Source organism: Streptococcus parasanguinis (assembly GCF_047463195.1).
In the GTDB taxonomy this organism is placed as follows: Bacteria; Bacillota; Bacilli; order Lactobacillales; family Streptococcaceae; genus Streptococcus; species Streptococcus parasanguinis_R.
In genome coordinates, this window is record NZ_JASHEI010000003.1 from 57672 (window position 1) to 115055 (window position 57384).

At 42.3% G+C, this 57384-nt stretch carries 59 protein-coding genes (2 of these 59 running past the window's edge); 52 read left to right on the forward strand and 7 right to left on the reverse strand.

Annotation, left to right across the window (positions count from 1 at the left end; genetic code table 11):
• The 25 genes from QM870_RS03295 to QM870_RS03415 all read left to right on the forward strand — a co-directional run.
• Positions 1–718, forward strand: the 3' portion of a protein-coding gene (locus tag QM870_RS03295; RefSeq protein WP_247926373.1) for a PASTA domain-containing protein. 674 nt of this gene lie to the left of the window's left edge; 718 of the gene's 1392 nt are visible here — the last part of the coding sequence; the start codon falls outside the window, past its left edge; its stop codon occupies positions 716–718.
• A gap of 383 nt (positions 719–1101) precedes the next feature.
• Positions 1102–1743, forward strand: coding sequence for a TetR/AcrR family transcriptional regulator (locus QM870_RS03300; RefSeq protein WP_223141645.1), 642 nt, complete (start codon positions 1102–1104; stop codon positions 1741–1743).
• Positions 1740–2123 (forward strand): hypothetical protein, encoded by a 384-nt coding sequence (locus tag QM870_RS03305; RefSeq protein ID WP_024054673.1) that lies wholly within the window; start codon positions 1740–1742, stop codon positions 2121–2123. The genes QM870_RS03300 and QM870_RS03305 overlap by 4 nt, the downstream gene beginning before the upstream one ends.
• 133 nt (positions 2124–2256) lie before the next feature.
• Positions 2257–3300, forward strand: coding sequence for a 2,3-butanediol dehydrogenase (locus QM870_RS03310; protein ID WP_272106981.1), 1044 nt, complete (start codon positions 2257–2259; stop codon positions 3298–3300).
• 94 nt (positions 3301–3394) lie between these two features.
• Entirely contained in the window at positions 3395–4306 is a 912-nt protein-coding gene (locus QM870_RS03315) for a DMT family transporter (RefSeq protein ID WP_003013343.1), read from the forward strand.
• A 143-nt stretch (positions 4307–4449) separates the two neighbouring features.
• A complete protein-coding gene (locus QM870_RS03320) occupies positions 4450–5538 on the forward strand; it encodes a DUF4352 domain-containing protein (RefSeq protein ID WP_414368609.1) in 1089 nt (362 codons plus the stop codon).
• 145 nt (positions 5539–5683) lie between these two features.
• Complete coding sequence (locus QM870_RS03325) at positions 5684–6829, forward strand: amidohydrolase (RefSeq protein WP_414368611.1); 1146 nt, start codon at positions 5684–5686, stop codon at positions 6827–6829.
• Positions 6830–6949: 120 nt separating this feature from the next.
• On the forward strand, positions 6950–7777 hold the full coding sequence (locus tag QM870_RS03330) for an amino acid ABC transporter substrate-binding protein (protein ID WP_414368614.1): 828 nt from the start codon (positions 6950–6952) through the stop codon (positions 7775–7777).
• Between the two features lie 24 nt (positions 7778–7801).
• Positions 7802–8665 (forward strand): MetQ/NlpA family ABC transporter substrate-binding protein, encoded by an 864-nt coding sequence (locus QM870_RS03335; protein WP_247923583.1) that lies wholly within the window; start codon positions 7802–7804, stop codon positions 8663–8665.
• Positions 8666–8737: 72 nt separating this feature from the next.
• Positions 8738–10111 (forward strand): M20/M25/M40 family metallo-hydrolase, encoded by a 1374-nt coding sequence (locus tag QM870_RS03340; RefSeq protein WP_247923582.1) that lies wholly within the window; start codon positions 8738–8740, stop codon positions 10109–10111.
• Positions 10104–11171: a methionine ABC transporter ATP-binding protein gene (locus tag QM870_RS03345; RefSeq protein WP_414368619.1), complete on the forward strand. Its 1068-nt coding sequence runs from the start codon at positions 10104–10106 to the stop codon at positions 11169–11171. Before QM870_RS03340 ends, QM870_RS03345 begins: the two co-directional genes overlap by 8 nt.
• The gene (locus QM870_RS03350; protein WP_003008487.1) at positions 11168–11860 is read left to right on the forward strand and encodes a methionine ABC transporter permease; all 693 of its coding nucleotides are present in this window, start codon (positions 11168–11170) and stop codon (positions 11858–11860) included. The genes QM870_RS03345 and QM870_RS03350 overlap by 4 nt, the downstream gene beginning before the upstream one ends.
• Before the next feature lie 12 nt (positions 11861–11872).
• Entirely contained in the window at positions 11873–12469 is a 597-nt protein-coding gene (locus QM870_RS03355; RefSeq protein WP_023918946.1) for an MptD family putative ECF transporter S component, read from the forward strand.
• Entirely contained in the window at positions 12459–13307 is an 849-nt protein-coding gene (locus QM870_RS03360; RefSeq protein ID WP_414368623.1) for an SAM hydrolase/SAM-dependent halogenase family protein, read from the forward strand. Before QM870_RS03355 ends, QM870_RS03360 begins: the two co-directional genes overlap by 11 nt.
• 14 nt (positions 13308–13321) lie before the next feature.
• A complete protein-coding gene (locus tag QM870_RS03365) occupies positions 13322–13873 on the forward strand; it encodes an ECF-type riboflavin transporter substrate-binding protein (RefSeq protein WP_003008479.1) in 552 nt (183 codons plus the stop codon).
• 136 nt (positions 13874–14009) lie between these two features.
• Complete coding sequence (locus tag QM870_RS03370) at positions 14010–14204, forward strand: helix-turn-helix transcriptional regulator (RefSeq protein WP_003005328.1); 195 nt, start codon at positions 14010–14012, stop codon at positions 14202–14204.
• A gap of 27 nt (positions 14205–14231) precedes the next feature.
• Positions 14232–14714, forward strand: coding sequence for a DUF6773 family protein (locus QM870_RS03375; RefSeq protein WP_031572979.1), 483 nt, complete (start codon positions 14232–14234; stop codon positions 14712–14714).
• Positions 14715–14724: 10 nt separating this feature from the next.
• A complete protein-coding gene (locus QM870_RS03380) occupies positions 14725–15216 on the forward strand; it encodes a DUF6773 family protein (RefSeq protein WP_031572982.1) in 492 nt (163 codons plus the stop codon).
• Between the two features lie 150 nt (positions 15217–15366).
• Positions 15367–16350 (forward strand): oxygen-dependent tRNA uridine(34) hydroxylase TrhO, encoded by a 984-nt coding sequence (gene trhO / locus QM870_RS03385; RefSeq protein WP_031572985.1) that lies wholly within the window; start codon positions 15367–15369, stop codon positions 16348–16350.
• A 99-nt stretch (positions 16351–16449) separates the two neighbouring features.
• Positions 16450–17355, forward strand: coding sequence for a DUF4299 family protein (locus QM870_RS03390; RefSeq protein ID WP_031572988.1), 906 nt, complete (start codon positions 16450–16452; stop codon positions 17353–17355).
• Positions 17356–17511: 156 nt separating this feature from the next.
• A complete protein-coding gene (locus QM870_RS03395; protein WP_414368774.1) occupies positions 17512–18285 on the forward strand; it encodes a nucleoside phosphorylase in 774 nt (257 codons plus the stop codon).
• Positions 18286–19989, forward strand: a complete 1704-nt coding sequence (locus tag QM870_RS03400) for an ABC transporter ATP-binding protein (RefSeq protein WP_414368628.1) — start codon at positions 18286–18288, stop codon at positions 19987–19989.
• Positions 19961–20791 (forward strand): energy-coupling factor transporter transmembrane component T family protein, encoded by an 831-nt coding sequence (locus QM870_RS03405; protein ID WP_070595372.1) that lies wholly within the window; start codon positions 19961–19963, stop codon positions 20789–20791. The genes QM870_RS03400 and QM870_RS03405 overlap by 29 nt, the downstream gene beginning before the upstream one ends.
• 4 nt (positions 20792–20795) lie before the next feature.
• Positions 20796–21548 (forward strand): SDR family oxidoreductase, encoded by a 753-nt coding sequence (locus tag QM870_RS03410; protein ID WP_070505212.1) that lies wholly within the window; start codon positions 20796–20798, stop codon positions 21546–21548.
• A gap of 83 nt (positions 21549–21631) precedes the next feature.
• Positions 21632–22534 (forward strand): carbohydrate kinase family protein, encoded by a 903-nt coding sequence (locus QM870_RS03415; RefSeq protein WP_347113084.1) that lies wholly within the window; start codon positions 21632–21634, stop codon positions 22532–22534.
• A gap of 50 nt (positions 22535–22584) precedes the next feature.
• On the opposite strand, the gene QM870_RS03420 is transcribed toward QM870_RS03415, so the two are convergent.
• Positions 22585–23933 (reverse strand): IS3 family transposase gene (locus QM870_RS03420; RefSeq protein WP_155720535.1). Its coding sequence is split into 2 segments (ribosomal slippage): positions 22585–23501 and positions 23501–23933, totalling 1350 coding nucleotides; the frame shifts between segments, so codons are not numbered across the junction.
• A gap of 255 nt (positions 23934–24188) precedes the next feature.
• Entirely contained in the window at positions 24189–24902 is a 714-nt protein-coding gene (gene rsmG / locus QM870_RS03425; RefSeq protein WP_414296987.1) for a 16S rRNA (guanine(527)-N(7))-methyltransferase RsmG, read from the reverse strand.
• 70 nt (positions 24903–24972) lie between these two features.
• Here rsmG and QM870_RS03430 point away from each other — a divergent pair, with 70 nt between their 5' ends.
• The gene (locus QM870_RS03430; RefSeq protein WP_049472048.1) at positions 24973–25533 is read left to right on the forward strand and encodes a LemA family protein; all 561 of its coding nucleotides are present in this window, start codon (positions 24973–24975) and stop codon (positions 25531–25533) included.
• 1 nt (position 25534) lies between these two features.
• Positions 25535–26431, forward strand: coding sequence for a zinc metalloprotease HtpX (gene htpX / locus QM870_RS03435; protein WP_070595364.1), 897 nt, complete (start codon positions 25535–25537; stop codon positions 26429–26431).
• A 25-nt stretch (positions 26432–26456) separates the two neighbouring features.
• On the opposite strand, the gene QM870_RS03440 is transcribed toward htpX, so the two are convergent.
• The 3 genes from QM870_RS03440 to QM870_RS03450 form a co-directional block, all read right to left on the reverse strand.
• The gene (locus QM870_RS03440) at positions 26457–27674 is read right to left on the reverse strand and encodes an MFS transporter (RefSeq protein ID WP_414368634.1); all 1218 of its coding nucleotides are present in this window, start codon (positions 27672–27674) and stop codon (positions 26457–26459) included.
• Entirely contained in the window at positions 27671–27847 is a 177-nt protein-coding gene (locus QM870_RS03445) for a hypothetical protein (protein WP_162837396.1), read from the reverse strand. Before QM870_RS03445 ends, QM870_RS03440 begins: the two co-directional genes overlap by 4 nt.
• Positions 27848–27957: 110 nt before the next feature.
• Complete coding sequence (locus QM870_RS03450) at positions 27958–28818, reverse strand: helix-turn-helix domain-containing protein (protein WP_155124689.1); 861 nt, start codon at positions 28816–28818, stop codon at positions 27958–27960.
• A gap of 196 nt (positions 28819–29014) precedes the next feature.
• On the opposite strand from QM870_RS03450, the gene QM870_RS03455 reads away from it, so the two are divergent.
• The 18 genes from QM870_RS03455 to greA all read left to right on the forward strand — a co-directional run bounded on the left by QM870_RS03455 (position 29015) and on the right by greA (position 50486).
• Positions 29015–29554: a YceD family protein gene (locus QM870_RS03455; protein WP_023918923.1), complete on the forward strand. Its 540-nt coding sequence runs from the start codon at positions 29015–29017 to the stop codon at positions 29552–29554.
• 124 nt (positions 29555–29678) lie between these two features.
• Positions 29679–31157: a flotillin family protein gene (locus tag QM870_RS03460; RefSeq protein WP_003008427.1), complete on the forward strand. Its 1479-nt coding sequence runs from the start codon at positions 29679–29681 to the stop codon at positions 31155–31157.
• Positions 31158–31326: 169 nt separating this feature from the next.
• The gene (gene gndA, locus QM870_RS03465) at positions 31327–32751 is read left to right on the forward strand and encodes an NADP-dependent phosphogluconate dehydrogenase (protein WP_003004949.1); all 1425 of its coding nucleotides are present in this window, start codon (positions 31327–31329) and stop codon (positions 32749–32751) included.
• A gap of 9 nt (positions 32752–32760) precedes the next feature.
• On the forward strand, positions 32761–33459 hold the full coding sequence (locus QM870_RS03470; protein WP_003005592.1) for a response regulator transcription factor: 699 nt from the start codon (positions 32761–32763) through the stop codon (positions 33457–33459).
• A 234-nt stretch (positions 33460–33693) separates the two neighbouring features.
• Positions 33694–35886 carry a PTS transporter subunit IIBC gene (locus QM870_RS03475; protein ID WP_037608409.1) on the forward strand — a complete coding sequence of 731 codons (2193 nt, stop codon included), beginning with the start codon at positions 33694–33696 and terminating at the stop codon, positions 35884–35886.
• An 85-nt stretch (positions 35887–35971) separates the two neighbouring features.
• Entirely contained in the window at positions 35972–36784 is an 813-nt protein-coding gene (locus tag QM870_RS03480; RefSeq protein ID WP_049474028.1) for an endonuclease/exonuclease/phosphatase family protein, read from the forward strand.
• 164 nt (positions 36785–36948) lie between these two features.
• Positions 36949–37422: a transcriptional regulator NrdR gene (gene nrdR, locus QM870_RS03485; protein ID WP_003005476.1), complete on the forward strand. Its 474-nt coding sequence runs from the start codon at positions 36949–36951 to the stop codon at positions 37420–37422.
• Positions 37423–38601: a replication initiation and membrane attachment family protein gene (locus tag QM870_RS03490; RefSeq protein WP_414368638.1), complete on the forward strand. Its 1179-nt coding sequence runs from the start codon at positions 37423–37425 to the stop codon at positions 38599–38601.
• A complete protein-coding gene (gene dnaI / locus QM870_RS03495) occupies positions 38602–39501 on the forward strand; it encodes a primosomal protein DnaI (protein WP_003008404.1) in 900 nt (299 codons plus the stop codon).
• A complete protein-coding gene (locus tag QM870_RS03500; RefSeq protein ID WP_272143940.1) occupies positions 39498–40211 on the forward strand; it encodes a nitroreductase family protein in 714 nt (237 codons plus the stop codon). The genes dnaI and QM870_RS03500 overlap by 4 nt, the downstream gene beginning before the upstream one ends.
• A 57-nt stretch (positions 40212–40268) precedes the next feature.
• A complete protein-coding gene (der, locus tag QM870_RS03505; protein WP_031575509.1) occupies positions 40269–41579 on the forward strand; it encodes a ribosome biogenesis GTPase Der in 1311 nt (436 codons plus the stop codon).
• A gap of 609 nt (positions 41580–42188) precedes the next feature.
• Positions 42189–45287: a DEAD/DEAH box helicase gene (locus tag QM870_RS03510; RefSeq protein ID WP_414368640.1), complete on the forward strand. Its 3099-nt coding sequence runs from the start codon at positions 42189–42191 to the stop codon at positions 45285–45287.
• A gap of 55 nt (positions 45288–45342) precedes the next feature.
• Entirely contained in the window at positions 45343–45993 is a 651-nt protein-coding gene (locus tag QM870_RS03515) for a cystathionine gamma-synthase (protein WP_118227888.1), read from the forward strand.
• A 9-nt stretch (positions 45994–46002) separates the two neighbouring features.
• On the forward strand, positions 46003–47337 hold the full coding sequence (gene murC, locus QM870_RS03520) for a UDP-N-acetylmuramate--L-alanine ligase (protein WP_003008389.1): 1335 nt from the start codon (positions 46003–46005) through the stop codon (positions 47335–47337).
• An 81-nt stretch (positions 47338–47418) separates the two neighbouring features.
• On the forward strand, positions 47419–47835 hold the full coding sequence (locus QM870_RS03525) for a GNAT family N-acetyltransferase (protein WP_302692439.1): 417 nt from the start codon (positions 47419–47421) through the stop codon (positions 47833–47835).
• 12 nt (positions 47836–47847) lie between these two features.
• Positions 47848–48357 carry a GNAT family N-acetyltransferase gene (locus QM870_RS03530; RefSeq protein WP_201088018.1) on the forward strand — a complete coding sequence of 170 codons (510 nt, stop codon included), beginning with the start codon at positions 47848–47850 and terminating at the stop codon, positions 48355–48357.
• Positions 48358–48416: 59 nt separating this feature from the next.
• A complete protein-coding gene (gene mltG, locus QM870_RS03535) occupies positions 48417–49946 on the forward strand; it encodes an endolytic transglycosylase MltG (protein ID WP_457853204.1) in 1530 nt (509 codons plus the stop codon).
• 57 nt (positions 49947–50003) lie between these two features.
• Positions 50004–50486 carry a transcription elongation factor GreA gene (gene greA / locus QM870_RS03540; RefSeq protein ID WP_003005389.1) on the forward strand — a complete coding sequence of 161 codons (483 nt, stop codon included), beginning with the start codon at positions 50004–50006 and terminating at the stop codon, positions 50484–50486.
• 154 nt (positions 50487–50640) lie between these two features.
• Here the strand turns inward: greA and yidC are convergent, their stop codons facing one another.
• Together yidC and QM870_RS03550 are read right to left on the reverse strand one after the other, a co-directional pair.
• Positions 50641–51558 carry a membrane protein insertase YidC gene (yidC, locus tag QM870_RS03545; RefSeq protein ID WP_003008377.1) on the reverse strand — a complete coding sequence of 306 codons (918 nt, stop codon included), beginning with the start codon at positions 51556–51558 and terminating at the stop codon, positions 50641–50643.
• A 77-nt stretch (positions 51559–51635) separates the two neighbouring features.
• Entirely contained in the window at positions 51636–51914 is a 279-nt protein-coding gene (locus tag QM870_RS03550) for an acylphosphatase (protein ID WP_023918900.1), read from the reverse strand.
• A gap of 73 nt (positions 51915–51987) precedes the next feature.
• On the opposite strand from QM870_RS03550, the gene QM870_RS03555 reads away from it, so the two are divergent.
• From QM870_RS03555 to QM870_RS03585, 7 genes are all read left to right on the forward strand, one after another.
• The gene (locus tag QM870_RS03555) at positions 51988–52734 is read left to right on the forward strand and encodes a TrmH family RNA methyltransferase (RefSeq protein ID WP_049523730.1); all 747 of its coding nucleotides are present in this window, start codon (positions 51988–51990) and stop codon (positions 52732–52734) included.
• An 82-nt stretch (positions 52735–52816) separates the two neighbouring features.
• Complete coding sequence (locus QM870_RS03560; RefSeq protein WP_003005617.1) at positions 52817–53308, forward strand: HDIG domain-containing metalloprotein; 492 nt, start codon at positions 52817–52819, stop codon at positions 53306–53308.
• Between the two features lie 28 nt (positions 53309–53336).
• A complete protein-coding gene (locus tag QM870_RS03565; protein WP_003008369.1) occupies positions 53337–54023 on the forward strand; it encodes a Bax inhibitor-1/YccA family protein in 687 nt (228 codons plus the stop codon).
• 95 nt (positions 54024–54118) lie between these two features.
• Positions 54119–55369 (forward strand): diaminopimelate decarboxylase, encoded by a 1251-nt coding sequence (locus tag QM870_RS03570; protein ID WP_049482903.1) that lies wholly within the window; start codon positions 54119–54121, stop codon positions 55367–55369.
• A 55-nt stretch (positions 55370–55424) separates the two neighbouring features.
• The gene (locus QM870_RS03575) at positions 55425–55670 is read left to right on the forward strand and encodes a YneF family protein (RefSeq protein ID WP_031575486.1); all 246 of its coding nucleotides are present in this window, start codon (positions 55425–55427) and stop codon (positions 55668–55670) included.
• Positions 55671–55747: 77 nt separating this feature from the next.
• Positions 55748–56542: a glutamate racemase gene (racE, locus tag QM870_RS03580; RefSeq protein ID WP_003008361.1), complete on the forward strand. Its 795-nt coding sequence runs from the start codon at positions 55748–55750 to the stop codon at positions 56540–56542.
• On the forward strand, positions 56539–57384 hold the 5' portion of the coding sequence (locus QM870_RS03585) for a nucleoside-triphosphate diphosphatase (RefSeq protein WP_031575484.1). The gene runs 135 nt beyond the window's last position; the window shows 846 of its 981 coding nt (coding positions 1–846); the start codon lies at positions 56539–56541; its stop codon lies off the right edge, out of view. The genes racE and QM870_RS03585 overlap by 4 nt, the downstream gene beginning before the upstream one ends.

The window sequence follows — 57384 nt, forward strand, 5'->3', positions numbered from 1 at the left end:
AGCAGAAGCAAATGCAATCATTGAAAAGCAAAATTTAAAATTAGGAAAAGAACAAGAGGAATATAGCGATTCGATTGCAGAGGGGTATATTATAAAAACAAATCCAGTCACTGGTAGCAAAATAAAACGAGGAAATAAAATTAATTTGATCGTTTCAAAAGGTCCAAATAGTTTTGAAATGCCAAACTATGTAGGAGAAACACGAGCTAAAGCAGAGGAAGATCTGAAAAATACTTATAAAGTATCAAGCAAAATGATCACGATTGAAGAAGTTGAGACCTTCGATTATGCTGCAGGGACAGTTCTTGAACAAACTCCAGCTCCAGGAAAGCAATATTCTTTGAGTTCAAAGACCAAGATTGTTTTAAAAGTAGCAAAAGAAACAACTTCAATTGAAATGCCAAACTATGTTGGATCAACCTATGATTTTGCTAGAAGTAATTTGATTGAAATATATGGAATCAAAGAATCTAATATTAAAATCAGAAAAACTAACCATCTTCCTGATGGAGTATCCGTTTCTGCAGGTCAAATTGTCAGTCAAACTCCAGAAGTTTCGAGTACGGTGGATATTAACCGCACACGAATTGTATTGACCGTTTATGAACCAAATGAAGGTGGACAGAATAGAAATAGAGTAGAACCTAATGATAATTATGATGATTCAAATTCAAAAGTTAACGATACTGGAAATTCTTCAAGTGGATATGATGATTAGCCATTAAATAACATTTAAGGGGAATGATTGGAAGAGGCTGGGACAAAAGTCCTAGCCTCTCAATTATTTTTGGATTGTCGAGCAAGACGCAGTGGTTGAGTGGGCTCTACTACGCTGATTTCATCAGCTTTTACAGCCCTACTTAACTGTGCGGAGGTGGGACGAAGAAATCGAATTCTAACGAATTACCGATTTCTGTCCCACTCTCACTTTTCTCACGGCGGAAAGTTTCAGTATATATTTACATTCTAACAGGCACCTTTTAGTGTCTGTTTTTACTTTTTCAGAGGGAATGAAAAATGGAATTTCATTGACAAAGTCTTCTGAATTTAATAAAATTAAAAACAGACCGATAGTCTGTTTTTTTAAAGGAGGAGAGTTACTTGAAACAAGAAATGAAATCAAAAAGAAGTAAAGATCAAATTATTCAGGCAGCCTTGTCCTTATTTTCAAATAAAGGCTATAAAGAAACAACGATGGCTGATTTAGTAACAGTGACAGGATTGTCAAAAGGGGCTGTTTACCATCACTTCAAAAGTAAAGAAGAGATTCTACAACTCTTAATGGAGAAAGAAACGAACTCCCTCTCAACTTTTCTAGAAGAATTGTCAAAAAACGAAGGAGTTTCATCAACAGATCGTTTATTACAATTAGTTGATTATTTAATAGGCAATGAGAATATGAAACAGCTTACTGGTATAGACTGGGCACAAAAGATACCGTTCGGCTTGTTGTTTTCTTTAAAAAATACGGTAAATATTCTTTCCAAATATGTAGGAATAATCATTCATCAAGGAAATGAGAAGGGCGAGTTTTCTTGTAAATATCCTTTAGAGACAGCTACAACACTATCTCTATTAATTGATGTGTGGCTTGATCCAACTATATCAGGTGAAGAAATGATATCATTCTCACAAAAATTAGACTATATTGCATTTTATTTAAACAGTAGCGGTGTTCCTGTTTTAACAGAAAATAAGTGTCAAGAGATTAATCAGTTTTTTCTTAAAGGAGGAAGAAGATGAATCGGCTGTTAAGATTCTTATTTATTTTACTTATCATCGCCATGTCTGGAGCCATTATTTTTCAGCTCTTCTTTCCATCCTATATGGGAAGTCATTCGGGATATGGTGTTTCTGTCGGTTGGCAGCGAGAGATTGGGATTTGGAATGTGGCGGTCCTTGTGATCCTGATTGCTGTCAATCTCAAATACGATTGGTTTTATCTTCGTACGGTTTTATTGGCCTTGATTATCGGTGGGCTTGGGATTGGTACCAATCATCTCTTTAGTTATTTTCACAATCATCTGCCGGTCAATGGGATCGGTGCACTTGAAAATTATCTCCTCGTCCTTGGTTGGATGGTGGGCTGGAGAATAGAGACTTCACGAATTAAAAAGAAATAAGAAGGAGCAGTCAAAGGGTTGCTCTTTTTCATCTTCAGTTTTTCCTTGACAAACAAAAGGAAAACGTTTACAATTTTAAATATAAAGTTTCCTGAAAAGAAAACAAAAAAGGTGAAAACAAGGAGATCATCCTATGGCTACTATGAAAGCAGCTCGCTGGCATGCAGCAAAAGACGTTCGTATCGAAGAAGTGGAAGTACCTGAAGTACAACCACATCAAGTAAAAGTGGCAGTTAAGTTCACAGGGATCTGTGGTACGGACTTGCATGAATATTTGGATGGACCGATCTTCATCCCAACTGAAGAACATGTGTATTCTGGTCAAAAAGCACCGGTTACTTTGGGACATGAATTCTCTGGTGAAATTGTAGAAGTCGGAAGTGATGTGACTCGTGTCAAAGTTGGGGATCGCGTGACGATTGAACCAATTTTGGCAAAACATAACCTAATCGGTGACTATAACCTTGATCCAAACTTGAACTTTGTCGGCCTTGCTGCAGATGGTGGTTTTGCCAAATATTGTGTCCTTGACGGTGATCTTGTCCATGTGATTCCAGATGGCTTGAGCTATGAACAAGCTGCGCTTACAGAACCTGCAGCTGTGGCTGTTTATGCCGTTCGTCAATCTGCATTGAAAACTGGGGATACAGCCGTTATCTTTGGCTTGGGTCCAATCGGTCTTTTGATTGTTGAAGCCCTTCGTGCAGCAGGAGCATCAAAAATCTATGCGGTTGAATTATCTCCTGAACGCCAAGCGAAAGCGGAAGAATTGGGAGCAATCGTTGTTCGCCCAGAAGAAGGAGAAACAATCGTCGAAGCCATCCATCGCTTGACAGGTGGTGGAGCAGATGTTTCTTATGAAGTGACTGGAGTTCCAGTTGTTTTAGGTCAAGCCCTTGCAGCTGTTCATAAAGCTGGGGAATGTATGGTCGTATCTATCTGGGAACGTGAAGCTAGCATCAATCCAAATGAATTCGCTATCCAAGAAAAATCTCTCAAAGGAATTATTGCCTACCGTCATATTTTCCCTAAAGTATTGGAATTGATGGAACAAGGCTACTTCTCTGCTGAAAAATTGGTTACCAAGAAAATTAAATTGGAAAATATCGTTGAAGAAGGATTTATTGAATTAACACAAGATAAATCTCAAATCAAGATTTTGGTTCAACCTGAATAAGCGAATAAATTTATATGAAATATATGAGGCTGAAACGTTTCGTTTCGGCCTTTTATGATACAATAAAAGTAAGGAACAGATTTAGGAGGGGACTATGTCAAAGACGATGAAAGGAACACTCATGACCTTGATCGCCGGGATCGCTTGGGGACTATCCGGAGTTAGCGGGCAATATTTAATGGTTCATGGATTTTCGGCTATTGAGTTAACAAATCTCCGTTTGCTTTTTTCTGGAATTGTCCTTATTCTTCTTTCCTACGTTGCAGATAAGGAGAAGTTTTTGGCCTTTGCCAAAGATAAATCTTCCTACCTTCCCCTTCTTATTTTTGCCTTTTTAGGATTGTTATTGACTCAGTTGACCTATTTAGAGGCGATTGCTGAAACCAATGCTGGGACTGCTACGGTGTTACAGTATCTCTGTCCAGTGGGAATTTTAGCCTATACCTGTATCATGGATAAGGTGGCCCCTACACTAGCAGAAGTGTTTTCGATGCTTCTAGCGATTGGTGGCACATTCTTAATAGCAACCCATGGTCAACTCAATCAATTGGCCATCAATCCCAAAGGTTTGGCTTGGGGAGTGGTGTCAGCATTTGCCTATGCCCTTTACATCATTCTACCTCTGAACTTAATTCAAAAATGGGGAAGCATGCTGGTGATTGGAGTTGGGATGACTATTCCAGGAATCCTAATGCTCCCTTTTAGTGGTCTTCTCTCTTCTTCTGGAAACTACAGACTCGATACCTGGATGGCCCTTTTTGGCTTGGTGGTGATTGGGACGATTTTTGCCTATACAGCCTTTCTGAAAGGAACCTCTTTGGTAGGAGCCGTTAAAGGAAGCTTGCTGGCGTCCTTTGAGCCTGTTTCGGCAGTTTTCTTTGCCTTTGTCATTATGAAGGAGCATTTTTTTATGGTTGATGTGATTGGGATGGCCATGATCCTCCTTGCAGTTCTCTTGATTTCCCTCAAGGATTTCATGATTCAAAAAGAAAAAGGCATCTTGTAAAATCAAGACCTATCATATTTTAGTTAAAAGGTTGAGACGAAGGTCTTGGCCTTTTTATGATAGGGAAGAGTTATCACTATATAGCGTATACATAGCTAGAAAAAGATGTTAAAATAGAACAAAACTTTTTTAAGGAGATGAGAATGAAAAAGATTTTTAAATGGACCTTATTTGCTGTGGCGGCCTTGAGTCTAGTAGCTTGTGGAACTACTGCTCAAAAGACAAATTCGCAGCAATCAAAGACGGAAAAAGCGGCGAAAAATTCCGCATCTGACGGTCAAGTCGAGGTGAGTTTAAAAGGAGGGCAATACATCAAACCACCTGTCCTCAATGACTCAGAAGACGGAACCTATTTAGCCCTTCAATTAGAATTTAAAAATGTTGCCAAAGAATCTATCAACGTGTCAGATTCAGATATCACCATTTACGATGCGGATAATAACAAGGTCAAATTGCAGTCAGGAATTTATGACCACAGTGAAGCCTTCCAACTGCTCAAGAGTGATCAGTTGGCCCAGGATAAAAAATTAACCGGCTATATCGTTTTTCCAGTCGAAAAAGGTAAAAAATATGAAGTGCAGTATGAACGAAAAACCTATAGCTCTGATAAAAAATCCAAACCTTTAAAATTTGCGGTGGATTCTTCTCAGTATGAGGATAAGGTGGAAGCTTCCACTATTCTAGCAGATGAATACATCAATCAAGTTTACTTCAGTGGCCAACGAAAGGTCAAAAAGGATGACGCTTTTGTTTTGGGAACTGATTTGAAAAAGGAACGCAGTGATTTCCGTGCGAAATTTGCGGCTGATTTTACTCGTCAATTGCATGATTACCAATTCCCTGAAGAAGAAGTGACCCAGTTTATCGATGCTTATGAAAAAGAAAATGCTAAGCGTGCGAAATTAACCTATAAGGTTAAACAATATCTCCCGGACAAGGTGGTCATTAGTCTAATTCCTGAGACAGTCAGCATGGAAAAGACGATCTTAAACCACATGCAGACCTTCTATCAGGAACATCGAAAAGACTATCCAGGGATCATCGAAGCGAACCAGGCTCAAAACAAAGCCTATAGAGAGGAAATGATGGCTTCTCTTGCAGATCGCCCCTTGACGACGCCGGATCGATACGACTATCAGTTGACCTTTGTTAAGAAAGATGGCAAATGGGAAGTAGAAAAAGCCTACAATAGTGATAGCTTTATGGAAAAATTCGAGGGAAATCTTTCTTAATGCTGAAGTTGGCACTCCTAGGACATGAATCTAGGAGTGTTTTTGTCTATAGCTTTAAACTATATCAAAATCCAAGAAACAGGAATTAGACGGAAACACCTATTAGTGATAAAATAATTTTAAGTTCGAAAGGAGATGAAGGCTTGTGTCTTTTTCTTATGAAGAGTTAGCAGAGATTCGCCACTATATCCACCAACACCCAGAATTGTCTGGTCAAGAATACCAGACAACCGCCTTTCTAAAAGAGCGTCTTGAAGAGTTGGGGATTCGTATTTTAGAGAGTAGATTAAAAACTGGTCTGATTGCAGAAATTGGGTCCGGCCAACCGGTGGTGGCACTTCGAGCAGATATCGATGCCCTTCCGATTTTGGAACAAACGAATCTGCCCTACCAAAGTCAGAATCCCGGAGTCATGCATGCCTGTGGCCATGATTTTCATCAAACCAGTCTTCTGGGAGCAGCAGCTCTTCTCAAGGAAAAAGAAGACCAGCTTGAAGGGACCGTACGCTTGATCTTTCAACCAGCAGAAGAAATCTCAGAAGGTGCTTCTGATGTTTTAGCAACAGGACTGTTGGAGGATGTTCAAGGAATTATTGGTTTTCACAATATTCCCCAGCTAAAAGCAGGGCAACTTGCCTTGAATGCTGGAGCCATGATGGCAGGGGTTGAGAAATTCAAGGTTACTGTGACAGGGGTTAGTAGTCATGCTGCGAGACCAGATTTAGGAGTTGACACTGTAACGGCCGTCACAACCATGGTTCAGAACTTACAATTATTAATTTCACGGACCGTTTCTCCCTTTGAAACAGCTGTTTTGTCCATTACGCACCTGGATGTGGGCTCAACCTGGAATGTGCTTCCAAAATCAGGCTATTTTGAAGGAACGATTCGCTCCTTTAATCCGAGTGTGCAAAGAGACTTGAAGGCACATTTTATTTCTATCATTCGACACATTGCAGAAAGTCTGGAAGTAGATGTGGCTTTTGAGTGGGGTGTGACCCCGCCCGTTACCTTTAATGATGAGGAATTGACGAAAGTGGTTTGGGAAGCTTCACAAGGTTTGGCTGAAGTGATTCCAGCGAATCCTTCTACAGCTGGAGAAGACTTTGCCTTTTACCAAGAGCGAATTCCTGGAGTCTTTGCCTTTATCGGTTCAAACGGAGAACCGGATGCGCCAGATCTTCATCATGATCACATGACCATCGATGATGCAGCCTTTGAGGTATCGGTTCCCTATTATGTTGAAAATGCGCAAGCTTTATTGCGGTATTTTAAAGCCAAAGAAGTGTGATAAAGAAAAACTATCACCTCCATAAAAAATATATATTGGGCAAGTAAATGCTTTTTTGATAAAATTAAAAAATACTTTTAAAATGGCGTTTTATGTGCCTGAAACGAATAAGGAGATCCTATGAATCTAAAAAAAATGATTAAGTATTCTGCTTTAGGATTAGTTGCAGTCCTTGCAACCAGTGCTTTAGTAGCATGTTCATCTGGTAAATCTGCCAGTGGCAAGAAAACAATTGAAGTTGGGACTGTTGGAACAACCAAACCATTCTCTTACGAAGAAAAAGACGGCAAGCTAACCGGTTATGAAATCGAAGTTTTGCGTGAAATCTTCAAAGATTCAGACAAATATGAAGTAAACTTTAACAAAACAGAGTGGTCTTCAGTCTTTGCTGGCTTAGATAGTGACCGTTTCCAAATCGGTGCCAACAACATCAGCTACTCAAAAGAGCGGGAAGAAAAATACCTTTATCCAAATCCATATGCTCGTAATCCATTAGTATTGGTCGTACCAAAAGATTCTTCTATTAAATCTTTGGATGACATTGGTGGCAAGAAAACAGAAGTGGTTCAAGGAACCTCTACTGCTAAACAATTAGAAGATTTCAATAAAAAACATTCAGATAATCCAACTGACTTGCAATACACAGATGGAACGATTCAAACCATCATAGCCAATCTAGCTGATGGACGGACCGATTACAAGATCTTCGAACGTATTTCTGTAGATACCATCATTCGAGATCAAGGCTATGACAACTTGAAAGTGATCGAGCTTCCAAGTGACCAACAGCCTTATGTTTATCCAATCATTGCAAAAGAGGATAAAGAGCTTCAAAAATTCGTTAACAAACGTATTAAGGAACTCTATGACAATGGAACCCTTGAAAAACTGTCTAAAAAATACTTTGGTGGAGTTTATCTACCAGAAGCAAAAGATATTAAAGAATAATATTTAATTAAAGGAGACTTCAAAATGAAATTGAAAAAAATTCTTGGTTTAACAGCTCTTGCAGCTATTGCAACATTTGCTCTTGCAGCATGTGGTTCTTCAAAATCATCTAGCAAAGATGGTGAAACAACTGTAAAAGTGGGTGTTATGACTTTGAGCGACACTGAAAAAGCTCGTTGGGATCAAGTTCAAAAGAACTTGGATGACGCTAAAACAGGGATCAAATTGGAATTCACTCAATTTACAGATTACTCACAACCAAACGTGGCTGTAAAAGATGGTAGCGTGGATATCAATGCTTTCCAACACTACAACTTCCTTGATAACTGGAACTCTAAAAATGACAATGCCCTTGTTGCAGTAGCAGATACGTACATCGCTCCAATCCGTCTTTACTCTGGTACAGAAAACGGTAAAAACAAATACACTTCAATTAAAGAAATTCCTAAAGGTGGAACAATCGCTGTACCAAATGACCCAACAAATGAAAGCCGTGCCTTGTATGTCTTGCAATCAGCTGGTTTGATTAAATTGGATACCAAAGATGGTCAATTGGCAAACGTGTCAAACATCAAAGATAATCCAAAAGATTTGAAGATTTCTGAATTGGATGCTTCACAAACACCATCTGCTCTTCCATCAGTAGATGCTGCAGTCATCAACAATACCTTCGTTCGTGAAGCAGGCGTTGACTTTAAGAAAGCGATCTATGTTGAAAAGAAAGACAACAACTCAAAACAATGGTACAACGTGATCGCTGCTAAGAAAGATTGGGAAAAATCTGATAAAGCAAAAGCAATCAAAGAAATCATCAAAGCCTATCACAAAGACAATGTGAAGAAAGTGATCGAAGAATCTTCAGAAGGAATGGACCAACCAGTCTTCTAAGATTCGATCTCAAGTGTATGAAGGAGGTGGAGAAGCAATTCTCTACCTCTTATCGTGTATTAGGAGGAATGCATGCCTTTTGCAACAGAAGCGGAACAAATCCGTAAATTTGAAAATGATGAGGTCGCACAACATTATTTTGAAGTGTTGCGAACCCTGATTTCAAAAAAATCCATCTTTGCCCAACAAATTGGTCTCAAGGAAGTGGCCAACTATTTGGGGGAAATTTTTACAGCTGCAGGAGCCAAAGTCGAAGTTGATGATAGCTATACAGCCCCTTTTGTGATTGCCAAATTTTTCTCGCCAAATCCTGAAGCCAAAACCATCATTTTTTATAACCACTATGATACGGTACCAGCTGATGGGGACCAACCTTGGACGGGAGACCCTTTTACCTTATCGGTTCATTATGGAAACATGTACGGTCGAGGGGTTGATGATGACAAGGGGCATATAACGGCTCGTCTCACAGCTCTTCGAAAATACATTCGTGAAAGTGGCGATTTGCCAGTCAATATCACCTTTATCATCGAAGGGGCAGAGGAGTCTGCATCGACTGACTTGGATAAATACTTGGCCAAACACAAGAAACACTTGCGTGGGGCAGACCTCTTAGTGTGGGAACAAGGTACCCGAAATAATCAGGGTCAGTTGGAAATTTCCGGTGGTAGCAAAGGGATCGTCACCTTTGATATGGTGGTGAAGAGTGCAGAAGTGGATATCCATTCCAGCTATGGCGGTGTGGTAGACTCTGCTTCTTGGTATTTGTTAAATGCTATCGCCAGTCTTCGTGACAAAGAAGGTCGAATTTTGGTGGATGGGATTTATGATCAGATCCAAGAACCCAATGAACGCGAGCTAGCTTTGATCGAGCAATATGCCAACAAAGGACCAGAAGATGTAGCGGAAACCTATGGTCTAACCCTTCCAATCTTGAAGGAAGACCGAAAAGAATTCCTGCGTCGTTTCTATTTTGAACCAGCCCTGAATATTGAAGGCTTTGGCTCTGGTTACCAAGGACAAGGTGTTAAAACGATTCTTCCGGCAGAGGCGCGTGCCAAGATGGAGGTGCGCTTGGTCCCTGGACTGGATCCCAAGGATGTCTTAGAAAAGATCAGGCAACAATTGAAGAAGAACGGTTATGATCAGGTCGAATTGGTCTATACTCTCGGTGAAATGAGTTACCGAAGTGATATGAGTGCCCCATCGATTTTAAATGTCATTCGGTTGGCCAAAGACTTCTATAGAGAAGGAGTTTCTGTTCTTCCAACAACAGCAGGAACAGGGCCCATGCATACGGTATTTGAGGCTTTGCAGGTGCCGATGGCAGCCTTTGGAATTGGCAATGCCAATAGCCGTGATCATGGGGGCGACGAAAATGTGAAAATCGCCGATTATTACACCCATATTGAATTGATAAAGGAGTTAATAGCAAGTTATGAGTAAAGCAATGATTCAGCTGGATCACATTGATGTGACCTTCCAGCAAAAGAAACGTCAGATCCAAGCCGTCAAAGATGTGACCATTCATTTTAATGAAGGCGATATCTATGGGATTGTAGGCTATTCTGGAGCCGGGAAATCGACCTTGGTTCGGGTGATCAATCTCTTGCAAGTGCCTAGCGCCGGAACCATCATTGTGGATGGAGATGTGATTTATCAAGATCAGGTGACCCTAAAACCGGCTGCCCTTCGGGAGAAACGTCGGGATATCGGAATGATTTTCCAACACTTCAACTTGATGGCTCAAATGACTGTCGCAGAAAATGTAGCCTTTGCTCTTAAACATTCTAAATTGAACAAAGAACAAAAGAATGAGAAAGTGGCGAAATTGTTGGATTTGGTTGGTCTATCTGACCGTGCAGAGAATTACCCGGCCCAATTGTCTGGTGGTCAAAAGCAGCGGGTAGCGATTGCGCGTGCCCTTGCCAATGATCCAAAGATTTTGATCTCAGATGAGTCAACTTCAGCCTTGGATCCAAAGACGACCAAACAAATTCTAGCTTTATTGCAAGAATTGAACAAAAAACTAGGCTTGACCATTGTCTTGATTACCCATGAGATGCAAATTGTCAAAGATATAGCGAACCGAGTAGCTGTCATGCAAAATGGCGAATTGATCGAAGAAGGATCTGTTTTAGATATCTTCTCGAATCCGAAAAATGCCTTGACCCAAGACTTTATCACTGTTGCAACAGGTATCGATGAAGCCATGGTGAAAATCAACCAACAAGCGATTGTGAAGAACTTGCCTGATGATTCGATGTTGGCGCATCTCAAGTATGCAGGTTCTGTGACAGATACAGCCATCATCAATGATATTTACAAGCAGTACCAAGTATCTGCCAACATTTTATTTGGGAACATCGAGATCCTTGATCACACGCCTGTCGGAGAGTTGGTGGTCATCTTATCAGGTGAGACTCAAAATCTGGAAACGGCCAAAGCTGAGTTAGAAAATGCAGGAGTTTCCGTGACTATTGTGAAAGATGGGAGAAAAGCATGATCCAGTTAATTCAAACATATTTACCAAATGTCTATAAATTAGGGTGGTCTGGCCAGTATGGATGGGGAACCGCTATTTACTTGACTCTTTACATGACCGTTATTTCCTTCATTATTGGTGGATTTTTAGGTTTGGTGACAGGACTTTTGTTAGTCTTGACCCGTCCAGGTGGTGTCATTGAAAATAGAATCGTTTTCCAAATTTTGGATAAGATTACTTCCTTGTTCCGCGCCATTCCTTTCATTATCTTGTTGGCCTTTATTAATCCCTTGACCTACTTGCTCTTGAAAAATACCATTGGTCCTACAGCAGCCCTTGTTCCGCTGTCTTTGGCTGTCTTTCCATTCTTTGCCCGCCAAGTCCAAGTAGTCTTGTCCGAGTTGGATGGAGGCGTGATTGAAGCAGCACAAGCAAGTGGGGCAACCTTCTGGGATATTGTTGGTGTCTACCTTCGTGAAGGGCTTCCTGATTTGATCCGTGTAACAACGGTGACCATCATTTCCTTGATTGGAGAAACCGCCATGGCAGGTGCCGTTGGTGCTGGAGGATTAGGAACCTTGGCCATCAACTACGGGAAAAACATGTTTAACAATGATGTCATCTTTGTGGCGACCTTATTGATCCTGATTCTGATCGTTCTGGTCCAATTTATCGGGGACTTCCTTTCGAAGAAAATTAGCCACCGTTAGGATCAGTGTCCAATGAATAGAATAAATGTGAATCAAATAAAACAAGTTGGAGCCTTCATTTTCCTCTATTTTCTTGCGATTGGACTGGGGGTCTTAGTTGGAAATCTGGTCGATCATCAAGGAAATATGTTTTATGCTCCTGCCTTTTCAGCCCTGTTTGGCGGGACGATCTACCGCTATTATCTAGAAAAAATAAAAGGAGTTGGATCTATCTTTATAGTTGGCTGCGTGATCGGATCCTTCTTCCTCTTTTCGCGTCATGGTGCAGGGGCCTTTATTCCAGCCTTGATCGCCGGAAGTTTTGCGGAGATGGTCGCCTCAAGTGGTCGTTTTCGCTCGAATTTACGAAATGCCTTGTCTTTTGTTATTTTTGCCTTTGCGACAACAGGGCCCATTCTTATGATGTGGTTCTATCCAGCCAGTTACCGCATGTCGTTACTGGATCGTGGTAAATCGATAGACTATGTCAATCGGGTGATGGTATCACCAGATCTAGCGACCATCACTTGGTTTGTCCTCACAGTTATACTGGGTGCTGGATTAGGGTGGGGACTATCGAACATCCTTCTTCCATTATTGGCCAAAAAAGGAGATAAAGATGCACAATAATTTACTAGTTCTTCAGTCAGACTTTGGTTTGGTGGATGGAGCAGTATCAGCTATGATTGGGGTTGCTTTAGAAGAATCACCAACCCTTAAAATTCACCACTTAACTCATGATATTACCCCCTACAATATTTTTGAAGGGAGTTACCGTCTCTTTCAGACAGTAGATTACTGGCCAGAAGGGACAACCTTTGTTTCGGTGGTCGATCCTGGTGTCGGTTCCAAACGAAAGAGTGTCGTAGCTAAAACGGCGAAAAATCAATACATTGTCACTCCGGATAATGGAACTCTCTCTTTTATCAAGAAACATGTAGGGATTATTGCTATCCGTGAGATTTCAGAAGTGAAGAACCGCCGGGCCAATACAGAGTTTTCTTATACCTTCCATGGGCGTGATGTCTACGCCTATACAGGAGCTAAGTTGGCCAGTGGCCATATTAGTTTTGAAGAAGTCGGACCAGAACTCAGTGTCGAACATATTGTGGAAATCCCAGTGGTTGAGACGGTTCTTGAGGATAATCTTGTTAAAGGTGCAGTTGACATCCTAGATGTGCGCTTTGGTTCTCTTTGGACTTCCATTACTCGGGAAGAGTTCAATCATTTGTCACCTGAATTTGGGGAACGTTTTGAAGTGACCATCTATAACAATGACATGCTGGTTTATCAAAACCAAGTAACCTACGGCAAGTCTTTCGCCGACGTGCGGATTGGACAGCCAATCCTTTATATCAATTCCCTTTACCGTGTTGGTCTTGCCATCAACCAGGGATCCTTTGCCAAGGCCTATAATGTAGGAGTTGGGGCTTCTTGGCATATCGAGATTAGAAAAATGGAAAATTAATAGGAGATATCATAATGAAACAGAAATCATTATTTTCAATTAAAGATGTTGTAGCTATTGGGGTTGGAGCAGCCCTCTTTGTCGTGATTGCTATGTTGCAAATCCCTGCACCTGCACCGAATACGAGCATTCAGTTGCAATATGCCCTTCAAGCTCTCTTTAGTGTAGTCTTTGGCCCAATTGTCGGCTTCTTAATCGGCTTGATTGGTCATGCCATTAAGGACGCTATGTCAGGTGGTCTTTGGTGGACTTGGATCATTTCAAGTGGTTTGTTTGGACTCTTTGTTGGTTTCTTCCGCAAACAAATCGGTGAATTTAAAGGGGAAGTGACAAAGAAAGAATTAATTGTCTTTAACGTTGTTCAAATCGTATCCAACCTTGTGATCTGGGGCTTGATTGCTCCGGTTGGAGATGTCTTGATCTACAAGGAAAGTGCCAATAAAGTCTTCCTACAAGGTGTTGTTGCCGGTTCGTTTAATGCTTTAACAGTAGCTGTTGCAGGTTCTCTTCTCTTGATTGCTTATGCACGGACTCAAACAAAAGATGGAAGTTTGACAAAAGATTAAACGTACAGAAGAGTAAGTCTGGGGAACCAGGCTTTTTTGTTTTGTAAAAAATATTTTTTACAAAATGTAAGATATATATTGCAAAATAGAAAATATAGTGTATAATAAAGCTATAAAAACAAGAAAGGAAAATCATGTGGCGAAAAATCTCAAATTAAAAATGGCCCGGGTCGAACATGATATGACCCAGGGGGATCTTGCAGATGCCATCGGGGTGACACGCCAGACCATTGGCCTGATTGAGGCAGGGAAATACAATCCAACCCTCAGCCTCTGCCTTGCTATCTGTAAGACCTTGGATAAGACGCTGGATCAACTGTTCTGGGAGTAACAGTTTTAACATAGAAAGAGGAAACATATGAAACAAAAGAAAGAACCAATTGTAAAAGATGAACGGACCATGCTACTTGATGGAAAAATCGCAGGAGAACTTGTCCTTGGCATGACCTGCTTTATTGCCCTATCCGCCTTTGTGAAATCCAGTATCCTGGACTTAGACCTAGTCGCTTATCTCCCTGAGATGTTCCTTCTGATTGCCATGGGAGCCTCTGCCTTTGTGAGAAGGATCAGTTCAGGGATTGATGTTCGAGATATGTTAGAAAAAGATAGCTGGTTGAGTCGCCTAGGATCAGGTCTATTCTTTGCTGTGCTTGTGACAGCTATGGATGTGATTGGAAAGAGAGAAGCAATGAGCTTTATCTTGAGTCCCAAGTATCTGGTCAAAATTCTATTAGAAATTCTCGTCTTTGCCATCCTGACAGATCTGCTTGAAAAACCACTTGCTCTTATCAATCGGAAAAAACAAGCAAAGATCGAGGCAGAATTAGAGGATGAAGAATAAGGAGGAAGAGATGAGATTACAATTGCTGAACAAACAAATCATAGATGAACGAGAAGAAGGCCTAGCTAATAAGGCTGGGGCTGAGACAGCTGGTTTTCTTTTCCTTGCCTTAACTGTTTTTAGTGTGGGATCCATTTTTACATCTAAGGTGGGGCTGAGTCCAATCATGGTGGTAGCCTTACTCATCGTCTCAGGATTTTATTATTCGGTGCGTTGTCAACGATTGGGTGTGAGATTTATCAATTATAGCTATCTAAATGTGATGGGAATTGTAGCAGTAACCCTTGTTCTTTCCTTGTTTATCTGGGCTCAAAATTTTCAATTAAACCAAGCTGTTTATCAGTCAAATCCTTTTCATTCAAAATTCTTACTAGTACTTCCTATTACCTTTTTACTGAATCTTCCAATTGTATGGGGAGTGAATACCCTTGTGATGCTCCTAGCAAAAGTTGAGAAAAAACGCTATGAAGCCTATCTGGATCAGTTGGAAAAAGAAGAGTAATTAGTTGAAACCTTATTTTTGTCGTAAAAAAGTCTGGAACCCCAGGCTTTTATTTTTCGGTCAAATAAATTGCATTCGCTTTCTTGGGGGAGTATACTGGTATAGTTGAATGAAAAATTCTGATAATTTAATCTTAGAAAAGAGAATCTTATGGCAAAACCTATTCGTGTTTTACTCTACTACCTCTATACCCCCATTGAAAATGCAGAACAATTTGCAGCCGACCACTTGGCCTTCTGTAAATCAATCGGCCTCAAAGGACGTATCCTAGTCGCTGACGAAGGAATCAATGGAACTGTTTCTGGTGACTACGAAACAACACAAAAATACATGGACTACGTTCACAGCCTTCCAGGTATGGAAGACCTCTGGTTCAAAATTGACGAGGAAGAAGAGCAAGCTTTCAAGAAGATGTTTGTACGTTATAAGAAAGAGATTGTCCACCTTGGTTTAGAGGATGATAATTTCGATAATGACATCAATCCTCTTGAAACGACAGGTGCTTACTTGTCTCCAAAAGAGTTTAAAGAAGCTCTTCTCGACGAGGATACCGTTGTTCTTGATACTCGAAACGACTACGAGTACGACCTTGGACACTTCCGTGGCGCTATTCGTCCTGACATCCGCAATTTCCGTGAATTGCCACAATGGGTCCGTGATAACAAGGAAAAATTCATGGACAAGCGTGTTGTCGTCTACTGTACTGGTGGAGTCCGTTGTGAGAAATTCTCGGGTTGGATGGTGCGTGAAGGCTACAAAGATGTTGGTCAATTGCATGGTGGAATCGCCACTTATGGGAAAGACCCAGAAGTTCAAGGCGAACTGTGGGATGGGAAAATGTACGTCTTTGACGAGCGGATTGCAGTCGATGTCAACCATGTCGATCCAAGCGTTGTCGGAAAAGACTGGTTTGATGGAACACCATGCGAACGCTATGTCAACTGTGGAAATCCTTTCTGTAACCGTCGCATCTTGACCTCAGAAGAAAACGAAGACAAGTACCTCCGTGGCTGCTCACATGAGTGCCGAGTTCACCCTCGCAATCGCTATGTAGAAGAACACAACTTGTCACAAGCAGAAGTTCGTGAGCGTTTAGAGGTTATCGGTGAGACGCTTGATGGAGCACCTGCATAATGGAAACAAACAGTCTGAAAGCTCAGGCTGTTTTTATATGGAAATTGATTGAAAATTGTGCTATACTTTAGGTAAGCGATTTCACAAAGGAGAAAACAAATGAGTATCGTGTTTTCAATCAAAAATAAAAAGAGCTTATTTGGCTATCAGAAAGTACTCGCAGCACAGGAAGTTCTTAAATTAGTAGAAGGGTTAACAACCTACAACTATGATCCTGCCACCCTTCATCGTCCCTTAAATGATTTTGAAGGCTTGAACTGTATCGTATTTGGTAAGAGCGGTCTTCCTCTGCAGTTACGCTATTTTGATGAGGAAGAGTCTTATCAGATTCAGGTGCCCTCTTTTGCGATAGAAGAAGATTGGCAGTTGGCCCTTCGATGGATCAGTCGCCTAGGAGAAGTATTAGGAACGGAGATTGTGGCCAGTGACGGCGTAAGCTATACTCCAGATTCTGTTTTCCATTTTGATTATGAAGTCGTCATCCTAGAAACGCTGGGTAATGTGACGAAAGAAAAAGATCTAAAAGAGTTTGAAGTACAAGGCTTCGCTCATCCAGTCTATTTGGATCGGGATACAGTGCAGGAAGTCTTGAACCATGTCCATCCACTAGAAGCCTACTCTGCCTTTATCAAGAAGATTCAATATAGTGCAGCTTATTTCAGTCAAGTCCGTTTTTATCAACAGGGGGAGACAGGAGCATTTTTAGCTAGCTATAGCTTGACAGAAGATACGGATACGGTCTTGCCAAGCGTGCCACATGTTCCTGCAGAATATGTAGAAATTGTGGGCTTAGCGGGTATCATTGATTGGCAAGTTCTTTTGGTTGCGATCGATGGAGATCCGGATAAGCCAGAAAACTACCATCCAATTGGTTCTCTTACTCTGAAGAAACTTATAGAAGCGCTAGAGCCAGATGAATATCAGCTGCTAGATGCTAGTCAAATTGAAATTAAAAAATTATCCAAAGAACGCTTGCTAGAATTAGCGCAATTGGAGAACAAGTAAAAAATATCATAGTGAACTGTCCCTCCGACGTTTGATCCGAAAAATCTAACGTCTGGGAGCAGTTCTTTTTTATGCCCTTCCTTTGATCAAAAACCAATGACTAGGCTAATTGTGGTATAATAGGGGCCTAGAAGTAGAATGAAAGAGGTGCACGAAATGCTGTTAGAAGAATTTGATGCCAATCGACAGGCGATTATCAATCCACAAGACTTACACGAACCAATTGAAGGATTTCCCAAAGTAGTCATCTCTTGCTTTTCAAGAGTAACTTTTGCTCGCCTCCTTGAAAATTATGACCATGAGGTCATTGCAAGAACCTCCATGGCCAATTTTGAAGTCGTTGTCTATGGGATCACTATTGGAGACCAACAGATTGGTGCCTTTAATGCACCCGTTGGGGCTGCTTCCTGTGTGGGGATTATAGAGGACCTGATTCAATTTGGGATGGAAAAACTGGTGCTCTTTGGAACCTGTGGGGTTTTAGACCGTGATATCGAAGCGACTTCCATCATCATTCCAACGGCTGCTCTTCGCGACGAGGGGACCAGTTACCACTATCTTCCGGCTAGTGATGAAGTGGAAGTAAACAAGAAAACCCTTCCTCTCTTCCAAGCCTTTCTTGACAGCCACAAGGTTTCCTATCAGTCAGGAAAAGTGTGGACGACAGATGCACCCTACCGGGAAACCATCGACAAGATGAAGCGACAAAAGGAAGCGGGAGCCATCTGTGTGGATATGGAATGTTCGGCAGTGGCAGCCTTAGCAGCTTATAGGGGCTTTGAGCTCTGCCATTTCTTCTATGCAGCTGACCACCTCTCGGAAGAAAAATGGGATATCCGAACCTTATCTAGTCATGAGGATTTAGATAGCAAGGATCGAATCGCGGAGTTAGCCATCCAATTTGCGCTCTTTTGGGAAAAGGCAAACTAAATGAAAGAAGAAATGATTGAACTGAAGGATTTTTCCTTCCAATACAAGGCACAGTCTGAACCAACCTTGAAAAATCTCAACTTAACCATTTATAAGGGGGAAAAGGTTCTGATTGTTGGGCCATCTGGTTCTGGAAAATCAACGATTGGCCAGTGTCTAAATGGGATTATCCCCAATATCTATAAGGGAACCAGTAGTGGGCAATTCCTCATTCAGGGGAAAGAAGCCTTTGATCTCAGTATTTATGAGAAATCTCACTTGGTCAGTACGGTTTTGCAAGATACAGATGGCCAGTTTATCGGTTTGAGTGTCGCAGAAGACTTGGCTTTTGCTCTTGAAAATGACATGGTGGATCTGGGAACGATGAAAGAGCGTGTGCAGAGTTGGGCAGAACGCTTGGATTTGATGAAGCTCTTGGATCATCGGCCACAAGATTTGTCCGGTGGGCAAAAACAGCGAGTGAGCTTAGCAGGTGTTCTGATTGACGAAAGTCCGATCCTCCTTTTTGATGAACCACTGGCTAATCTAGATCCCAAGTCGGGTCAGGATATTATTGATCTGATCGATCAGATTCATGAAGAACAGGGGACGACCACCATTATTATCGAACACCGTTTAGAGGATGTACTCTACCGTCCTGTCGATCGGGTTATCTTGATCAATCAAGGACAAGTTCTCTATAATGGTCAACCAGATGAGTTGTTGAGGACGACACTGCTAGCTGAAAATGGGATTCGAGAACCCCTCTACTTAACAACTCTTCGCCAGCTTGGTCAGGATATCAATCAATTGGAACATCTAGATCGTCTAGAAGATATCGAACTTACTGGTGTGAATCGTTCCATTCCAGAAGCGATCTTTACTAAAACTGGTGAGACGGAAGAACTATTGAAGTTGGAGCAGATTTCCTTTGCTTATCAAAAGGATCACCCGATCTTAAAAAATATTTCCCTCAGTATACCTAAGGGGCAGCGGTTAGCGATTGTCGGGAAGAATGGAGCAGGGAAATCAACTCTTGCGAAAGCCATCTGTGGATTCATTACCACAGAAGGGCAATACACCTCTAGAGGTGAAGATATCAAGCAGGAGAGTGTCAAGGAACGGGCTGAGCGAGTCGGCTATGTCCTGCAAAACCCCAATCAAATGATTTCGACCAATATGATTTTTGACGAAGTTGCTCTAGGTTTGCGCTTGCGGGGTGTCGCTGAAGAAGACATCAAAGATCGTGTCTATCAAGCACTGAAAACTTGTGGCCTCTATGAGTTTCGTAAATGGCCGATTTCTGCCCTCTCATATGGGCAAAAGAAACGAGTGACCATTGCCTCTATACTAGTTTTAGGACCAGAAATTTTGGTCTTGGACGAGCCGACAGCAGGTCAGGACCAACGCAATTACACTGACATCATGGAATTTCTAGATTGCTTGCAAGAAAAAGGCCATACCATTGTCATGATTACCCATGATATGCAGCTGATGTTGGATTATTCTGATCGTGCCCTTGTAGTATCAGACGGACAAATTCTAGCAGATCTCCCACCTGCAGAGCTGTTCACTCATCCGGATATTTTACAAGAGGCTAATCTCAAAGAGACTTCGATTTTTGCCTTAGCCAATCGATTAGGAATGGATCCCTTGGCGCTAACGCAGTTTTATATGCAACAGAAAGGAGCAGGTCATGAATCATCGATTAGTCGGCTACCATGAGGGGACGAGTTTTCTTCATCGCCTTTCAGGTGCGAGTAAGTTACTCTTTCTTCTTTTTGTATCTCTTGCGGCCATGTTGAGTTATGATACCCGGCTCCTTCTAGGAATTGGTGTGGGCGCCTTACTGTTATTCTCTACAGCTCGTATTCGATTTCGGGATATTTCATTTGTACTTGCATTTGCTCTTGTTTTTGCACTGTTAAATGTTGTCATGGTCTATCTCTTTGCCCCTCAGTATGGTGTAGAGATCTACGGGGCAAAGACGGTACTGATGAAGGGGTGGGGCTCCTATAGTATCACCTCGCAGGAACTCTTTTATCTTTTTAATCTAGCTCTTAAGTATGTCTGTACCATACCTCTAGCCTTGATTTTTTTGATGACGACCCATCCTAGTCAGTTTGCTTCAAGCCTCAACCAAATTGGCGTATCCTACAAGATTGCCTATTCTGTCAGCTTGACTCTGCGTTACATTCCTGACGTACAAGAAGAATATCAAACGATTAAATTGTCTCAGGAAGCCAGAGGGGTGGAGTTGTCCAAAAAGGCCAAGCTGATCCAGCGGATCAAAGGCAATTTACAAATCATCTCTCCCTTAATCTTTAGCTCACTTGAGCGGATTGATAGTATTTCTACAGCCATGGAATTACGTCGCTTTGGTAAAAATAAAAAGCGGACCTGGTATTCTCATCAAGCCATGGAAATGAAAGATTATGGGATGATTCTATCAGCCTTGGCTGTTCTGGTTTTGAGTATTGTCCTGATCTTTGTCAATCAAGGACGTTTTTACAATCCATGGAGGTAATGACATGTCAGAAACGATTTTAGTAACAGGAGCTTCAGCTGGTTTTGGTCAAGCGATTTGCCGTCGCTTAGTAGCAGATGGATACCGTGTGATCGGATCAGCTAGACGCATCGATAAATTACAGGCCCTTCAAGAAGAGCTGGGAGAAGCCTTTTATCCCCTGCAAATGGATGTGACGGATCTTTCTCAGGTAGATCATGCACTTGCCAGTTTGCCAAAAGATTGGGAGAAAGTGGATGTTTTGGTCAATAATGCTGGCTTGGCTCTAGGCCTCGCCCCAGCTTATGAAGCAGAGGTCGCAGACTGGCTGACCATGATTCAGACCAATATTGTTGGTTTGACCTATCTGACAAGGAAAATCTTGCCCCAGATGGTGGAACGAAATGATGGCTATATTATCAATTTGGGCTCTACAGCAGGAACTGTGCCTTATCCAGGGGCCAATGTTTACGGGGCATCCAAGGCTTTTGTCAAGCAATTCTCCCTCAATCTTCGGGCTGATCTAGCTGGCAAGAAGATTCGTGTCAGCAATATTGAACCCGGTCTTTGCGAAGGGACAGAGTTCTCTTCTGTTCGCTTTAAAGGAGACGAAAAACGGGTAGAAGCCCTCTATCGAGATGCCCATGCCATTCAGCCGGAAGACATTGCCAACACTGTAGCTTGGTTGATCCAACAGCCCAAGCATGTCAATGTCAATCGGATTGAAATCATGCCGGTTTCCCAAACATTTGGTCCTCAACCCGTTTATCGTGATTAAGAAGAGAAGCAACCACTCCACAAGGGGTTGGTTGTTTTTTATCTTTCCTCTGGTATAATAGAAGGCAAAGTAAGGAGAAAAAGATGACAGCTGCGTTAATTATTGGTTCTACAGTTTGTGATGTGATGATTTACTTGGATCGTTTGCCAAGTCGTGAAGGAGATGCCCATATTGATCACCAGCAATGGTCTGTGGGAGGTTGTGCCTTTAATGTTGTCAATATCCTTCATTTTTTGTCGCAACCCTACCAGTTTGTCTCGCCAGTCGGTTCTGGGATGTATGGTGATTTTATTCGGAGAGAGCTGAAACAATTAGGGATTTCCTCTAGCTTCTCATTAGAAGGGGCCAATGGTTGCTGTTACTGCTTTGTAGAGTCTGATGGTGAGAGGACTTTCTTATCGGACCACGGAGTGGAGTATAGCTTCCAAGCAGGGTGGCTAAAAGAGATCGAGACAGATCGGTTTGATTACATCTACTTGTGTGGCCTTGAAGTTGAGGAGCCAACCGGTCTTGCATTGGTCCAGTCTGTTTCGCAACTAGAGGGCCAGGTGATTTTCGCACCAGGGCCACGCGGACTCTTGATTCCCAAGGATCGACTGGAAGCAATTTATGATCTGCATCCAATTCTCCATGTTAATGAGGCTGAAGCACTGGCATTTTCAGGGTGTAGAGAGATCCAGCCAGCCATCGAACACTTGTATCAGAGAACGGGGCAATTGGTCATTGTCACCTTGGGTGAAAATGGAGCGGTTGCCTATGATGGCAACTGGTATGAGGCAGATGGTTTTCCAACAGAAGTCGTCGATACAGTAGGCGCTGGAGATAGCCATGTAGGAGCCTTTATATCCGCTCGTCTAGAAGGCTTAGACATCGCGCAAGCCTTAAGCTTTGCCAACAAAGTCTCTAGCCAGATTGTTGCAAGTAAGGGCGTTCATCTGACAAAAGAGCAGCAAGAAGCCCTGCGAACAGAATTGAAACAAAAATAAAAAAGAGAGTGGGACAGAATGTACTGACCCCAAAAAGTTAGACAATTAATTTATCCAAAGGATTTAGTTCTGTATTGCACAGGACTGAGTCCTTTTAGTTTTACCTTAATTCGTTTGCTGTTGTAATAATCAATATAGTCTACAATAGCTTGTTCCAATTGCTCAAGTGAGTGAAATGTCTTCTCGTAACCATAAAACATTTCGGATTTCAAAATACCAAAGAAGGATTCCATCATGCCGTTGTCTGGGCTGTTACCTTTACGTGACATAGATGGTTGAATTCCCTTACCCTCTAAAAATCTGTGATAAAAATCGTGTTGATATTGCCATCCTTGATCACTATGAAGAATGGTATTCTCGTAATGTTCCTCACCGAAAGCCTGGTCTAACATATCTTTCACTTGTATCAAGTTCGGTGACGTAGAAAGATTATAGGCGATAATTTCGCTGTTAAAACCATCTAAAACTGGTGATAAATAGAGCTTTTGACTGCTTGCCGGAATGGCAAACTCTGTCACATCTGTGTAGCACTTTTCCATTGGCTTGGTTGCTTCAAATTGGCGTTGAATAAGATTATCTGCTTTCTTACCAATCTCTCCTTGGTATGAAGAATACTTCCGTTTACGACGAATACGAGCACTTAAACCAAGGACCTTCATCAGACGTTGGACCTTCTTATGATTCACTACAAAACCACGATTCCTCAATTCAAGAGTCATTCTGCGATAACCATAATTTCCTTTGTGCTCAGTAAAAATAGCTTGAATTTCATCTTTAATATCATGATTTTTATCGCTTTTATCTAACTGCTTTAGCTGGTAATAATAGGTTGAACGTGCTAGCTTAATAATCTTTAGAAGAATCTCTAAGGCAAACTCTGTTACCAATCCTCGGACAATTTCTGTTTTTCTTCTAGCTCTTTTTCCTCCTTCAATCGGAGTTCTCTCAACTTTTTTAGAATGGCATTCTCCGCTCTCAGGTACTCATTTTCTGCTTGAAGACGTTCTAATTCTGTCATCTCTTCGGGTTTCTTCTTTGGTTTACGTCCCATTTTAGATGGTCTCCCTCTTGTTTTCTCAACAATAGTATACCCGTTTTTCTTATATTGTGCTATCCAATTAGGCAACATTCCAACACTTGGAAGAGCATAATCTAGAGACACCCTTATTTGAGAGCGACCTTCAAGTAGAACTTTATCAATGACCTCTTGTTTTAGTTCAGGTGAATAGTAACAATTCTTTCCTTTTTTGACGATTTTTATTCCATAACGATCAATCAATTTAATCATGTACTGAAGATTGGGAATTGTTATCCCAAATATATTTGAAATCTCTTTGAAGGTTCGCCCTTGTTTTCTAAGTTCATAGATCTGAACTTTATCTTTATAAGTTAATTTCATAATAAAAACACCCCAAAAGTTAGATTTTTCTGTCTAACTTTTGGGGTGCAGTTCAGAAATCGGTAATTCGTTAGAATTCGATTTCGTCGTCCCACCTCCGCACAGTTGAGTAGGGCTGTAAAAGCTGATGAAATCAGCGTAGTAGAGCCCACTCAACCACTGCGTCTTGCTTGACAATCCAAAAATAATTGAGAGGCTAGGACTTTTGTCCCAGCCTCTTATTTGACTTTTATCCTCTTAGCCCTTTGTATCTTACTACAATGGCCGCTTATTGGGCATGCCTGCTTTTCTTGGGTATTTATTGGGGGTTTCTTTTTTCTTTTCTACAAGAGTGATATAGCGTGGATCCCCGTTTGGCAATTCATACTGTAGATTGTCTTCAACCTTGCTAAAGAGCAGGTTAAGGGCATTTTTGGCTTCTTCCAACTCTTCTGGAGCATTGCTGGCCTTGAGAGCAAGAAGTCGTCCTCCTACCTTCAGATAAGGGATGGTCAGTTCAGAGAGGACTTGCATACGGGCAACCGCGCGGGCAGTTACGATATCAAATTGGGCACGAAAGGCCTTGTCTTGTGCAAAGTCCTCCGCACGTCCATGGTAGAAATGAACTCCACTTAAGCCCAACTCTTCAGCCAGCAAGTGGAGAAAATTGATCCGCTTATTGAGGGAATCAATGATGGTCACATCCAGCTCAGGGAATAGGATCTTCATTGGTAGGCTGGGAAAGCCAGCACCAGCTCCGATATCCAAGAGACGGATGGGTTGATTTTCGATCAAACCTTGTAAAATGGGTGCGATAGAATCATAAAAATGCTTGAGATAGACTTCGTCTTTTTCGGTGATGGCAGTGAGATTAATCTTTTCATTCCATTCCACGAGGAGCTCGAAATAGCGTTCGTATTGCTCTTTTTGACGATCAGTTAATGGAAAGCCGAGATCGGCTAAAAGGACATAAAATTCTTCTGGTTTCATGCTTTTATTTTACCACAAAATAAGGGAAATTTGATATACTGGTAGAAAGAAATGAAAGGAATTCAATAAAATGATTTGGATTATTCTTGGGATCATTGTGGTCCTTGTGTTGATTGTAGTAGGAGTTTACAACGGTTTGGTGAAAAGCCGCATGCAAACTCGTGAAGCATGGAGTCAAATTGATGTGCAATTGAAACGTCGGAATGACTTGATTCCAAACTTGATCGAAACCGTTAAAGGCTATGCCAAGTACGAAGGAGATACACTAGCAAAAGTGACTCAACTTCGCCAACAAGTGGCTCAAGCTACTTCACCTGCAGAAGCGATGGCAGCCAGTGATGCTCTTTCACGTCAAGTGGCAGGCATTTTTGCGGTTGCTGAAAACTACCCAGACTTGAAGGCTAACACCAACTTCATGCAATTGCAAGAAGAATTGACCAATACAGAAAACAAAATTTCTTATGCCCGTCAATTGTACAACAGTGTCACAAGCAATTACAATGTGAAATTGGAAACTTTCCCAACAAACGTAATTGCTGGAATGTTTGGCTTCAGACAAGCCGAATTCCTTCAAGTGCCTGAAGAAGAAAAAGCTGTACCAAAGGTGGACTTTAGCGGATTAGGAGACTAATATGCTTTTTGACCAAATTGCAAGCAATAAAAGGAGAACCTGGATTCTCCTTATTGCTTTTTTCATACTCTTAGCTCTTATCGGAGCAGCCGTTGGTTACCTCTGGTTAGGCTCCTCCCTTGGGGGCGTCATCCTATCTTTGATTATTGGGGGTATCTATGCCTTTAGCATGATTTTTCAATCCACCGAAGTTGTCATGCGGATGAATGGGGCGCGTGAGGTAACGGAAGAGCAAGCCCCTCAGCTCTACCATATTGTACAAGATATGGCTATGGTAGCTCAGATCCCCATGCCTCGGGTCTATATTGTGGATGATCCTTCTATGAATGCATTTGCGACAGGGTCTAATCCTCAAAATGCTGCTGTTGCAGCAACGACAGGTCTTCTAGCTGTGATGAACCGTGAGGAATTGGAGGGAGTCATCGGACACGAAGTCAGCCACATTCGCAATTACGATATTCGCATCTCTACGATTGCGGTTGCCCTTGCCAGTGCCATCACCATGCTTTCTAGCATTGGTGGCCGGATGATGTGGTGGGGCGGTGGCCGTAGCCGGGACGATGATCGAGAAGGTAGCGGTGGTTTGGAGATTGTTATGTTGATCCTTTCCCTCCTTGCCATCGTTTTAGCGCCATTAGCAGCGACCTTGGTCCAGTTAGCCATTTCTCGTCAACGGGAGTTCCTAGCAGACGCTTCAAGTGTTGAATTGACGCGGAATCCTCAAGGGATGATCAATGCTTTGTTAAAGCTAGACAATAGCGAACCAATGCAACGACATGTCGATGATGCGAGCAGTGCTCTTTTTATCAACGATCCAAAAAAAGAATCCGGTTTGCAAAAACTCTTTTATACCCACCCACCCATTGCTGAGCGGGTGGCTCGCCTAAGAAAAATGTAAAAAAATCCACCAAACGGTGGATTTTTTATTTGGTTGTTAAGAGGAGGGTAGTGAAACCAAGGATGGCAAAGATCCCCCAAGCTAGGGGAAGGCTCCAGATAGCTAGACTAGAAAAGAGAGCTGTCCCAAGTGGCATGGCAAAGCTGACCATCAGTCCCAAAAAGCTAGAGGTAGAAGCTAATTTTTCAGCGGGTAATTTGCTCATTAAAAGGCTGGAAACTTTTGGGTTGATTTTTGCTACAAGATAACCAAGGAAAGTGATGAGTAGAAGGGAAAGAATGTCCCAGTGCATCAGGATGTTTGTAAGCCCAAGCATGGTCAGTCCACCTGCGATCCACAGGAGGGTATGGTGGAGCGATTGCTTGGAAAAATAATCGTGGGGTGTCAGACTAGCCCAGACCATACTTAAAATAGTCACAGCCTCTAGGATCAAGAGGGATTGGCTAAAGCTCAACTGAAAGAAGGGAGAGTGAAGCAGTTGCAAATTGTAGATACCAGAGATGGATCCACCTAAGGCATTGATGAGAACCAATGAGAAGAGCAACTTACCAAAGTGGTGGACCTCCTCATCTGCAAAAATACTTTTAGCGTTCTGGTACATCTCTTGGCATTCGTGTAGCAAAGAATTCTTGCTTTTGGGCTCAATGACGGGATCATGTGTCAGCTGCTTTTTTCTCATCAGGAGACAAGTGGAAGACAGGAGAAAAGTCACTGCATTGATCGAAGCGACCAGAGCAAAATGTTGATGGCTGATGGCTAGTAGCCAAACTCCTAGAGCTTGTCCAGAAATCGAGCAGACCATACTAAGTAATTGGTTGAAGGAATAGGCCTCCATCAAATCCTCGTCGGGGATGTTCTTTTTCATGATAGGGAGTTGCAAGCCTCCGCGATAATCGCTCAAACAATCTGAAACAATGTTTAAAAAGCAAACAATCGAAAAGGCTAGGTAACCCGGAATCTTGGTCATGAGAGCAATAAGGATGAAGAGGATGGCTTGAAGATAGCCAATGCGGATCAACCAGTTAGCTTTTTTCTTCGTGCGGTCAGCCTTCATACCAACAAAAATGGTAAAGAGGCTAGGAATAAATACAATGAGGTTAGCAATGCCAACTGCCAGACTAGGCTGAGGCATGCTGGCAGCAAAGACCACAAAGACCAGATTGTAGATGGCAGCACCAAGGGTATTTAAAAAGCGAGAAAGGCTGAGTAAGGCAAAAATATTATTACGAGCTAAGAGTTTCATAAGCCTTCCTCCTTCACGTGATCAGTTGCTAGGACTTGTTTGATAGATCGAACGATCTGTTTGAAGAGGTCTAGTTTCTCATCATCAGAGAGAAGAAGTTCCTGATCCTTCAGATAAACGCTGGTATGTGAGAGAAGAAAGCGGAGGAAGTGGTTTTTTAGTTTGGTCATCATGGGAAGAACCTTCTTTCTTTACTTGATGATCCTATTGTAAACCTAAAAAGCAAGAAAAAATTAATGTTGCATATTTTCAACAAAAACTCACAGAGTAGATCTGTGAGTTTTTAGGATTTATTGATCAGTTCTTGCAGGCCCTGTTTGTAGTAGTTGGCACTGTCCTTACAATCCAGAATAGAGAGAACCTGGATGGCCTGTTCCATCTTTTCAAGACCGATTTCTTTTTCTCCCTTTCGATAGAGAAATTCTCCTTTGGCGTAGAGATAAACCGTCCGAAGGTAGGCTTCGTTCTCAGAGTAAAAGTGGTCGTTAATTAGGTGATCAAAAAAAGATGCATCTTCAAATTCATTTGAACTAATGGCGAGAAAAAAGCCATTAAGGAAAATAGAATTGATGGCAGGACGAGAGGAATCTAGGAGAAGCTTGAAATCCTCCCGTTGGACCAACTCCTCTGTGTATTGTCGATAGAGCTGACTAGAGAAAAGTGGAGAGGTCAGAGAAAACAGGTTTAATTCAAAATTTCCCCAGATTGTGACAGAGAAGAGATAATCATGGAGGAAATCCAGTTCCTCTTGGCTAGCGGTGAGCTCCACCTCAGGATAGAAGCCAAGCATTTGGACTTTGAGAATAATGCTGGCTAAGAGGTCTTCTTTTTTGTGATGTTTCTGATAGGCTAGCTGGTAGCTTTGGTACAAGGCTTGGTCGTGTTCCAAGCTCATGTTTTCATAGTGCTCTTTCAACAATTTGGGAATAAAAGAGTGCTGATCGATTCCAGCTAGATGGGAAAACTCACTGAGGCTGGTTTTGATCTGTTGAAGGGCCTGAAAAAAACGTTGCGTGGTCAGGTCATTTTCCCCTCTTTCAAATCGAGATAGCATGGAGCGTGAAAATTCGCCACCCGTAGCCTCCTCTAAAGAGATGTGGCGACTTTCACGTATTTGCCGAAAAACTGCTCCGATATCTTTCATGAATTCTCCTCTATCTAACAATGCCCTAGCAAGTGACTCTCTTTTGTCCAAGAGATGGTGGGACCTTGTGTACAACACCAATTGCCTAGTTTCTGTATCTTTTTTCATGATTATAACAAATTTTTGAGGAGACTTCTTGGTTGAGGGGCAGCTTCATGATATACTAGTAGTATCTAGAAGATTTGAGGACAAAAGAATGAACCTATTTACACAAGAAATCCGTAAAAATCCTGAAGGACTAGCTTTTGATCAAGAGTTGGATTTGCTCAAGGAATTGCAAAAGCGTAATCCAGAAATTCTTGATTTAAAGAATGTGACAGCGGCAGGACGAGTAGCCTATGATACAGGCCTCTATGTCTTGGATTACCAGTTGACCTACACCATCGTTTTGGCATCTAGCCGAAGCATGGAGCCTGTTGAGCTTCAAGAGAGCTATCCTGTAACAGAGGTGTTTGCGGAGGATGTACAGTCTGACGCAGATATCGAGGCCCTAGAGGAAGACTTGATCCTTCCAATCGAAGGTGGGAAGATTGACCTGAGTGAGAGTGTAGCGGATAATATTCTGCTCAATATTCCTCTCAAGGTTCTCACTCCAGAAGAAGAGGCTGGACAAGGTTTTATCGAAGGCAATGATTGGAAAATCCTGTCCGAAGAAGAATACCAAGCCGCTCAAGCGATCAAGAAAGAAGAAAACAGTCCTTTCGCTGGTCTAAATGGCTTGTTTGACGAAGAATAAGCTAGAGATTGCATTTGATAAATTTAGACATAAATACAGGTCTTTTCTTTGAGGAAAGGCCTTCTTTTGATATACTAGGATTAATAAATAACAGAGGGGAGACCTCTAAAAAAGGAGAAAAAGTATGGATACTTTATTTATTCCAGGTTGGTTGATTACTGTTGTAATCGTAGCCATTCTTGTATTGATCTTGTTGGTCAAAGGGTATGTCAATGCTAAACCCAACGAAGTCGTGGTCATTACCGGTCTTCGGAAGCAACGTCACTTGCGTGGGAAAGCAGGCTTTATGATTCCCTTTGTCGAACAACGCTCTTATCTTGATATTGAGCAATTCTCGACAGATGTTCGGACGTCAGAAGCAGTCCCAACACTGGACTTCATTAACGTCCGTGCCGATGCAGCTGTTAAATTAAAAATCGGTACAACCGATGAAATGATTGCCCGGGCTGCAGAAAACTTCTTGAACTGGAATACGACAGATATTTCCAATTCTGTCCAAGATGTCTTGGAAGGAAACTTGCGGGAAGTGATCGGTCAGATGGAGCTCCGTAAGATGGTCAATGACCGTCAAGAGTTTGCCTCAAAAGTGCAGGACAACGTAGCACCAGACTTGGCAAAAATGGGTCTAGAAGTCATCGCCTTTACGGTTCAATCCTTCTCTGATGAAGGGGGAGTCATCGATAACCTCGGGATTGAAAATGTTGAAACCATTAAGAAAGATGCCTTGATTGCCAAAGCCAAAGCAGAACGTGAACGCAAGGAAGTTGAAGCAGAACAAGATAAATTGGCTAACGACAAACGCGTCGCAGCCGATCTTGAAATTGCGCAAAAACAAAACGAATTAAAACTCAAACAAGCAGCCCTCAAGCAAGAAGCAGATATTGCCCAAGCAAAAGCGGATGCCGCTAAAGGGATTGAGGCAGAGGTGCAACGTCGTGAACAAGAGCGCGTGGCAGCCGAAGCTAATATCATGAAACAGGAAAAAGAAGCGGAAGTCAAAGAGCGCGAAGTTAAGGTTCGTGAGCAAGAATTGGATGCCAACATCCGCAAACAAGCTGAAGCTGAAAAATATGCGCGTCAACAAGCTGCAGAAGCAGAATTGATTGAACGCCAACGCAAGGCGGAAGCAGAACTCTTCGAAACACAAAAAGAAGCCGAAGCTCGAAAAGCCCAAGCCGAAGCTGAGAAATTTGCCCAATTGCAAGAGGCCGAAGCTATTGAGGCTAAAGGTCGTGCCGAGGCTGAAGCCATTCGCTTGAAACTGGAAGCCGAAGCCAAAGGTTTGGACCAAAAGGCCGAAGCCATGAAGAAAATGCAAGAAGCAGCCATTACTGAAATGGTCGTTGACAAGTTGCCTGAAATTGCGCGTGCTGTCGCTGAACCATTAACCAAGGTTGATAAGATCACCATGTACGGGGAAGGCAATGCTTCTAAGATGGTGGGCGATATTATGCAAAGTATCGACCAAGTCTCTCAAGGAGCTGGATTTGATATTCGTCAATTGCTAGCAGGAGCCCTTGGGGTCAATATGACGGTCAATAAACTCAAAGAAGGAGAACAACCGGTCATTGAAGCAGAGGAGTTAGCTTCTAAAGAAGATTAATGCCATTCATCAAGAAGTGTCTGAGAACTGTTTCTCGGGCACTTTTGTTTTTAAGATCAAATGACTTGCATGATCTTCTCCCTCTTGGAGAAGGCGGGGAGCTATTTTCTGCTTTCTTTTGAGGAGGAAAAATGGTAGAATAAAGGCAAACTATAAAGAGGAGTGTCACATGACTAAAGCAAACTTTGGTGTTGTTGGTATGGCCGTAATGGGTCGTAACCTTGCCCTTAATATCGAATCTCGTGGCTACACAGTTGCCATTTATAACCGTAGTAAAGAAAAAACAGAAGATGTAATTGCTTGCCACCCTGATAAAAACTTTGTGCCAAGCTATGATATCGAAAGCTTCGTAAACTCAATCGAAAAACCACGTCGTATCATGCTCATGGTTCAAGCAGGACCTGGTACAGACGCAACTATCCAAGCCCTTCTTCCACACTTGGATAAAGGTGACATCTTGATCGACGGAGGAAATACTTTCTATAAAGATACCATCCGTCGTAATGAAGAATTGGCGAACTCAGGAATCAACTTTATTGGTACTGGTGTATCTGGTGGGGAAAAAGGTGCCCTTGAAGGTCCTTCAATCATGCCTGGTGGGCAAAAAGAAGCGTATGACTTGGTAGCTGACGTTCTTGAAGAAATCTCTGCAAAAGCGCCTGAAGATGGAAAACCATGTGTGACTTACATCGGTCCTGATGGAGCTGGTCACTACGTGAAAATGGTCCACAACGGGATCGAGTACGGGGATATGCAATTGATCGCAGAAAGCTATGACCTCATGCAACACTTGCTTGGACTTTCTGCAGAAGACATGGCTGAAATCTTCACTGAATGGAACAAGGGTGAATTGGACAGCTACTTGATCGAAATCACTGCGGATATCTTGAAACGCAAAGACGACGAAGGTCAAGATGGACCAATCGTAGACTACATCTTGGACGCTGCAGGAAACAAAGGAACTGGTAAATGGACTAGCCAATCAGCGCTTGACCTTGGTGTGCCGTTGTCACTCATCACTGAGTCAGTATTTGCCCGTTACATCTCTGCCTACAAAGAAGAACGTGTACATGCTAGCAAGGTTCTTCCAAAACCAGCTGCATTCAAATTTGAAGGAGACAAGGCTGAGTTGATCGAAAAGATTCGTCAAGCCCTTTACTTCTCAAAAATCATCTCTTACGCACAAGGTTTTGCGCAATTGCGTGTTGCTTCTAAAGAAAACAACTGGAACTTGCCATTTGCAGACATCGCATCTATCTGGCGCGATGGATGTATCATCCGTTCTCGTTTCTTGCAAAAGATCACAGATGCTTACAATCGCGATGCAGATCTTGCTAACCTTCTATTGGATGAGTACTTCTTGGATGTCACTGCTAAGTACCAACAATCAGTTCGTGACATTGTAGCTCTTGCTGTTCAAGCAGGTGTACCTGTACCAACCTTCTCAGCAGCCATCACTTACTTCGATAGCTACCGTTCAGCGGATCTTCCAGCGAACTTGATCCAAGCACAACGTGACTACTTTGGTGCTCACACATACCAACGTAAAGACAAAGAAGGTACCTTCCACTATTCTTGGTACGACGAAAAATAATCTTGCTCTATGGTCAAACGAGTTCTACTAGTAGAAAATGAGAAGCAAATCGCGCGCTTCATTGATTTGGAACTTCAAAAAGAAGGGTATCAAGTTGATGTGGTCGAGGATGGAAAAGCGGGTCTGGCCTTGATTGCTGCGACCAAATATGATCTGATCTTGTTTAATTACGATTTGTCAGATATGTCTGGTGAAACATTCGCAGAGGAAATCAGTCGGATTCGCCCAGCTTCTGTTTTGATTGTGTTGGATAGCCGCGAAAAAATTGCTGAGCACAAAGAGAGTATTCAGCGCTTTGCCGTTTCCTATATGGTTAAACCCTTTATTATCAGCGATTTGGTAGATAAGATCACAGCCATTTTTAGAGGACGTGATTATATTGACCAACATTGTAGCCAGATGAAAATCCCAACATCATACCGCAATTTGCGCATTGATGTGGAACACCATACCGTCTATCGTGGGAAAGACATGATTAGTTTAACCCGCAGAGAGTATGATCTCTTAGCGACTCTGATGGGAAGCAAAGGGGTGGTGACACGAGATCAGTTGTTGGAAAGTGTCTGGAAGTACGAGAGTACGGGGGAGACCAATATTGTTGACGTTTATATCCGTTATCTCCGTGGGAAAATTGATCTACCCGGTCAAAAAAGCTATATTAAGACCGTTCGTGGGATTGGCTATGCCATGCAAGACGAACTAGAATGAAACATTCGAATCCTTAAAGGGTTCGAATGTTTTTATGTTCAAGGGAAACGTTTGCGTTTAAAAAGGATGGGTTTTAAAAAGGATTTGGCTTAAAAAAGATAAAAAAAGATAAAATTTGGAGAAAAAATGAATGTAAGGCTTTACAAATTTTTAAAATGTGGTATACTAGAAGCAAATTAAGCGCAAACGTTTTCTTAAAAACAAAAGCCTTAAACAATATAAGGAGGTTGAATGATGAATAAAGGATCATTCAAAAGTTTATTTAGCTTTGAATTCTGGCAGAAGTTTGGTAAGGCCTTGATGGTCGTTATCGCTGTCATGCCAGCTGCTGGGTTGATGATTTCAATCGGGAAATCAATCCCTATGATCAACCCGAATTTATCTCCACTTGTTATTACAGGTGGGATTCTCGAACAAATCGGTTGGGGGGTTATCGGTAACCTTCACATCCTCTTTGCACTCGCTATCGGTGGTAGCTGGGCCAAAGAGCGTGCTGGGGGTGCCTTTGCGGCTGGTCTCTCTTTCATCTTGATTAACCGTATTACCGGTGCAGTTTTCGGAGTGACATCTGCAATGTTGGCCGATAAGGATGCTACCGTTCATACGATCTTAGGTGGATCAATTAAAGTTGCAGACTACTTCATTAGTGTCCTTGAAGCACCGGCACTTAATATGGGGGTGTTTGTAGGGATTATCTCAGGTTTTGTTGGAGCAACTGCTTTCAATAAATACTATAACTACCGTAAACTTCCAGAAGCCCTTTCTTTCTTTAACGGGAAGCGCTTTGTCCCATTCGTTGTTATCGTTCGTTCAGCTCTTACAGCCTTGGTTTTGGCAGCCTTGTGGCCAGTGGTTCAATCAGGAATCAATGGATTCGGTGTCTGGATCGCCAACTCACAATCAACAGCTCCAGTATTGGCACCATTCTTGTTTGGTACCTTGGAACGTCTTCTCTTGCCGTTTGGTCTTCACCACATGTTGACCATTCCAATCAACTATACTCAATTGGGTGGTAGCTACCAAGTTCTTACAGGTGCTGCCAAAGGAACAACTGTATTTGGACAAGATCCACTTTGGTTAGCTTGGGTAACAGACCTTGTTAACTTGAAGAAGGCAGATCCTAGCCAATACCAACACTTGCTTCATGCGTACACACCAGCTCGTTTCAAAGTTGGTCAAATGATTGGATCATTTGGTATCTTGATGGGGGTTGTGGTTGCTATCTATCGCAATGTGGACCCAGATAAGAAAGAAAAATACAAAGGGATGCTTTTTGCAACTGCCCTTGCTACATTCTTGACAGGTGTTACTGAACCAATTGAATACATGTTCATGTTCATTGCAACACCTTTATACCTAATCTATGCCTTTGTTCAAGGAGCTGCCTTTGCAATGGCTGACTTGGTTCACCTTCGTGTCCACTCATTCGGTTCAATCGAGTTTTTGACACGTACCCCAATGGCCATCAACGCTGGTTTGGCATTAGATATCTTTAACTTTGTATGGGTAACAGTCCTCTTTGCCTTTATCATGTACTTCATTGCTAACTTCATGATTAAGAAATTCAATTATGCAACTCCAGGACGTAACGGTAACTATGAACAAAATGATGATGCCCCTGCGGGAGATGGTGCAGCAGCAGGTGCTGCTACAAGCTCAGCAAGCTCACAAGTCATTAACATCATCAACCTTCTTGGTGGACGTGCCAATATCGTAGACGTTGACGCATGTATGACTCGTCTTCGTGTAACCGTTAAGGACGCTGAAAAAGTCGGAACAGAAGAACAATGGAAAGCTGAAGGTGCTATGGGTCTTGTCATGAAAGGACAAGGTGTCCAAGCGATCTACGGACCTAAAGCTGACGTGTTGAAATCTGATATCCAAGACGTTCTTGATTCAGGTGAAGTCATTCCTGAAACACTTCCTAGCCAAATGACGGCAGTTCAAAAAGCTGAAGCAACCTTTAAAGGGGTAACTGATGAAGTGCACTCTGTTGCAGATGGTGAAGTGATTAACATCGAAGATGTGAAAGATCCTGTATTCTCACAAAAAATGATGGGAGACGGATTTGCAGTTGAGCCTGAAAATGGCCACATCGTTTCACCAGTTGCTGGTAAAGTTACTAGTGTCTTCCCAACCAAACATGCCCTTGGTTTGGTAACTGATAATGGTTTGGAAGTCTTGGTTCACATCGGTCTAGATACTGTTAGTCTTGAAGGAAAACCATTTGAGGTTAAAGTTTCTGAAGGTCAAACAGTGGCTGCTGGAGACCTCTTGGTGGAAGCAGACCTTGATGCAATCCGTGCAGCTGGTCGTGAAACTTCAACAATTGTTGTCTTCACAAATGCAGATGCGATTAAATCCGTTAAGGTCGAACATACTGGTAAATTGGCAGCAAATGCGCCAGTTGCAACAGTAGAATTATAAGAGACGTCGGCAAAGAAAATGAGGTTGGGGCAGTGCACCCGGCCTCTTGCCGTTTCTTGATTTGGAGAGAAGGAGAAATCAGGGGATGAAATTTTTAACATTAAATTCCCATAGTTGGATGGAAGAGAATGCTCAGCAAAAATTTGAAACCCTCAAGGAACAAATTTTAGAAGCGCAATATGATGTGATCTGTTTCCAAGAGGTCAATCAAGAAATGGCCTCAGAAACAGTCGAAACAGATGAGTATTATCAAGCTTTGCCATCATCTGTAGCCATTCACAAGGACCACTTTGTTCGCGTATTGGTAGAAGAGTTAGCTGCTCATGGACTCCACTATTATTGGACTTGGGCCTACAACCATATTGGCTATGATCACCTCAATGAGGGTGTGGCCGTTCTTTCGCGTCAACCCTTGAAGGCAGATGAGATTTTGGTATCCAATATGGATGATCCAACGGACTACCATACTCGTCGAGTAGCCGTTGCCCATACAAGTGTAGATGGCAAAGAGATTGCTGTTGCCAGCGTCCATCTTTCTTGGTGGGACAAAGGTTTCCAATTTGAGTGGCCACGCATTGAGAACTACTTCAGCCAAGTAGGCAAACCTTTTATTCTAGCTGGTGATTTCAATAATCCTGCTGGTCAAGAAGGGTATGAAACGATTCTATCCAGTTCGCTAAAACTTCAAGATAGTTTTATCGAAGCCAAAGAAACAAAGGGGACTTATACTGTAGGTCCTGGAATCGATGGCTGGACGGATAATCAAGTTCCATTGCGAATCGATTACGTCTTTGCAAGTCCAGAATGGGACATCCAGCGTCTACATGTCATTTTTGATGATCAAAACAAACCCCATGTCAGTGATCACTATGGCTTAGAAGCTGAATTATCACTTTAATATAAATGGAGAGTCGAAAGGAAAACGATTTTATTCAATCGTCCTTCGACTCTTTTTTATGGATCAATGAGGAGCAAGCATAGGGGATTCTCCTGTTCTTCTGCTTTCTTTACGATTCAATTTATGGTAAAATGAAGTGTTAAAACAGTTTAAGGAGGTAGCAAATGCGTTGTCCAAAATGTGGTGGAAGTAAGTCTAGTGTGGTGGATAGTCGACAAGCTGAAGATGGGAACACCATCCGTCGTCGCAGGGAATGCGAAGAATGCCATTATCGCTTTACTACCTACGAACGAGTGGAAGAGCGGACTCTAGTGGTCGTCAAAAAGGATGGGACACGCGAGCAATTTTCTCGTGATAAAATCTTTAATGGTATTATCCGCTCAGCTCAAAAACGGCCTGTTTCTAGTGACGAAATCGAAGAAATTGTAAACCGGATTGAACAAAAGGTTCGCAGCCAAAGTGATAATGAAATCAACAGTGAGTATATTGGTTCGTTGGTCATGGATGAGTTAGCAGATCTAGATGAGATCACCTATGTCCGTTTTGCTAGTGTTTACCGGAGTTTCAAGGATGTCGGTGAGTTAGAGACCCTCTTGAAACAAATTACGAAGGGAACCAAGAAGAAAAAGGAAAAATAGATGAAGCCCAATACGCCTTTCGCATTTTTAAAAAATAATCTTCTTCCACCGGCAGGGGCTGCATTGGAGCAGTATTACCTGCCTATTTTGGAGGTGGAAACGGTAACGGTTTATCGTTATCTGCTGGCCTCTTATGATCAGGGTGAAAAACAATATTTACTGGCTCAAATCCTCAATCATTTGAATATAGGATTTTCACAATTGCTACTAGCCTTTGATCGTTTAATTGCCATGGGTTTGCTCGATCTCTATGAGGAAGAAGTTGGGATCACCATTCAGTTACATGCTCCTCTTGAGGCAGAACAATTTTTTTCGAATGCTGTTTTCAAACGCTTGCTTGAAAAGAAAATTGGGGAAAAGGCCGTGGAGGATCTGCTCCCAGCACGCTCTTTAGGGACTAGACGGCAAGTTTCCTTCTCGCAAGTCTTTGGACTAGATGCTGGGGAGGCGACCGTTCTTCCAAGTAAGAAACAGCAGTTTGATATGGAGATGTTTAAGCGAATTATGGGGCGTGATGGACTTCGTTTTGCGGATGAAGGAGAAGCAACCCTAGCCCTCTTTGCCATCGCAGAAGAACAACAATGGACCTGGTATGAAACCTATCTCCTAGCAAAAGAAACGGCTGTAGACCGGATTGTCTCTCCAAAGAGAATGAAGCAAAAGTTGGCTCAGGCGAGCCAAGAGCAACCACGCATGTCCTATAGCCGTCAGGAAGAAACCATTCTGAGGGAAGCTAAGGCAAAATCCAGCCTACAATTTCTAGCGGAGATTAAGAAGGCGCGCAATGCGACCATTACGCAGAGCGAACGCAAGACTTTATCCAAGTTAGCTGATCTAGGCTTATTAGATGAGGTGATCAATATCATCTTATTGTTGACCTTTAATAAGACCCAGTCTGCTAATCTCAATGAAAAGTATGCTTTGAAGGTGGGAAATGATTTTTCTTATCAAGGGGTCAACAGTGCAGAACTAGCGATTTTAAAAGTTCGAGAACGCCAGGAACAAGCTAAAGCTCAAGGAAACAAGGGGACGAGTCCTACATCAGCCAAGGGCAAGAACAGCAATGTTCCCAAGTGGAGCCAACCAAACTATCAAAATCAAACCAGTCAAGCAGAAAAGGTGGATCTTGCTAAAGAGAAACAACGCCTATTAGAAAAACTGAATCAAGGAGGTGAGTAGATGGAAAGTGTAGGTCAAACCATGTCTCACATGAACCGTGCGCGTCAATTTAACTATGAGGATTTGGTCGCACAGATCTTGGCAGACCAAGAAGTGGCTGCCTTTATCAAGGACCAGTCTTTGTCTGAACAAGAAATTCGACGGAGTATTTCAAAATTTAATCAATACATTAGTGAACGCAACCGTTTCTTATTGGGAGATCCGGATTATATTGCCAAAGGTTATAAGCCCATCCTCACCATGAATGAAGGCTATGCGGATGTCGCTTATGAGGAAACGCCAGAGTTAATCGAAGCCCAAAAACGAGCTGCGATCAACCAACGTCTCAACTTGATCAATCTCCCTTCAACCTTGAAAGAAGCGAGTCTAGCCAAGGTGGAACTCGATGATAAGGGGCGATTTGAGGCCTTTGAAGAATTAGCTAATTTTGTGGCCAACTATCCTGAATATCAAAAGGGGATCTACCTCTATGGTGATTTCGGAGTAGGAAAGAGCTACATGATGGCAGCCTTGGCTCATGATTTATCCGAAAAACGCCAGGCCTCTACTACCCTACTTCATTTTCCAAGTTTTGCTATCGATGTTAAAAATGCCATCAGTTCAGGCTTGGTCAAAGAAACCGTCGATCAGGTGAAAAAAGCCGAAATTTTAATTCTCGATGATATCGGTGCGGAACAGATGTCAGCCTGGGTGCGAGATGAAATCTTACAAGTGATTTTGCAGCACCGAATGCAGGAAAATCTCCCAACCTTCTTTACTTCTAACTTTAATTTTGAAGAGTTGGAACGTCATTTTGCAGCTTCGCGTAATGGAGATGAAACCTGGCAGGCCAAACGGGTCATGGAGCGCGTGAAATTTTTAGCCAAGGAAATCCATCTGGAAGGAGTCAATCGCCGATGAATGAAACCATCCGTTTAATGAAATCTCATTTTTCTGTTCGCCGTTTTAAGGAAGAAGCCATCAAAGAAGCTGACCTCAAGGAAATTTTATCAGCTGGGCAGATGGCATCAAGTTGGAAAAACTTTCAGTCTTATTCTGTGATTGTGGTCAAAAGCAAGGAAAAGAAAGAAGCTCTATATGACTTGCTTCCTCAAGAAGCAATTCGCCAATCAGCCGTCTTTCTCCTCTTTGTTGGGGATTTAAACCGTGCTGAAAAAGCTGTCAAACTTCATGAGCGGGATTTCCATCCTGAAGGGGTGGACAACTTACTGATCACCTCAGTGGATGCGGCTCTAGCAGCTCAAAATACGCTATTGGCAGCTGAAAGTCTTGGCTATGGTGGAGTGATTATCGGCATGTTGCGCTACTGTTCAGAAGAAGTCGCAGAACTCTTCCGTCTGCCAGACTATACCTACCCTGTTTTTGGGATTGCTCTTGGAGTACCTAATCAGCAGCATGCAGTGAAACCACGTTTGCCATTGGAACAGGTTGCTTTTGAAGAAGAATACCAAGAACAAGACCCATCAGTTGTGACTGCCTATGACAAGGTTCAGGCAGATTATGCTGGAGCGCGTGCAACGGACAGTTGGAGCGAGCGCCTTGCAGCTCAATTTGGTCAACCTGAACAAGAAGAGACCAAAAAACTACTAGAAAAACACAAACTATTATGAAATGAAGAGAGGCGTTCTTGAACCGAAATCTCGCCTTTCATTAGAAAAGAGGAAATCATGGCCCTACCAACTATTGCGATTGTAGGCCGTCCCAATGTCGGAAAATCGACGCTCTTTAACCGGATTGCCGGTGAGCGGATTTCCATCGTTGAGGATGTAGAAGGAGTCACTCGTGACCGCATTTATGCAACAGCTGAGTGGTTGAATCGAAAATTTAGTATCATTGATACAGGGGGGATTGATGACGTAGATGCCCCATTTATGGAGCAAATCAAGCATCAAGCAGAAATCGCCATGGACGAAGCAGATGTGATCGTCTTTGTTGTTTCTGGAAAAGAAGGGATCACGGATGCGGATGAATATGTCACTCGTATCTTGTATAAGACCCATAAACCGGTGATTCTTGCAGTCAACAAGGTGGATAACCCAGAGATGCGCAATGATATCTATGACTTTTATGCCTTAGGACTGGGCGAGCCACTACCGGTATCCTCTGTCCACGGGATCGGAACTGGGGATGTTCTCGATGCCATCATCGAAAATCTTCCGAATGACACAGAAGAAGAAAATCCAGATATCATCAAATTTAGCTTGATTGGTCGTCCAAATGTTGGGAAATCAAGCTTGATCAATGCGATCCTTGGAGAAGACCGGGTCATCGCAAGCCCTGTTGCTGGAACCACACGGGATGCCATCGATACCCATTTTACCGATGCAGATGGCCAAGAATTTACCATGATCGATACAGCTGGTATGCGCAAATCTGGTAAAATCTATGAAAACACAGAGAAATATTCTGTCATGCGTGCCATGCGTGCCATCGACCGTTCAGATGTGGTTTTGATGGTCATTAATGCCGAAGAAGGGATTCGGGAGTATGACAAGCGGATCGCTGGCTTTGCTCATGAAGCTGGTAAAGGTATGATCATTGTTGTCAACAAATGGGATACCATTGAAAAAGACAACCATACCATGAAGCAGTGGGAAGATGACATTCGCGATCAATTCCAATACCTTTCTTATGCGCCGATTGTTTTTGTCTCTGCCTTAACCAAACAACGCTTGCACAAGTTGCCAGAGATGATCAAACAGATCAGTGAGAGTCAAAATACACGGATTCCTTCAGCTGTCTTGAACGATGTGATTATGGATGCCATTGCCATTAATCCAACGCCGACCGACAAAGGAAAACGTCTCAAGATCTTCTATGCGACACAAGTGGCAACCAAGCCGCCAACTTTTGTGGTCTTTGTTAACGAAGAAGAACTGATGCACTTCTCATACCTCCGTTTCTTGGAGAACCAAATTCGCAAGGCCTTTGTTTTTGAAGGAACTCCAATCCATTTGATTGCGCGAAAACGGAAGTAGGGAATATGAGACAAATGGATCAAAGTGGAGAAGGATATTTCAAATGATAAAACGCTCATTCTTCCAACTATGAAAACAACTAAAAGTAGCGCAAAAGCGTTGCTTTTTTTAATAAGCTGGTAAAATGAAGTGGAGGATAGTCAGATGCATAGTTTCATAGTCCGGATATTCTATATTCCTTATGCTTTTTTTAAGGATGAGTAGAGTAAACTCATGAAGATCATGAGAGCTTTAGGTTTGTATACTTATTATTTAAAATCTATCTGTATCTCTTGTTTCTCGGTTCGATCGTAAGCTTGGAGCTCTTGATCCTATTGTTGGGGATTTTATTAAACAATAGGTCGTGTTTTTTGTCTTTTTCTGTGGGCTATCGGGATCTTTCTCCTCTCTATTTACCTATTCTGTCTAATGTTCGCTCAAACAGTTAAAAGAGAAAAATCATGGATAGCTGATTGAGGTAACTCTGTTACGAAATCAGGTGAAAAGCTGGGACAAGACTGTCTCAGTTTTTTTCTAAAAGTAAGTTAAAATCCTTTTAATAGTAAAATTATCTTTTCTAATTTTATCTTAAATATGGTATAATAAAGGGATTAATCTAAGGTGGTAAACATGGCAAAATTAATTCCTGGGAAGGTTCGTTCACAAGGGAGCCTTCTCTATGAAGCTGGGAAAGTTTCCCTTCAGGAAGTAAAAGAAAAATACCTGTATTTTCGGGTGGAAGAAGAAAGCTTGCGTTACAGTTTGGATGACGATGCCGTTTTTTGTAGCTGTGCTTTCTTTCAAAAGAAAAAATTCTGTACGCATCTGGCAGCTGTAGAAGCTTTTTTGAAGAATGATGACAGTGGGAAAGCTGCTCTTGCAAGCCTTGAAGAAGACGCCACGGTGACTGAACAAACGCAGGAAAAGGTCTCTTTTGGAAGTTTGTTTTTAGACCAGGTCCTTCCAAAAATCGAAAAGAAAGAAACCCGCTATGTCTTATCAGCCGTTGGGCAGGAGGATGAATACTCTGGTCAATTCTTGTGGACCCTTCGCATTCGTCGCTTGCCAGACGAGCGTTCTTATGTGATCAGAGATGTGCTAGCTTTTTTGCAGACCCTTCAGAAAGAAGGCCACTTTGCAATTGGCAAAAGTTACTATGAACCTATTTCTTACTTAGAATTTGATGGACCTAGTCAGGATGTGATCAATTTCCTACAAGGCTTGGTCACAGATAGTGGCTCGAAAGAGCAAGATTTCTTTCCCAATGCTGGGCGCCATCTTTATTTTCCACCGACTCTCTTTGAAGAAGCTGTAGAATTACTAATGAATTTGGATTCCTTCCTCTTGCAATACAGCTTGTATGATTTTTCTGAAGTCTATTTTCAGGATGTCCATGGGGAGGAAGATCTCTTTCATTTTCAGGTGGAAGACCATGGTGATTTTTACGAATTGATCATTACTGAGCCACAAGTGAAGGTTGTCGAGTCTGCTGTTTACCTGTTTCGAAATGGTGTCTTCTATCACCTGACGCCCCAACAGCGGACCTTATGGAAGGCGATTCAAGACTTACCAATGGATCAAGATCGAAAAAAACGCCTGCATTTTGATCCAACGGACCAAACAAAGCTTTCCTATAGTTTAAAAGAGTTCAAAAAACTGGGACAAATAACAGCCCCGACCAGCTTTTTAATCCACGATTTCACTCCGGAATTTCATTTTGATCTAGCACAGGATCAGACTGTATTACTGGATGTTGTCTTTCAATACCAGGATCGTGTGGTGACCACGCGTGAGGAACTTCTCAATCTTCCTTATTCTAGTGATTTCGATAAGGAGCAAGAAGTCTTTTCAACCATGCTAGTAGCAGGTTTTACAGACGACTTTTCTTCCCAAAGAAGTCCTTTATCAAGTGAGCAAATCTATCCATTCTTTCACCAACAGATCCCGACTTTTGAAGCCTTAGGAGAGGTTACCCTCTCTGATAGCCTTTTAGATCTTTATCAAGTGGAGCGTCCAAAAATTGATGTTAAAACCAATGGCAGTCTACTGGAGATCGGTTTTGACTTTGAAAGTGTGGATCCAGCCGAAGTGGACCAGGTCCTCAAAGCTCTAGTAGGGCAAAAAGACTATTTTGTCAGCCATACAGGGAAGGTTCTTGTTTTTGATGAAGAAACCAAGAAGATCAGTCGAGCCTTAGCAGATCTGCGGGCGAAAATGAGCAAGGGTGGGAAACTACAAGCCCGCCGGATTGCTGCTTATCAGCTATCTGATTTGTTGGCAGATCAAGACAATGTTCATTTTTCAGAAGAATTTCGAAATTTAGCTCATGATTTGACTCATCCAGAAGACTTCCAACTCCCTCAGATGACAATCCAAGCGACCCTAAGGGATTACCAAGAAACAGGGGTCAAATGGTTCTCCATGTTAAATCATTATGGTTTTGGTGGTATTTTAGCGGATGATATGGGGCTTGGGAAAACCCTGCAGACCATTTCCTTCTTGACCAGTGTCGCAAAAAAAGAAACTAAAATCTTGATTCTAGCTCCATCTAGTCTCATTTACAATTGGAAACAAGAATTTTCAAAATTCGCTCCTCAGATGGAAGTGGCAGTCGTCTATGGTCTCAAGCAGCACCGAGATGAACTCATCGCAACCAATCCACAGGTAGTTATCACTAGTTACGCGTCTTTTCGTCAAGATGTGGAGGAATACCAGAAGAATCAGTATGAGTACTTGATTCTAGATGAAGCCCAGGTCATGAAAAATGCCCAAACCAAGATTGCCCAACACTTACGTGGCTTTGAGGTTCCGCATGTGTTTGCCCTATCTGGGACACCGATTGAAAATCATGTGGGTGAACTCTGGTCCATTTTCCAAATTGTCCTTCCAGGGCTCTTCCCAGCTAAAAGAGAATTTCAAAAATTGAGTCCTGAGACCATTGCACGATTTGTCAAACCTTTTGTCATGAGACGGAAAAAAGATGAAGTGCTCCAAGAATTACCGGACTTGATTGAAACAACCTACCACAATGAGTTGGATGAAAGCCAAAAAACGATCTATTTGGCTCAATTAAAACAAATTCAAGATCGGGTTCGAAGCTCTAGCGAGGAAGAACTAAATCGGAGTAAGGTGGAAATTCTCTCGGGTCTCATGCGCCTTCGCCAAATCTGTGATACCCCCGCCCTCTTTATGGAAGACTATCAGGGAGATAGTGGGAAATTGGAGAGCCTTCGAGATCTTTTGGGTCAAATCAAGGATGGCGAACACCGGGTTTTGATCTTCTCTCAATTTAGAGGCATGCTGGATATCCTAGAGCAGGAGATTGACCAGCTTGGCATGACCTCCTTTAAAATCACAGGTTCTACTCCCGCTAAAGATCGACAAGAAATGACCAATGCTTTTAATGCAGGTGAGCGCCATGCTTTTCTCATTTCTCTGAAGGCTGGAGGGGTTGGATTGAACCTTACTGGTGCCGATACGGTCATCTTAGTCGATTTGTGGTGGAATCCTGCAGTGGAAGACCAGGCTATTGGACGTGCCCATCGAATGGGACAGGAACAAAATGTTGAAGTTTACCGCATGATTACTCGTGGTACGATCGAAGAAAAAATCCAAGAACTACAAGCTTCCAAAAGACACTTGGTCTCAACGATTTTAGACGGAACGGAAACACGATCTAGTTTATCGGTTGAGGAAATTCGTGAGATTCTTGGAATTCAGTCAGAATAGCTTGAAAAATTCTGTGAATAGTTTATAATTAATGGAGTGTCGAAAGGAAGAAAGCATGACAGAAAAATATTTTCCTCAAGTAGGGGATAATGAGTTGATGTTAACAGAGATGCCCCACATGAACCTGTATGATGAAACAGACTTGATTAGTAACATTACAGGCGACTATGTGGATAAAAATTATTTGGAATGGCAACCGATTGCTGAAAATACCAAACCTAAGCATCCTTACCACCAACCATTAGAAGAGCCCCTACCGAAAAGACGGCCAGTAAGAAAACCTGATTTTAAAGAGCCGATTGATAAAAAAAGCCCAGCCAATCGTTATGCAGAGGAAGCGAGAGAGCGTGCGCGTGAAGATCTGAAAAAGAAACGCACAGCCCCCTATCTGACAACGGATCCAGCAGCTACTACAAGTAAGCGGAAAAAACCGTTTGTTTCAGAACGGAAACCTGGCCAGCCAACAGCTCCCTTCCAAAAGGAAAATCCGGGTGAATTATTGAAATATAGCAAACGATTGCGACAAGATCAGTTGATCCTTGCAGAGTTCGAATCTGCAGGAGAACCAGAAGTGGCAGAACCGACTGAAAAGAAAAACAATTATGATTTCTTAAAGACTAGCCAAATATACAATAAAGATCAACACAAGTTGAAACCACAGCCAATCAAACAAGAATTGGATTTAACCCATCTAGATCAAGAATAAGGAGAAAACATGTCTAACACATACCATTTTATTGGAATTAAAGGAGCAGGGATGAGTGCTTTAGCCCTCATGCTTCACCAAATGGGACATACTGTTCAAGGGTCAGATGTTGAGAAGTATTACTTTACGCAACGTGGCTTGGAACAAGCAGGAATTCAAATTTATCCATTTGATGTTAAAAATTTGGAAGGCGACAAGATCCTCATTGCCGGGAATGCTTTCCGTCCAGATAACAATGTGGAAATCGCTTATGCAGATGAGCATGGCCTAACCTATAAACGCTACCATGAATTCCTTGGTGAATTTATGCGTGACTTCGTCAGCATGGGGGTTGCCGGAGCACACGGAAAAACCTCAACAACAGGGATGCTTTCTCACGTCTTATCAAATATCACTGATACCAGTTATTTGATTGGTGACGGGACAGGTCGTGGCTCTGCAGCAGCCAAATACTTTGTCTTTGAATCAGATGAGTATGAACGCCACTTTATGCCTTACCATCCTGAATACAGCATCATCACCAATATTGACTTTGACCATCCAGACTATTTCACGAGCTTGGAAGATGTCTTTAATGCCTTTAACGATTATGCCAAACAAATCAGCAAAGGCCTCTTCATCTACGGAGAAGACAAAGAATTGCGTCGGATTACCTCATCAGCACCAATTTATTACTATGGTTTTGATAAGGAGACGAACGATTTTGTGGCAAGCAACTTGCTTCGTTCAACGACTGGTTCAACCTTCAACGTTCATTTCCGTGGAGAAGATTTGGGGCAATTCCATATCCCAACTTTTGGTCGCCACAATATCATGAATGCTACAGCAGTCATTGGTTTGCTTTACATTGCAGGATTTGATTTAGATTTAGTCCGCGAGCAATTGAAGACCTTTGCTGGCGTGAAACGTCGCTTTACTGAAAAAGTAGTCAATGGAACAGTGATCATCGATGACTTTGCGCACCATCCAACGGAAATTATTGCAACCTTGGATGCGGCCCGTCAAAAATACCCAAGTAAAGAGATTGTGGCCATTTTCCAACCACATACCTTTACACGGACCATTGCCTTGTTAGATGAATTTGCAGAAGCCTTGAATCAAGCAGATGCTGTTTACTTGGCACAGATCTATGGTTCTGCACGGGAAGTCGATCACGGCGATGTGAAAGTTGAAGATTTGGAAGCAAAAATTGTCAAACGTTCAGCGATTATTACAGCTGAGAATGTTTCTCCTCTTCTTGACCATGAAAATGCGGTCTATGTCTTTATGGGAGCAGGAGATATTCAAACCTATGAATACTCATTTGAGCGTTTATTATCTAGTTTGACACATAGTGTACAATAAGAGATGATTGAGTCTGGAATCGATTGGTTCCAGACTTAAATTTATCTGTCCACTGAAGGAGTATGAGATGAGGAAAGCAGGATGATGATTCGATCAATCACCCCAGCTGATCAAGAACAGTTGCTGTTGCTAGAAGAAGAACTTCATGACAATGAAGAAAAGAAGCACAAGGCCACTCTTGAGGAAGCGCTAGGTTCGAAGGAAGCCATTTCTTTGCTTGCAGAGCAGGCGGGGGATGCTGTGGCTTACTTGTTTGCGACAGAAGACCAGCCTTTAAAAGGAGACCTAATTGTATTGCGACTAGCAGTGAGACCAGCCTTTCAAGGTCAAGGCTATGGTTCTATTTTGATCGCTGCTTTAAAGGATCTAGCTGTTCAAAAGGAAAAGGAAGCCATTTGGATCGATTGCCCAGAAGACTTACTATCTTATTTTTCCCAGCAAGGATTTCGAGATGAAGCTGAGTCTGATCGAGGTGTCCATATGGTTTGGGAACGATAGAAGGAGTAAATGATGAAAGAAAAGATTCACATTAGACAGGCAGAGCTGCAGGATTTGGATGCCATCGAGCGCATTGAGCTTGAGAATTTCTCAGAAGAAGAAGCGATTGCGCGTGAGATTTTAAAAGATCACATCGAAAAGATTCAAACGACATTTCTTGTAGCAGAGTGCCAGGGTCAGATTTTAGGCTATTTAGAAGGACCTGTTAGACCGGAGCGCTATTTGATCGATTCCTCTTTTTCAGAGGTTGAAGATCTAAGTCAGTTAGAACAGGGCTTTATTTCCATTACGAGTCTATCCATTGCTAAAGAAGCTCAAGGACTTGGAGTGGGAACCCTTTTGCTTGAAGCGATGAAAGAGATTGTGTTGAAAGATAATCGCCAAGGGATCAATTTGACCTGTCATGATTATTTGATTCCTTATTATGAAAAGCAAGGATTTACCAATGAAGGCCGGTCAGAATCCCAATATGCGGGTGAAGTTTGGTACAATCTGGTCTGGGAAAATGAAAAACTTGATTAAATAGGTATTTTAAAGAAGAAAGGCGATTTGTATTGCTTTTCTAAATCTTTTAAGATATAATATTAAGGATTATGATGAGGGAGGTCAATTATTTGACTGATAAATCACAAGACAGTGAGAAGTTATTAAGCTTCAAAGAGCAGATCCTCAGAGACTTAGAAGAGGCCAATGAGCAACTTCTAAAAATCGAAAAAGAGTATGATCTACCTGATCGAAGTATTGAAACCCCTTCTTCACTGAAAGAGGAGGAAGAAGCAACACTACCTCCAAAAGTAGAAGAATCTGCGTTGGCTCCCAAAGAAGAACCAGTGGAGCCGGTAAAGGCGACTCCTGCTGTGGAAGAAAAGAGTGAGCTTACAAAGCCTGCTAAAAAAGAACCAAGTCAGGAACCGGTAGAGGAAAGCTTATCGCGCTCTTCTCGTAACCAGCGCCAACAAAAACAAAAGAAACAAAATAAAATCGCTAAACGAATTGTGCGGACAGTAGTCAGCCTTTTGCTGATTGTGATCGTAGCTACAGGGATCTTTGCTGTGACCTATATCCATTCAGCTGTCAAGCCGATGGATAAAAATGCAACAGAATTCGTAACGGTTGAGATTCCAGCAGGTTCAAGTAATCGTGAGATTGGCGCGATCCTTGAGAAAAAAGGACTCGTGAAAAATGGTCAGTTCTTTAACTACTATACCAAGTTCAAGAACTATAGCAATTTCAAATCTGGTTATTTCAATTTGCAAAAGAGCATGGATCTAGAAACCATCATCCAAAAACTGCAAGAAGAGGGAACCAAAACTCCTCAGGCTCCAGTTCTTGGAAAGGTCACGATTCCAGAAGGTTATACGATCGATCAGATTGCGACGGCTATCACCACCAATGTCTCCACTAAGAAGGCAGGCAAGACTCCATTTAAGAAAGAAGATTTCTTGAAGGCTGTCCAAGACGATGCCTTTATTGAGAAGATGGTGGCCAAATATCCTAAGCTCTTGGCGAATCTGCCAAGTAAGGATTCTGGTGTTCGCTACCGTTTAGAAGGTTATCTCTTCCCAGCAACTTATAACTATGGGAAAGATACCACAGTGAAAGAGATGATCGATCAGATGCTTGCGGCAATGGATCAAAACTTAAGCCCATACTATGAAACACTTGAGAGCAAGAACATCAATGTAAACGAAGTATTGACTCTTGCTTCCTTGGTTGAAAAAGAAGGGGCGACGGATCAGGACCGCAAAGATATCGCGAGTGTCTTCTATAACCGCTTGAACCAAGACATGCCTTTGCAAAGTAATATTGCAATTCTTTATGCAGAAGGGAAACTTGGTCAAAAGACGACCTTAAAAGAAGATGCAACGATCAATACAGAGCTGGATTCACCTTATAATATTTATAAGAATACCGGCTTGATGCCTGGCCCAGTGGATAACCCTGGAGTATCAGCGATCGAAGCGGCGGTGAACCCAAGTAAGACCGATTACTTGTATTTTGTCGCAAATGTCGAAAATGGTGAAGTTTTCTTCGCTAAGACATACGAAGAACACAATAAAAATGTTGAAGAACACGTCAATAGTAAATTGACACAAGCAAGTTCAAACTAGAAAAAGCATGTGGCGCGTCCACAGCTTTTTCATTCAAATAATAGAAAGAGAAGAATAATGGCAGAAAAAACATACCCAATGACCCTAGCAGAAAAAGAAAAATTGGAACAAGAATTAGAAGAATTGAAATTGGTCCGTCGGCCTGAAGTGGTGGAACGGATTAAGATCGCTCGTTCATATGGTGACCTCTCAGAAAACTCTGAGTATGAAGCGGCAAAAGATGAACAAGCTTTTGTTGAAGGTCAAATCTCTAGCTTGGAAACAAAAATCCGTTATGCAGAAATCGTCGATAGTGACGCTGTTGCAGTAGACGAAGTAGCGATCGGAAAAACCGTTACAGTTCAAGAAGTTGGCGAAACAGATGAAGAAGTATACAGCATCGTTGGTTCAGCAGGGGCAGATGCCTTTGCAGGAAAGATTTCTAACGAAAGCCCAATCGGTCACGCTTTGATTGGTAAGAAGACAGGTGACGTTGTCACTGTTGAGACACCAGCTGGAAGCTACCAAGTGAAAATTTTGAACGTAGAAAAAACAGCGTAACTATAAAACGCAAGCCCTCCAAGAGGGCTTGTTTTTTTGTGCTCTTAATCTTTTTGTGAGAGTGAAAATTCTTTGCTGACTGAACGATATCAAAAAAAGCACTTGAACCTTGGGTTCAAGTGCTACTGTATACCGCTAGAATTAGTAGTTTGTACTACTTTCTATTGCGTTGTTTTCCTGCATTGCGGTTGTTTTTTGGTTTGTGTTGGATTTGTGTCGTTGCAGTAGGTGTGACATCTTTTTTCACGCGGTGACTAGTCGCTTTAGGAGGATTGTTTTTGTATTCCTCAGCGACTCGTTTGCGAAGATTTGGACGAATCAAGTAGTTGATGACAAATTGTTGGATAATTTGGATCACCCCACCGACTACCCAGTAAAGAGTCACTCCGGCTGAGGAGATCAATGAGAAGACACCGATCATAATCGGACTCATCAGTGATGCTTTGCGCATGCTTTCCTTTTGGGTTTCATCTTCAATTCCATGAAGAGAAAGCATACTTTGGATATAGTAAAGAACTGCTACGATCGCTGTCAAGAGCAAGCTTGGTTTGCCGAGAGCAATGCCAAGGAAGCTACTATCTGCTACCCCTTTGGTGTGCTGAGCTGCAAAGAAGAGAGCTGAGAAGAATGGCATTTGGATCAAGAGTGGCAAACACCCAACTCCACCAAACATGCTAACTCCATTTTCACGTTGAGCAGCCATTAATTCCTGTTGCGCCAATAGCTTTTCTTCTTGTGTGCTAGCGTTCTTCATGCGCTCTTGGATTGGCCCAAGGATAGGTTTTAAGTAGTTCATCTTTTCAGATTGGTAGGTTGCCTTCCATGATTGGTACAAACCAAGTGGCAAGATGATTAACCGTACGATCAAGGTGACGATAATAATCCCGATCCCAAAGCCTAAGCCAAGGTTGTTGGCAAAGAATTTGATGGCTTCGCCCATTGGACGGCCAAGAAGATTCCAGATCAATCCAGTCGGATTTCCAGTTTTCCGATCGACACTCACGCATCCTGATAAGAAGACAAGCGAAGCTAGTCCCATCGATGCAAGTAATGCAAGTTTATTTTTTTTCACAAATAGTTCCTTCTTTTTTTTAATGTTACCTTTCTATTCTACTGTTTTTTTTGAAAATACACAATAGTTCTCTAGTCTTAATTTGCAATTTTGAAGTCTGTATAGTTTTCAAAGTTTGCGAGCGTAACATCTAAATAAGTCACATGCGCAAAAGGCGTAGGACCTTTGCGAATTTCTTGGATGAATTTGGCCATTTGGCTACTAGACTCTGCCTGTGCCAGAATGCCAACTGTTCCGTCGTCATTATTCCAGACACGGCCAGTGATCCCACCGATCTCTAAAGCAAGACTGTAGACTCCCCAGCGAAAGCCAACCCCTTGAACCCGTCCTTGGGCAATCATTTTTACCTTTTGCATGTGCGACCTCCTTGACTCGAAGAAATCTATCTGAGGTATGATTTCTTCTTTTTCTTTGTGCTATAATAGTTCTATGAATATTATAACGTCTAAATCCAATAATGTAATCAAAAATGCAAAAAAATTACATCAAAAAAAATACCGGACAGATTCTTATCTCATTGAAGGCTGGCATCTGTTTGAAGAGGCAGTAGAAAATCATGCGAAGATTCGGCAGGTCTTTGTTTTAGAAGCCTATTTAGACCGGGTAGAGGACATCCAAAAAGTCACTATCGTGACTCCGGAGATCTTAAGCCTCTTGGCAGATTCGAAGACTCCTCAAGGGATTGTCGCAGAGATTCTTCTAGAGCAGCCAGAGCTTCCGGATCAGCTACAAGGGCGATTCCTCTATTTGGAGGATGTACAGGATCCTGGCAATGTAGGGACGATGATTCGAACAGCAGATGCAGCAGGTTTTGATGGCGTCATGCTTTCGAAAGCCTCCGCTGATCTATACAGTCTCAAGACCCTTCGATCCATGCAGGGCAGTCATTTCCATATTCCTATCTGGAAACTGGATCGAGAAGAACTATTGGAGCGAGCTGCGCACTCTCATCTAGCAGTTCTCGCAACGACGCTTTCAGAAGCTTCCATTGACTACCGTCAGCTTTCTCAGACCGATCAGTTTATCCTGGTTATGGGGAATGAAGGAAATGGCATCAGCCAGGAAATGGCGGCACAAGCAGACCAGCTGGTTCATATTCCCATGCCAGGTCGGGCAGAGAGTTTAAATGTTGCAGTGGCAGCAGGAATTTTGATGTTTTCTTTAAGGAAATTTTGAGAAAAAGAAGTATACTTAACCTGTAAGAAGAAGTTGATGGAGATCTTATTGGGAGAGCTTATCAACGAAAGGTGGTTATCTTATGCAATATCATCGTGACAAAGAATACATGACCTATGTGGGCCATCTGATCCAGCATCCTAAGGTTCAAAAATTAGCCGACATTCCCCACCATATTCATTCCAATCGTTTGGAGCATTCCATTCATGTGAGCTATACCAGTTATAAACTGGCTAAAAAATTTGGTTGGGATGCCAAAAGTACGGCTCGGGGTGGCCTCTTGCATGACCTCTTTTACTATGATTGGCGCGAGACCAAGTTTACGAAAAGTCACGCCTGGATCCATCCCCGCATTGCCGTGAGAAATGCACGAAAGATCACAGATCTCAATGCCAAGGAAGAAGACATCATTATTAAACACATGTGGGGAGCTACCCTTGCTCCGCCTCGCTACAAAGAATCCTTCGTAGTGACCATGGTGGATAAATACTGGGCTGTTAAAGAAGCTTCAGAACCATGGCGTAAAAAGATGGCTAAAAGGAGATTTTTTCATCGAAAAATGTTAAAATCGTAGTAAACAAATTTGAAAGGAACTTGTTAATATGTATAATGATTCAGTAATCCAAGAACAAAGTGGATTGAATGCTTTTTATAACAAAATCTACTCATTAGTTGGGATCGGTGTGGGGATTTCAGCCCTTGTGTCTGGCCTGATGATGACAGTCTTTCAAGACTTCTTCGTACAAATCTTGACAACCGCACCAATGGTTTACTACGCAGCAGTGGTTGTAGAATTGATCTTGGTCTTTGTTGCAAGTGGGAAGGCTGTTAAAAATAGCCCGTCTGCTCTTCCGATCTTCTTGATCTACTCAGCTTTGAATGGCTTTACCTTGAGCTTTATCATTGCTCGCTACATGCAAGCAACTGTCTATAAGGCTTTCTTGGTCAGTGCCTTGATGTTTATTGTCATGGGAGCTATCGGACGCGTCGTGAAAAAAGACCTGTCTGGAATGGGACGTGCCTTGATGGGAGTCTTGATCGGTGTGATCATTGCTTCTGTTGTGAACATGTTCTTGAGAAGTTCTGGAATGGACTATATCTTGAGTATTATCTCTGTCTTCCTCTTTGCAGGATTGACAGCTTGGGATAACCAAAAGATTCGCTATGTCTATGATCAAACAAATGGTCAACCTGCTACAGGTTGGGCAGTAGCGATGGCTTTGGAACTTTATCTTGACTTTATCAACCTCTTTATCAGCCTTCTTCGTATCTTCGGAAGAAACGACTAATCAAAGAGAGATTGAGCTGGGGCAGTTGCCTCGGCTTTTTTTGTCTTTCGACTTGTGCTATACTAATAGTGACTAAAGAATAGAAATGAGCGCTTATGAAAACACCCTTTGTAACCCGTGAACAATTAGAAAGCCTGACCCAAGAATTTCCGACCCCTTTCCATCTCTATGATGAAGCAGGAATTCGTGAAACGGCTCGTGCTCTCCATCAAGCTTTTGCTTGGAATGAAGGATTTAAGGAATACTTTGCCATCAAGGCGACTCCTAACCCATCGATCCTAAAAATTTTGCAAGAAGAGGGCTGTGGTGTCGACACCGCCAGCTACGTGGAATTGTTAATGGCGGATAAACTGGGCTTTAGTGGAAAAGAGATCATGTTTTCTTCTAACAATACGCCAGCAGATGAATTTGTCTATGCTAGAGAATTAGGGGCAACGATCAATCTGGACGCCTATGAAGACATTGCTTTCTTGAAGTCTGTGACTAGCATTCCCAAGGTCATTTCTTGCCGCTATAATCCTGGTGGAGTTTTTGAACTGGGAACCGATATTATGGACAATCCGGAAGAAGCCAAGTTTGGAATGACCAAGGAGCAATTGATCCAAGCCTTTATCGAGTTGAAAGAACTAGGTGTGGAAGAGTTTGGCATTCACGCTTTATTAGCTTCTAATACTGTATCCAACGACTACTATCCAGAGCTAGCGCGTCAACTTTTTGAATTAGCAGTAGAAGTCGTCGAGAAAACAGGTGTCCACTTGGGCTTCATCAACCTCTCTGGTGGAGTTGGGGTCAATTACAAGCCAGAACAAGAACCAAATGATATTGCCATTATTGGGGAGGGCGTGCATCGCGTTTTTGATGCGATTCTTAAACCAGCAGGACTTGGTCATGTGAAAATCTATACCGAGCTTGGTCGCTTTATGCTGGCTTCACACGGCCTCCTGGTAACAAGAGTCACTCATAAAAAGAAAACCTACCGGACCTATGTGGGTGTCGATGCTTCAGCTGTGAATCTTCTTAGACCGGCTATGTACGGTGCTTATCACCATATTACCAATATGGATCGTTCAGATGAACCAACTGAAGTGGTCGATGTCGTGGGAAGTCTCTGTGAAAACAACGATAAATTTGCCAAACAACGAGAACTACCCGTGACGGAGATTGGAGATTTACTCGTGATCCATGACACTGGAGCCCATGGATTTTCAATGGGCTATCAGTACAATGCCAAGTTGCGTTCGGCAGAAGTTTTGCTTCAAGAAGATGGGCAGGCCCGTTTGATTCGTCGAGCAGAAAAACCAGAAGATTATCTTGCGACACTCTACGGCTTTGACATTGAAAAATAAGCGATTGTCTGATATAATGATAGTTATGTAAAAATAATGGATCGGAGAAAATTGTATGAATCTCTTTTTAGGAATTTTGTTGATTATTTTAGCTTTCTTTGGTGGGATGGTTGCAGGAATGTTCTTGCTTCGTCGTCAATTTGAAAAAGAATTTGCATCAAACCCACGTTTGAATATTGAAGCAGTCCGTACGCTTTTAGGTGCGAGTGGCCAACGTCCAAGCGAAGCAAAAGTTCAACAAGTCTATCGCCAAATTGTGAACCAACAAAAATCAGCAATGGCGAAAAACAAGAAAAAATAAGAGTGGGGCAATCTCACGATAATAAATGAGAGGGGCTTGGAGGAATTTCTTAGTCCCTCCTTTTGGAAGGAAGAGATATGGATAACCGACCGATTGGTTTTTTAGATTCTGGAGTAGGGGGCCTAACTGTTGTCCGCGAATTGCTCCGTCAGCTTCCTCACGAAGATGTCGTCTATATTGGAGATTCAGCACGTGCACCTTATGGTCCTAGACCAGCAGACCAAATTCGCGAGTATACTTGGCAGATGGTGAACTTCCTTCTGACCAAAAATGTCAAGATGATTGTCTTAGCCTGTAATACAGCGACGGCAGTTGTTTGGGAAGAAGTCAAGGAGAAACTTGATATTCCTGTTTTAGGAGTGATTTTGCCCGGAGCTTCTGCAGCCATTAAATCGACGACCCATCAAAAAATTGGGGTCATTGGGACACCGATGACGGTTTCTTCTGGAATTTATAAAGAGAAGATTCAAAGTCTGGCACCAGACATGGAAGTCAGCAGTTTAGCTTGTCCCAAGTTTGTTCCTTTAGTGGAATCAAACGAGTTGGCATCCAGTGTGACCAAAAAGGTGGTTTACGAAACCCTAAAACCACTAGTTGGAAAGGTTGATACCTTAGTCTTGGGATGCACCCATTATCCCCTTTTAAAACCGATCATTCAAAATGTTATGGGACCGGATGTCAAATTGATTGATAGTGGGGCAGAGTGTGTTCGGGATATCTCCGTTTTATTAAACTATTTTGAGCTCAATAAGAGTCGCGAACTCTTAGAGCAGACCCACCGCTTTTATACCACTGCAAATGCCAATAGCTTTGCAGCGATTGCCGAAAAATGGCTAGAACGTTCAGTGAATGTGGAGCATGTAAATTTATGAGTGACAAACTATTTGAATACAAAGATCCCCAAGATTGGTATATTGCCCAATGGGGAGAAGATGCAGACTACAACCAATTTAGTCAAGTGCCTGCGGAAGCTTCCACTCTGTTAGATCAGCTGGAACTTCTCTTTGCCAAGGATCCTGAAGGATTCCCTCTCAATCTATCGGTGATGCGCTATGGTTCAGCCATTCGTTTTCTGACCTTTTTGACTGAAATCTTGAATGAAGTCAAGGGAAGAGCTTTTGAGGTCGTACAGCGTCAAGGGGCCTTGCTCTTGGTTGAAAAAGGGAAATTGCTCTATTTGCATTTGCCAAGTGCTGGGGTGGATGTGGAAGCCTTCTTGGGTCAAGACAAGGTCAAAGATACGATTCTTATTGCGACTCGTAATGAGGGAAAAACCAAAGAATTCCGTAATATGTTTGAAAAACTGGGCTTTGAAGTGGAAAATCTCAATCAATACCCAGAGCTTCCAGAAGTCGAAGAGACAGGTCTGACCTTTGAAGAGAATGCCCGCCTAAAAGCTGAAACGATTGCAGAGCTAACTGGGAAAACAGTCTTAGCGGATGATTCAGGTTTGAAGGTGGATATCTTGGGAGGCTTACCAGGAGTTTGGTCAGCTCGCTTTGCGGGAGTTGGTGCGACAGATGCGGAAAACAATGCGAAATTATTGCACGAATTGGCCATGGTCTTTGACTTGAAAGACCGTTCAGCCCAGTTCCATACGACCTTGGTGGTTGCAAGACCAGGCAAGGAAAGCTTAGTGGTAGAAGCTGATTGGCCAGGGTATATTAATTTTGAGCCCAAAGGGGAACACGGCTTTGGCTATGACCCTCTCTTC

What these genes read in the sequence shown, in the direction of transcription:
- QM870_RS03305 (WP_024054673.1), top strand. Translation starts at nt 1,740, where the DNA reads ATGAATCGGCTGTTAAGATTCTTATTTATTTTACTTATCATCGCCATG.
- QM870_RS03310 (WP_272106981.1), top strand. Translation starts at nt 2,257, where the DNA reads ATGGCTACTATGAAAGCAGCTCGCTGGCATGCAGCAAAAGACGTTCGT.
- QM870_RS03315 (WP_003013343.1), top strand. Translation starts at nt 3,395, where the DNA reads ATGTCAAAGACGATGAAAGGAACACTCATGACCTTGATCGCCGGGATC.
- QM870_RS03320 (WP_414368609.1), top strand. Translation starts at nt 4,450, where the DNA reads ATGAAAAAGATTTTTAAATGGACCTTATTTGCTGTGGCGGCCTTGAGT.
- QM870_RS03330 (WP_414368614.1), top strand. Translation starts at nt 6,950, where the DNA reads ATGAATCTAAAAAAAATGATTAAGTATTCTGCTTTAGGATTAGTTGCA.
- QM870_RS03335 (WP_247923583.1), top strand. Translation starts at nt 7,802, where the DNA reads ATGAAATTGAAAAAAATTCTTGGTTTAACAGCTCTTGCAGCTATTGCA.
- QM870_RS03340 (WP_247923582.1), top strand. Translation starts at nt 8,738, where the DNA reads ATGCCTTTTGCAACAGAAGCGGAACAAATCCGTAAATTTGAAAATGAT.
- QM870_RS03345 (WP_414368619.1), top strand. Translation starts at nt 10,104, where the DNA reads ATGAGTAAAGCAATGATTCAGCTGGATCACATTGATGTGACCTTCCAG.
- QM870_RS03350 (WP_003008487.1), top strand. Translation starts at nt 11,168, where the DNA reads ATGATCCAGTTAATTCAAACATATTTACCAAATGTCTATAAATTAGGG.
- QM870_RS03355 (WP_023918946.1), top strand. Translation starts at nt 11,873, where the DNA reads ATGAATAGAATAAATGTGAATCAAATAAAACAAGTTGGAGCCTTCATT.
- QM870_RS03360 (WP_414368623.1), top strand. Translation starts at nt 12,459, where the DNA reads ATGCACAATAATTTACTAGTTCTTCAGTCAGACTTTGGTTTGGTGGAT.
- QM870_RS03365 (WP_003008479.1), top strand. Translation starts at nt 13,322, where the DNA reads ATGAAACAGAAATCATTATTTTCAATTAAAGATGTTGTAGCTATTGGG.
- QM870_RS03375 (WP_031572979.1), top strand. Translation starts at nt 14,232, where the DNA reads ATGAAACAAAAGAAAGAACCAATTGTAAAAGATGAACGGACCATGCTA.
- QM870_RS03380 (WP_031572982.1), top strand. Translation starts at nt 14,725, where the DNA reads ATGAGATTACAATTGCTGAACAAACAAATCATAGATGAACGAGAAGAA.
- trhO (WP_031572985.1), top strand. Translation starts at nt 15,367, where the DNA reads ATGGCAAAACCTATTCGTGTTTTACTCTACTACCTCTATACCCCCATT.
- QM870_RS03390 (WP_031572988.1), top strand. Translation starts at nt 16,450, where the DNA reads ATGAGTATCGTGTTTTCAATCAAAAATAAAAAGAGCTTATTTGGCTAT.
- QM870_RS03395 (WP_414368774.1), top strand. Translation starts at nt 17,512, where the DNA reads ATGCTGTTAGAAGAATTTGATGCCAATCGACAGGCGATTATCAATCCA.
- QM870_RS03400 (WP_414368628.1), top strand. Translation starts at nt 18,286, where the DNA reads ATGAAAGAAGAAATGATTGAACTGAAGGATTTTTCCTTCCAATACAAG.
- QM870_RS03405 (WP_070595372.1), top strand. Translation starts at nt 19,961, where the DNA reads ATGAATCATCGATTAGTCGGCTACCATGAGGGGACGAGTTTTCTTCAT.
- QM870_RS03410 (WP_070505212.1), top strand. Translation starts at nt 20,796, where the DNA reads ATGTCAGAAACGATTTTAGTAACAGGAGCTTCAGCTGGTTTTGGTCAA.
- QM870_RS03415 (WP_347113084.1), top strand. Translation starts at nt 21,632, where the DNA reads ATGACAGCTGCGTTAATTATTGGTTCTACAGTTTGTGATGTGATGATT.
- rsmG (WP_414296987.1), bottom strand. Translation starts at nt 24,902, where the DNA reads ATGAAACCAGAAGAATTTTATGTCCTTTTAGCCGATCTCGGCTTTCCA.
- QM870_RS03430 (WP_049472048.1), top strand. Translation starts at nt 24,973, where the DNA reads ATGATTTGGATTATTCTTGGGATCATTGTGGTCCTTGTGTTGATTGTA.
- htpX (WP_070595364.1), top strand. Translation starts at nt 25,535, where the DNA reads ATGCTTTTTGACCAAATTGCAAGCAATAAAAGGAGAACCTGGATTCTC.
- QM870_RS03440 (WP_414368634.1), bottom strand. Translation starts at nt 27,674, where the DNA reads ATGAAACTCTTAGCTCGTAATAATATTTTTGCCTTACTCAGCCTTTCT.
- QM870_RS03445 (WP_162837396.1), bottom strand. Translation starts at nt 27,847, where the DNA reads ATGATGACCAAACTAAAAAACCACTTCCTCCGCTTTCTTCTCTCACAT.
- QM870_RS03450 (WP_155124689.1), bottom strand. Translation starts at nt 28,818, where the DNA reads ATGAAAGATATCGGAGCAGTTTTTCGGCAAATACGTGAAAGTCGCCAC.
- QM870_RS03455 (WP_023918923.1), top strand. Translation starts at nt 29,015, where the DNA reads ATGAACCTATTTACACAAGAAATCCGTAAAAATCCTGAAGGACTAGCT.
- QM870_RS03460 (WP_003008427.1), top strand. Translation starts at nt 29,679, where the DNA reads ATGGATACTTTATTTATTCCAGGTTGGTTGATTACTGTTGTAATCGTA.
- gndA (WP_003004949.1), top strand. Translation starts at nt 31,327, where the DNA reads ATGACTAAAGCAAACTTTGGTGTTGTTGGTATGGCCGTAATGGGTCGT.
- QM870_RS03470 (WP_003005592.1), top strand. Translation starts at nt 32,761, where the DNA reads ATGGTCAAACGAGTTCTACTAGTAGAAAATGAGAAGCAAATCGCGCGC.
- QM870_RS03475 (WP_037608409.1), top strand. Translation starts at nt 33,694, where the DNA reads ATGAATAAAGGATCATTCAAAAGTTTATTTAGCTTTGAATTCTGGCAG.
- QM870_RS03480 (WP_049474028.1), top strand. Translation starts at nt 35,972, where the DNA reads ATGAAATTTTTAACATTAAATTCCCATAGTTGGATGGAAGAGAATGCT.
- nrdR (WP_003005476.1), top strand. Translation starts at nt 36,949, where the DNA reads ATGCGTTGTCCAAAATGTGGTGGAAGTAAGTCTAGTGTGGTGGATAGT.
- QM870_RS03490 (WP_414368638.1), top strand. Translation starts at nt 37,423, where the DNA reads ATGAAGCCCAATACGCCTTTCGCATTTTTAAAAAATAATCTTCTTCCA.
- dnaI (WP_003008404.1), top strand. Translation starts at nt 38,602, where the DNA reads ATGGAAAGTGTAGGTCAAACCATGTCTCACATGAACCGTGCGCGTCAA.
- QM870_RS03500 (WP_272143940.1), top strand. Translation starts at nt 39,498, where the DNA reads ATGAATGAAACCATCCGTTTAATGAAATCTCATTTTTCTGTTCGCCGT.
- der (WP_031575509.1), top strand. Translation starts at nt 40,269, where the DNA reads ATGGCCCTACCAACTATTGCGATTGTAGGCCGTCCCAATGTCGGAAAA.
- QM870_RS03510 (WP_414368640.1), top strand. Translation starts at nt 42,189, where the DNA reads ATGGCAAAATTAATTCCTGGGAAGGTTCGTTCACAAGGGAGCCTTCTC.
- QM870_RS03515 (WP_118227888.1), top strand. Translation starts at nt 45,343, where the DNA reads ATGACAGAAAAATATTTTCCTCAAGTAGGGGATAATGAGTTGATGTTA.
- murC (WP_003008389.1), top strand. Translation starts at nt 46,003, where the DNA reads ATGTCTAACACATACCATTTTATTGGAATTAAAGGAGCAGGGATGAGT.
- QM870_RS03525 (WP_302692439.1), top strand. Translation starts at nt 47,419, where the DNA reads ATGATGATTCGATCAATCACCCCAGCTGATCAAGAACAGTTGCTGTTG.
- QM870_RS03530 (WP_201088018.1), top strand. Translation starts at nt 47,848, where the DNA reads ATGAAAGAAAAGATTCACATTAGACAGGCAGAGCTGCAGGATTTGGAT.
- greA (WP_003005389.1), top strand. Translation starts at nt 50,004, where the DNA reads ATGGCAGAAAAAACATACCCAATGACCCTAGCAGAAAAAGAAAAATTG.
- QM870_RS03550 (WP_023918900.1), bottom strand. Translation starts at nt 51,914, where the DNA reads ATGCAAAAGGTAAAAATGATTGCCCAAGGACGGGTTCAAGGGGTTGGC.
- QM870_RS03555 (WP_049523730.1), top strand. Translation starts at nt 51,988, where the DNA reads ATGAATATTATAACGTCTAAATCCAATAATGTAATCAAAAATGCAAAA.
- QM870_RS03560 (WP_003005617.1), top strand. Translation starts at nt 52,817, where the DNA reads ATGCAATATCATCGTGACAAAGAATACATGACCTATGTGGGCCATCTG.
- QM870_RS03565 (WP_003008369.1), top strand. Translation starts at nt 53,337, where the DNA reads ATGTATAATGATTCAGTAATCCAAGAACAAAGTGGATTGAATGCTTTT.
- QM870_RS03570 (WP_049482903.1), top strand. Translation starts at nt 54,119, where the DNA reads ATGAAAACACCCTTTGTAACCCGTGAACAATTAGAAAGCCTGACCCAA.
- QM870_RS03575 (WP_031575486.1), top strand. Translation starts at nt 55,425, where the DNA reads ATGAATCTCTTTTTAGGAATTTTGTTGATTATTTTAGCTTTCTTTGGT.
- racE (WP_003008361.1), top strand. Translation starts at nt 55,748, where the DNA reads ATGGATAACCGACCGATTGGTTTTTTAGATTCTGGAGTAGGGGGCCTA.